We start from the raw sequence: 57,671 nt of genomic DNA, 5'->3' as shown, positions 1-57,671 counted from the left end.
ACCTCCAGTGCGCGGGGTCCGTGCACCCCCTCGACCCGGTCCAGCTCGATGTCGCTGGTCGCGGACGGTCCCGAGATCCAGGTGAGCGGCCGGGCCGGATCGAGCCGTTCGAGGGCCTGGGGGAGGGAGGAGACGACCTGGTCCGGGACACGGACGACGCAGATGTGATGGTCGGGCATCAGCGTGATGCGACGGCGCCCCTGGTCGGGGGAGCCGTCCAGGACCAGAGTGCCGGTCTCCGCGATGGCCACGGCGCATCCGGTGACGACGCTGTCGACCTTCTCCAGCTCGTAGGCGGTGCTCGTAGCCCGATCATGGACACGGGTGACCTCGCCCGCCCGGAGCCAGTCCGCCGGCAGCCCCGGTGGAATGAGGACGCTCGTCGCACCGCGCTCGGTGAGCAGCCGGGCGAGCAGGGCCGGCAGGCCGTCGGCATCGGTGCGGTGCACCACGGCCCGGTACTCGGTGAGGTTCTCGGCGAGGAGCGCGGTGGTCTCCTCCCGGGTGCGCGTCCCGTGTTCGCGCAGATAGTCGCGGGTGACGGCATCCGCGTACGCGGTGTCGCCGGTGGGCACATCGGCCAGCGCCCGCCGGACGCGGCCGAGAACGATCTCTCTTCTGCTCACTGCACCTCTCCCTTGCCACCGTTCGTACGCTGCCACCAGTCGCGGAAGGGCTCCGGGGGCATCTCGGGAAGGTCCCGGCTCGCCGTCCAGGCCCGACCCGGGCCCGGGAGCGTACGGGGGTGGAGGCGGCGGGTGCGGGCAGCGAACCGCTGACCGGTGCGCAGGGCTCCCGGGCTGCCCAGAACCCAACGGGCCGCGCGCATCGCCGCCCGCTCCGCCGCGTGCCCCCGGGCGGGCCTGAGGACCACCTTCTCGCCGCGGGTAACCGTCGGGCCCCCCTGCGCGACGCGCTCCCGCAGGTGAACCAGGACCTCGGGGATGTCGATGGCGACCGGGCACACGTCGTAGCAGGCGCCGCACAACGAGGAAGCGTACGGCAGGGAGGCGTCGATCTCGGAGGTGGTGCCGCGCAGTTGGGGGCTGAGGATCGCACCGATGGGCCCGGGATAGACGGAGCCGTAGGCGTGGCCGCCTGCCCTCTCGTACACCGGGCAGACGTTGAGGCAGGCGGAGCACCGGATGCAGCGCAGCGCCTGGCGGCCGACCTCGTCGGCGAGGGTGTCGGTGCGGCCGTTGTCGAGCAGCACCAGGTGGAAGGCGGTCGGCCCGTCGCTGTCGACCGTGCCGGTCCACGTGCTCGTGTACGGGTTCATGCGCTCGGCGGTCGAGGAGCGGGGCAGGGTCTGGAGGAAGACCTCCAGGTCCCGCCAGGTCGGCACGACCTTCTCGATGCCGACGACGGAGATGAGGGTCTCGGGAAGCGTCAGGCACATGCGGCCGTTGCCCTCCGACTCGACGACGACGAGGGTGCCGGACTCGGCGACCATGAAGTTCGCCCCCGAAATCGCGACCTTCGCGCGCAGGAACCTCTCCCGCAGGTGCAGGCGGGCCGCCTCCGCGAGCTCGGCCGGTTCGTCCGTGAGACCGTCCGGTGCCGGACGGCCCCATTTCCCCATCGTGTCGTGGAAGATGTCGCGGATCTCGCCGCGGTTGCGGTGGATGGCCGGGACCAGGATGTGAGAGGGCCGGTCGTCGGCGAGCTGAACGATGAGCTCGGCGAGGTCGGTCTCGTAGGCCCGGATGCCCTCGGCCTCCAAGGCCTCGTTGAGGCCGATCTCCTGGGTGGCCATGGACTTGACCTTCACGACTTCGGTCTCGCCGGTGGCCTTCACCAGGTCCGCGACGATCCGGTTGGCCTCGGCGGCGTCGCAGGCCCAGTGAACGGTGCCACCGGCGGCCGTGACGGCTTCCTCCAACTGGACGAGGTAGCGGTCCAAGTGGCGGAGCGTGTGGTCCTTGATCTGCTTCCCCGCCTCCCGCAGGGCTGCCCAGTCCTCCAGTTCGCCGACGGCGCGGGCCCGTTTGTCGCGGATGGTGTGGGTGGCGTGCCGGAGGTTGGCACGCAGCCGCTCGTCCCCCACGGCCTCACGGGCTGCTTTCGGGAACGCCGGCATCCCTACGAAGGTTCCGCTCACAGCACGGAACTCCCTTCCGTGCTCGCGAGGATCTCCGCGATGTGGACCGGCCGCATGTCCACCTTCAGCCGGGACATGGTCCCGCCGAGGTGCATCAGACACGAGTTGTCCGCCGCACAGAGAGCCTGCGCGCCCGTCGACTCGGCGTGGCGGATCTTGTCGGCACCCATCGCGGCCGAGACGTCGGCGTTCTTCACGGCGAAGGTGCCGCCGAAGCCGCAGCACTCGTCCGCACCCGGCAGTTCGACCAGCTCCAGGCCCTTGACGGCGCGCAGCAACCGGTACGGACGCTCTCCCAGGCCGAGGCTGCGCAGCCCGTGGCAGGTCGGGTGGTAGGTGACGGTGTGCGGGTAGTGCGCGCCGACGTCCGTCACCCCCAGTACGTCCACGAGGAACTCCGTCAGCTCGTACGTCGCGGGGACCACGGAGGCAAGGGCGGCGGACAGGGTCCCGCCGCGCCCCTCGGCCCGAGCCCGTTCGCCCATGCGCGGGTACAACTCGCGCACCATTGCGGCGCACGAGCCGGACGGTGTGACGATCGCGTCGTAGCCCGTGAACACGCGGGCGAAGTGCAGCGCGAGCGGTTCGGCCTCGTGCCGATAGCCGGTGTTGTAGTGCGCCTGCCCGCAACAAGTTTGAGCCATGGGGAAGTCGACGTCGACGCCCAGCCGGGTCAGGAGCTTCACCACCGCCTTGCCGGTGTCGGGGTACAACGTGTCGTTCAGACACGTCAGGAACAGGGCGACGCGCATGGTGCTCCTTCGTTGCGACGGTGGGACCGTGGGTGGGCGCGAGGGACACTTGGGCCCGCGCCCACCCCACAGCGGTCAGGGAGGGGTGATGCGCTCGTCGGCGGCGGCCCAGGCTGCCCGGTCGCCGGCCGGTTCGTAGCGGGTCAGGGGCTGGGAGTGCGTCACCAGCTCCCGCAGGGCCGCCCGATCGCCGACGAGTCCTTGGGCGCGTGCCTGTACGAGCACGTTTCCGAGGGCCGCTGCCTCCGCCGGACCGGCCACCACCGGTAGCCCGCACGCGTCCGCCGTCAACTGGCACAGCAGGGCGTTGCGTGCTCCTCCCCCCACGATGTGAACGACGTCGACCTCCCGGTCGGCGAGGCGCTGTGCGTCCTGCACGGCCGTACGGTGGGCGAGCGCCAGGGAGTCGAGGATGCACCGGGTCGTCTCGGCGGGTGTGCGCGGCACCGGCTGGCCCGACCTTCGGCACGCCTCGGCAATGCGCTGAGGCATCCGGCCGGGTGCCAGGAAGGCGGGGTCGGCGGCATCCACCACGGACACGAGCCCCGGAACCTCCGCGGCAGCCTTCAGCAGCGGAACCAGACCGACGCCTTCCCATTCCCGTTCCCGCATGCACTCTTGCAGGAGCCACAGCCCCATGACGTTGCGCAGGTAGCGCACGGTCCCGTCCATGCCCAGTTCGTTGGTGAAGTTCGCACGGCGGCTTGCTTCGGTCAGGACGGGCGAGTCGAGCTCCAGGCCGACCAACGACCAGGTGCCGGTGCAGATGTACGCGAAGCGTTCGTCTCGCGCTGCGGGGACGGCGACGACGGCCGAGGCGGTGTCGTGCGAGGCGACCGTGGTGACCGGCACCGGACCGGCCAATCCCGTGGCGTCGAGGACCTCGGGCAGCAGGAGTCCCGCGGGATCGCCGGGACGCCGCAGCGGCGGGAACAGGCTGAGGTCGATGCCCGCGGCATCCGCGACGGCGTACGACCAGCTCCCGGTGCGCGGGTCGAGCAGCTGGGTGGTGGAGGCATTGGTGAGCTCGGTCCCCTCCTGGCCCGTCAGCCAGTAGGAGATCAGGTCCGGGATCAGCAGGAGCCGCCGTGCGGCGGACAGCTGCGCCGTGCCGCGGGCGGCCGTCAGTTGGTACAGGGTGTTGAAGGGCGCGTACTGAACGCCCGTCTGTGCGTACAGCCGCTCGGCCGGCGCCGCCGACCACACCTTCTCGGGGACTCCCTCGGTGCGGGCGTCCCGGTAGTGCACGGGATTGCCGAGCAGGGCGCCGTCGTCGTCGAGCAGCCCGTAGTCCACGGCCCAGCTGTCGATCCCGACCGAGGCGAGGCGTCCGTCGGTGGTGGTTCCGGCCGCACGCAGTCCGTCGAGGACGCCCGCGTACAGCCCGAGGATGTCCCAGTGCAGCGTGGCACCGGCGCGCACCGGCCGGTTGCGGAAACGGTGGGTCTCGGCCAGTTCCAGGATGCCGGGGCCGACGCGGCCGACCATGACGCGTCCGCTGGACGCGCCGAGGTCGACCGCGGCGAACGGCTGCGGCTCCGTCCTCATCGCAGGAACGCGGCGGCGACGCCGGCGTCGACGGGGATGTGCAGGCCGGTGGTGTGGCTGAGGTCGCCACCGGTGAGCACGAGTACCGCGTTCGCCACGTGCTCGGGCAGGACCTCGCGCTTGAGGAGGGTGCGCTGGGCGTAGAACTCGCCGAGCTTCTCCTCTTCGATGCCGTACGTGGCGGCACGCTGGGCACCCCAGCCGCCGGCGAAGATCCCCGAGCCCCGGACGACACCGTCGGGGTTGACCCCGTTCACGCGGATCCCGTGTTCTCCGAGCTCGGCGGCGAGCAGACGGACCTGGTGTGCCTGGTCGGCCTTGGTGGCGGAGTAGGCGATGTTGTTCGGGCCGGCGAAGACGGCGTTCTTGGACGCGATGTAGACGATGTCGCCGCCCAGGCCCTGGTCCCGCATGATCCGCGCGGCCTCCCGGGAGACGAGGAAGGAGCCGCGGGCCATGATGTCGTGCTGGAGGTCCCAGTCCTCGGCGGTGGTCTCCAGGAGCGGCTTGGAGATCGAGATGCCCGCGTTGTTGACGACGAGATCGATGCCGCCGAAGGCCAGCACAGCTTCCTGGAACGCGCCGGTGATCTGCTGCTCCGAGGTGACGTCGACGCGGACCGCCGCGGCCCGATCGGGGCCGCCGAGCTCCTCGGCGACGGCCGCGGCGTTGTCCTCGTTCAGATCGGCGATCACCACGCAGGCTCCCTCCGCCGCCAACCGGTGGGCGATCGCCCTGCCGATGCCGCTGCCCGCGCCCGTGACCAGCGCGATGCGGGTGGCCAGCGGCTTGGGCGCGGGCATCCGCCGCAGTTTGGCCTCCTCCAGCTCCCAGTACTCGATGCGGAACTTCTCGGCCTCGTCGATCGGCAGGTAGCTGGACACGGCCTCCGCTCCGCGCATCACGTTGATCGCGTTGACGTAGAACTCGCCCGCCACGCGAGCGGTCTGCTTGTCCTTGCCGAACGAGAACATGCCGACACCGGGCACCAGCACGATCGCGGGATCCGCACCGCGCAGGGCGGGGGAGTCGTCGGTCGCGTGGCGCCGGTAGTAGGCGGTGTACTCCTCGCGGTAGGCGAGGTGCAATTCCCGCAGGCGGGCGACGGCCGCGTCGAGAGGTGCGGTGGGGGGCAGGTCGAGGACCAAGGGCCGCACCTTGGTGCGCAGGAAGTGGTCAGGGCAGGAGGTGCCCAGCGCGGCCAGCCGCGGGTGCTCGGCGCGGGAGACGAAGTCGAGGACGGCCTCGCCGTCGTTGAAGTGCCCGATCTGCGCCCGGTCCTGGGAGGCGATGGCCCGGATGTGAGGAGCCAGGGCGGCGGCCCGTGCCCGGCGATCCTCCTCCGGCAGCGGCTCGTATCCGCTGACGACCGGCCCGAACGGCTCCGGTCGGCCGCGCTCGCTGAGGAACCGCTCGGCGGTACGGATGATGTGCAGCGAGTTGCGCCGGCACTCCTCACTGGAGTCGCCCCAGGCGGATATGCCGTGACCGCCGAGGACACAGCCGATGGCCTGCGGGTTCGCTTCCTTGACGGCGGCGATGTCCAGGCCGAGCTGGAAACCGGGCCGCCGCCAGGGGACCCACACCACCGTGTCGCCGAAGCATTCGGCGGTCAGTTTCTCGCCGTCCGCCGCGCAGGCCAGTGCGATGCCCGAATCCGGGTGGAGGTGGTCGACGTGCGCGGCGTCCACCAGGCCGTGCATGGCCGTGTCGATGGAAGGCGCCGCCCCGCCCTTGCCGTGCAGGCAGTAGTCGAAGGCGGCCACCATCTCGTCCTCGTGCTCCACGCCGGGATAGACGTCCACGAGGGCGCGCAGCCGGTCGAGGCGCAGGACGGCGAGCCGGTCCTCCGTGAGGGTGCCGAGGTCGCCCCCGGAGCCCTTGACCCACATCAGCTCGATGTCGCCGCCGGTGACGGGGTCGGTGGTGATGCCCTTCGCGGAGGTGTTGCCACCCGCGTAGTTGGTGTTGCGCGCATCCGCGCCGAGCTGGTGAGAGCGCTCCAGCAGAGAGGCGGCTTCCGGGTGCAGTGTCATATCGCTACGTGTCCTCAGGTCCGTGATGGCGGTGGCGTCGGGTCGGGATACGGGCGGCGGGGCTCACGCACCCCAGCCCGCCTGCGCGCCGCCGACTCGCTCGGCGGCCGTCTTCTGCGCCCAGCCGGAGCGGTGGTACGCGCCGACCGGATCGGCGTCCAGGCCCCGCTCTTCCCGGACCTCGGCGAGCAGGGGCCGCACATCGGTGTTGTAGGCGTCCATGAGGACCGCGTTCGCGGCCAGGACATCGCCGGAGCGCTGGGCGGCGGCCAGCGCGTCCCGGTCGACGAGGAGGGCCTTCGCGGTCGCCTCCTGCACGTTCATCACCGAGCGGATGATCGCGGGGATCTTCGCCTCGATGTTGTGGCACTGGTCGAGCATGAACGCCACGTCCGGTGTGAAGCCGCCGCCGCGGATCACCTCGTACATGATCCGGAAGAGCTGGAAGGGGTCCGCGGCGCCCACCATCAGGTCGTCGTCGGCGTAGAACCGCGAGTTGAAGTCGAACGCGCCGAGCTTCCCCTCGCGCAGCAGCGTCGCGACGATGAACTCGATGTTGGTGCCCGGCGCGTGGTGCCCGGTGTCCACGACGACCTGCGCCCGCTCGCCCAGCTTCAGGCAGTGTGCGTAGGCGGTGCCCCAGTCCGGTACGTCCGTGGCGTAGAAGGCGGGCTCGAAGAACTTGTACTCCAGAAGCATCCGCTGGTTCTCGCCCAGCCGGCCGTAGACCTCGGCGAGGGCCTCGGCCAGACGGTCCTGGCGTGCGCGGATGTCGTCCTGGCCGGGGTAGTTGGTGCCGTCCGCGAACCACAGCTTCACGTCCCTGGACCCGGTGGCGTCCATGATGTCCACGCACTCCAGGAGGTGACCGACGGCCTTCTTCCGGATCTTCGGATCGGGGTGGCAGACGCTGCCCAGCTTGTAGTCGTCGTCCTGGAAGACGTTCGCGTTGATCGCGCCCAGACGCAGACCTCGCTGGGCCGCGTCCGCGGCGAGAGCCCCGTAGTCGTCCACACGGTCCCAGGGGATGTGCAGGGCGACGCTCGGCGCGGCTCCGGTCAGCTCGTGGACCTTGGCGGCGTCGTCGAGCTTCTCCCGCGGAGTGCGGGGCACCCCGGGCTGGGGGAAGACCTTGAAGCGGGTGCCCGAATTGCCGTACGCCCACGACGGCGTCTCGATGGCCTGGGTCTTCAGGGCAGCCTTCACGGCGGCATGGTCGGTCACTGGGCGCTCCCGCGGCATGGATGCGAATGAAACGATTCAATTGTTGTGTCCGGAAGCTAAGAGCTTGGCCAGTCACCTGTCAAGCCCGCGCTCCGCACAGCGGTGGCCCCGGTTGCCGGTGAGGTAGGTGGTGCAATTAAAACGATTCATCCAGTAACCTGGGCGTCCGCTGTCAGGTCGTACCCGGGGTTGCTCCTCCTCGACATGGCCAACCCCTTCTTCGTCGACATCGCCACAGGTGCGGAACGGGCTGCGCGCCGGGCGGGGCCGGGCGTCATGGTGGGCACTGGGAGGGCAGAAGGTGGTCAGCCAAGGGCGAGGGTGCGCTGCCCGGTGATGTCGCGGGACGCACGCGCCGCAGCAAACGTGTAGAGCCCGGGAACGAGCGTCCACTTGCCCGAGTTCCACACCATCAGGTCTTCGGGTGCGATGGTGAAGACGAGGCGCTGAGCGGCACCTCGATCCAGGGACACCTTGCCGAACGCGACCAGGCGACGCGGTTCGGCCGAGGCGGCACTGGGCAAGGTGGCGTAGATCTGCACGACCTCGGTGCCGTGGCGGTTGCCGGTGTTCGTGACGGTTACCGCGAAGGTCACGCTCCTTCTGGCGGGGTCGAAGGCCGCCTCAAGGGACCCGTGGGCGAACGTCGTGTACGACAAGCCGTGGCCGAAGGGGAAGAGGGGCTGCTGACCCCTGGCGTCGTAGTAGCGGTACCCGACGGCGGTCCCCTCGTCGTAGGAGACGGTCGCGTTCTGGCCAGGGTAGGACGCCGGGGTTGCCCCCGGGCCCTGGGTGGCGCCGGCCGGGAAGGTCACGGGAAGGCGTCCGGAGGGATCGCTGTCGCCGAAGAGGACTGCGGCCAGTGCCGTCCCCATGCCCCGCCCGCCGTACCACGCCTGCACGACGGACTCGACCTGATCCAGCCACGGCATCGAAACGGGACCGTCGGTGTTGAGGACGACGATGGTGCGGGGATTGGCTGCTGCTACGGCGGCGATCAGGTGGTTCTGGTCTCCGGGCAGGTCCAGCCGTCCGTGATCCATGGCCTCGCCCGCCACACGGTTGGCGAAGACGACGGCGGCGTCAGCGGCGCGCGCGGCCTGGACGGCCGTCGGAATGGCGGAGACCGGTTGCCAACCGAGAGTGAGGCCGCACGTGCCCGGGTCGGCCGTGGCATTGCTGTACACGAGCTCCACGGACACCGCTCGGCCGGCGGTCAGATCGACCGTTCCCTGGAGGGGGTAGTCGTACGGTCCGAGGAAGAAGCGCCGAGTGCCTCGGGTGCCCGTGACCACCGTGACACCGTCGATCTTCAGCGTGGCCGTGCCGGCGAGCAGGAGCGAGAAGCGGTGCAATCCGGTGTGAGTCGGAGTGAGGGTTCCCGACCAGCTCGCGGACCAGACGCCGGGCAGCGCGTCCACCGGGACGGCACTGAAGTCGACGGTCGTGTCCGTGCGGGTGGCAGCGGGGACGCCCGTCGGGTCGACACGCGCGTAATAGCGCGCGCTGAGCCCTGCGGCTCCGCCGTCGGTACGGAGCACGCCGGAAGGGACGACGGCCAAGGGGACATCGCCCGTCGACCCCTGTGTATGCGTGACCGTGACACTGGCGCCCGCCCGGAAGCGGATGGCATCCAACGGCGTGGTCCAGTCACCGGGGTCCACGTAGCTGGAACCCGCGACGCCCGTGAAGGCATCGGAACCGGCCGGGCCGATGACGGCCAGTGACCGAAGGGAGGACGGAAGGGGAAGGGCGGCGGCGCGGTTGGCGAGAAGAACGGTGGAGGAGACGGCGGCCTCGTGGGCGAGGTTCTTGTGCTCCCGTGTACTGACGTCCTGCGCCGGGGCGGGCACCGGGTTGTCGACCAGGCCGTTCGCGAACATGGTGACGAGGATTCGGCGGGCCGCATCGTTCAGCCGGGAGAGCGGGAAGGTGCCGTTGGCGAGCGCACCGGGTGCCAGTTTGACGCCCGCGCTGCCCAAGCCCGCGAGGTCCATGCCCGCTCGGGCAGCCGCGACCTGATCGTCACCGGCCCAGAAGTCGGGGACGGTGTACCCCTGAAGGCCCAGGCGGACCTTGACGTCGTCGAACAGGGCCGGGCTCTGGGTTGCGAAAGTGCCGTTGACCTTCGGGTACGCCATCATCACGGACGTCGTCGGAGCGGCGCTGATGACGTGGCGGAACGGTGCTTGGTACACCTCGTGAAGAGCCCGGTCGGAGACCAGACAGTTGACGAAGAAGCGGTCCACTTCCTGCGTGTAGCCGGCGAAGTGCTTGACCGTCGCGGTGACGTGGCGGCTCTGGATGGCGGCGGTGAGCGCTGCTCCGAGCCGACCTGCGAGGAGCGGGTCCTCGCCCAGACTCTCGGCTTGGCGTCCGAAGTGCCATGTTCGGACGAGGTCGACGGTCGGACCGAGGAGGTTGTTGTAGCCCTTGGCGCGCCCTTCGGCCCCGAGCGCGACGCCGATGCGGTGTGCCAGGTTCTCGTCGAAGGTCGCCGCTTGGGCGACGGGCACCGGGAAGGCGGTAACACCTTGCTCGCCCCGCAGACCCGCGGACGCATCGACCATGGACAGGGCGGGGATCCCGAGATGGCTCACGGTGGCGAAGTCGCAGCGGATCAGGGCCTCCTTCTCCGATGCCGTCATCCGCGCAAGGAGGGCGTCAGCCCGAGCAATTGCAGCGGGATCGGTCGCCGCGATCGCCGGGCCGACGGCAGCGGGAGCCATGCTCACGGCGAGGGCGGTCGCGATGGCGGAGGTGAGGAAATTGCGTCTGTTCATGACGGTTCTCCATGCGAATGGGTCAACAGATTGTCAGGTCAGCACAGTTGGGGTGGCAGTGTGATGCGGCGTGGACCAGTGGCGGCACGCGACGCCGCCGACGTGCTGCCGCTACCCCTGGGTGGTGGGCGTACCTGCGGTCATTGGGCGCCGGCGCGTCAGTGTCGCGAGGGCTGCTGAGACGAGGGCGGTGAGAAGAGCGAGGAGAGCCACTGCCATCGCCAGGCTTCCCGCAGCCTTTTGGCCTCCGAGGAGAACCAGCGGGCAGAGGAATTCGCCCAGGAAGAACGCCGCAGTCCACAGCCCCATGCCGCGTCCACGGTCCGAGAACCCGAGGCCGGACATGGCCCGGGTCACCAACGCCGGCAACAGCAGACCCGTGCCGACGCAGTTCACCACCGCCCCGGTGACCAGCAGGGGCAAGCTCTGGGCGCTACCCATGAGCAGAAAGCCCGTGGCACAGATGCTGAAGAAGGCCGGAAGCGACTGCCGACGCCGGGCGGGAAGACGGGTGAAGACGATGGAGCCGAGAACGGTGGCGGCGCTGGCCGCAGCCGTGACAGCTCCGATGGCGCCGGTGGAGTTCACGTCCAGGCCGTCCAGCAGGAAGGCCATTTCGACGGGCACCGTGTAGAAGACCACGGCACCGAAGACGGTCAGCACGCAGATGCCGGCCATACGTCGGACCGGGAAGGGACGCTTCACCGGTGATGCGTGCGCCACGTCACTTTGCGATCCGGGCGTCGCCGTGGGAAGAGCACGTGCCATGGCGGGGGCGATCAGCAGGCCCACGGCGTAGAGCCAGAAGGGCGCGCGCCAGTTCGCTGAGCCGAGGACGCCGCCCAGAACGAAGAAGAACGTTGCCGAGACCGAGGCGCACATGGTCTGCAGGGCAAGGTAGCGGTCCCGGATCTCCCCGCTGTAGTAGTCACCGATCAGGGTGGTGCAGGCGGTCATGATGGCGGCCTCGGCTATGCCGACGAGGAACCGGCTGGCGAGTATCCCGTCCAGGGATTCCAGCCAGAGGGGGGCCGTGCCGAAGACCGCGTACATGACCGTGGCGACGACCAGAAGACGCTTCCGGCCGAGCCTGTCGACGAGGACCCCGGCGAAGGGGGCGAGCAAGGCGATCGACAGGGCTGGGATCGTGAGGACGAGGGGCACCAGGGCGCCACTACCGGGAACGCTCTCGAAGTGGTCCCGGATGCGGGGCAGAACCGGTGCGAGGAGGACCGCTCCGAGGACGGGCAGGCAACTGCCGGCCATCAACAGGACAGCCGGGAGTCGCCCCACGGTTCGCTGGTGCGGGGACTGGGTGGCGGCTGCGGACATGGCGATGCTCCAGAGCGGGGTGGTGGGAGCGCCCAAGGGCGGCGATGCGCCGACAACCCGGGGCGAAGTTGCCTCGACTATGCGTTGCAGCGGCCCACCTTGCCCACCCTCCGTGTCATCGTCGTTCGCTATGACTCGCATCCAGCGGGTGAATGCACTGCTGAGATGCCGCACGACCGATTCGGGCGACATGCGGTGATGTCCGACCGGTGCCACGAAGTTTTGACGCTATGGAAGTCAGCTCATCCGAGCATGCGTAGCAGTAGAGAAGGATCGGGGCATCGGTTGCGGTTCATCCCTCGGGTCTGGTGAGCTTCTCGGCGTCGCGCGCCGTGGCCTGCACGTACGCCTTGGCCTTGGCCTTGGCAGCCGCCCGGCCGGTTTCCCGTTGGAGGGCAGCCGCTTCCCGCTCACCGAACGGGCCTCGCCAAGCCGCTCCCTCGCGGCAGCCACCTCTTGCTCCGCTGCGACCACTTCCGCGGCCGCGGAGTCCGCCAGCTCCCGGCCGGCGGCGGAGGCGGCTTCGAGGCGGTCGGCCTCGGCTCGCTGCGCTCCGACGGCCTGCGTGCGCTCCCGGCGTGCCCGCCCGACATCCTCGACCGGACCCGCCGCGCGAGCACGGGAGCGGGCCTCCTCCGAGGCGGCGCCGACGGGCGCGGCGATCGCCTTGCCGTTCGTCGGAAGGGCGCCCGGCTGCGGTGCCGGGCCGGTGAAACCGCGCACCGTATCCGGCGCCCTCACCAGAGGGCCCGCCGCTCCGCGACGTCGCCGAGGACTGCATGAAGGATCTGCTCGACCTCGTGCAGCACCGGCTCGCTCACCGCCTGCCCTCGGCCGCGAAAGCGCGAGCGGTACGCGCGAGCTCGCCGATCACTCCATGTGTGTTGGAGTTGATCGCACACACAGCACCTGCGGTGTGAATCGATTCATCGCGTCGGAGAAGGTATCCGTGGAGCGGTCAAGGGCGTGAGAGTGATTCGCTAGTGAAAGGATTCATCTAGCATAAGGTGGTGGCGGCCCTAGGATGGCGAGCACGCGGATTCGAGGCGAACGGACGGTCGGTAGTGGTGGGCATCAAGGATGTGGCGCGCCAGGCGGGCGTCTCCGTGGGGACGGTCTCCAACGTCCTGAACAGGCCCGAGCGCGTCTCCAGCGAGATCCGAGCCCGTGTCCATGCGGCGATCGACCTGCTGGGGTACGTCCGCAGCGAGTCGGCGCGGCAACTGCGCGCCGGCCGGAGCCGCATGCTCGGGCTGTTGGTCATGGACACCGTGAATCCCTTCTTCGCCGTCCTCGCCCAGGGCACCGAGCGGGTGGCCGTCGAAGCGGGCCTCGGTGTGATGGTGTGCAACAGTGCAGAGAGCGCTTCCGCCGAGCAGGCCTATCTGTCGCTCTTCGTCGAGCAGCGCCTGCGTGGTGTCCTGTTCGCACCGGTCGCGTCTGACGGTGAACCATGGGAGGCGCTGCGACGCGCGAACATCCCGTTCGTCATCGTCGACCGGGCGGTCGACGCGCAGACAGCCTGTTCGGTGGCCGCTGACGACGTCCTGGGAGGCATGCTCGCAGGCGGGCACCTGCTCGCCGCCGGCCATCGGCGTATCGCCTACGTGCGTGGCCCCGGTCATCTTCAGCAGGTCCGGGATCGGCGTGCGGGCCTTGTCCGCGCGGTGGAGGAATCGGGGCTCGACGCCGACGCGATTGTCGACATCCCGGCCGAGAGGCTGGACGTCAGCGCCGGCCGGGACGCCGGGGCCCGGCTCATCGGCCTCTCACCCCGACCGACGGCCGTCTTCTGCGCGAACGACCTCCTGGCCCTGGGCGTCATGCAGACGGCCTTCGATGCGGGCGTGCGCGTCCCGGACGACCTTGCCATCGTCGGCTACGACGACATCGAGTTCGCGGAGGCGAGCCTTATCCCGTTGACCTCGGTGCGCCATCCGGCCGCGGAGATAGGCCGTCTAGCAGCACAGCTCCTGCTGCAGGAGCTCGCGCCGCCGGACCCGGAGCATGGCCATCAGCACACCGGCATCGTGCTCCAGCCGGAGCTCGTCGTGCGCAGGTCCAGCATGCCGCGGTCCTGACCTGAATCCGCCCCCGTAGCCCCGCCGCGTAACGTCAGGGTGCCGCCGGCGCGGACGGCCTGCGTCGCTGGGTGCGCCGGGTGAGGACGCGCATCACGTCGTCCCGCTCCTCGCCGGGGGCAACGCCGCGCAGCTCGCTGATGATCCTCCGCATGTCGGCGAGGGCGGTATGCGGCCTTCTTACCGCGTCGTCAGCGCCAGCAAGGTACGCCGCCGGTCCGTAGCGTCCCGTGTGCGGCGGCTGAGGTGTTTCTGCTCGATCGGCCTGCACGACGTCGTGTGCCGTCGACCTGCGATGTCAGCCGAGCGATCATGCGCTGGCCGATCCCCTCTCTGCCCCGCACGGCGTTGGGTACGGCCAACTGATGCAAGGTGGCGGTCTGTTGCCCCTTCGCGACAGCTAACACAGGGTCTGCCCATGTTCGTCGAGGGGGACAAGGGCTTGGCGTTCGCCGCCGTGACGAACCGGCGAACGTCGAGCCGAGGAGAGACCGGCCTCACTCGCTCGGCCAACTGCGCCTGCACCAGCGATTTTGTGTGAATCCGGTCACAGTATTGACAGTGGATGGAGCGCGGACCTAAGTTCACGCCACCGCATTGAAACGTTCCAGAGCGTCTCTGAACACCACTCCCTGACTGCATAGTCGCGGGGTCAAGAAGGGTGCACACATGCTCAGATGGGGATTAAGCGAACGATCACGCAGCGGATTCCTGGGATCGCGGGGCTCGGCCGCGGTGCGCCTGACCGCAACCACCGCAGCCCTCGCGTTGAGCCTGACCGCCTGCGGTTCCGGCGAGGACGATTCGTCGTCCGGTGAGACCGTGGACATCACCCTGGAGGGCCCGAACCAGTGGAGCGAGAGCGGTTCGTCGTTCGGTAAGCCGTGGGAGGACCTCGTCGCGTCCTTCCAGAAGGCGGAGCCGGATATCAAGATCAAGACCGTCGTGCTGCCCCTGAACAGCTTCGCGCAGACGATCTCCACGCATCTCGCCGCCGGTACCGCACCAGAGCTGGTGTTCAGTCAGGTGCCCCACAAGCCGCACACGGTGCACGCCCTCGACGAGTACCTCGCGAGACCCAACCCCTACATCAGGTCCGGACCGGGCAGCGAGAAGTGGGCCGACGCGTTCCGCAAGCGCTACTACGGCCTCGAGAATCCGGCGCTACGCAACGCTGAGGGCAAGCTTGAGTTCGTGCCCTTCAACCTGGCCGGGACTGGGTTGTTCTACAACGAGGAGGCATTCGGCAAGGCCGGACTTACGGGTCCGTTCAAGACTTTCGAGGACCTCATCGATGGGTGCGCCAAGCTGAAGGGGGCCGGCTACACACCGCTCGCGATGGACCGGTCCGACCTGGGCCCCGATTGGACGATCACCGCGATCAGCGGGATGTTGCTCGACGCGCACGTCGATCGTCTCAACGTCTACGCAGCGGACGGCAAGCCCGGGAAGGCGACGTCGGCGACGGGCGAACCCATCGTGACCAGCAAGTCGCTCGCCAAAGCAGTGCTCTCCGGCGATCTGACGCCGAAGACGCCCGAAGCCGTCGAGTCGCTCCAGCTTCTCAAGAAGGTGTGGGACTCCTGCGTCGACAAGCAGTGGTCGGGCAACACCGAGGGGCTCAACGGGGCCGTGGTCGGACTGCGTGACTTCGCGGCCGGCAAGGCCGGCATGGCGTGGGGTGTCAACTTCGGTGTCACCTCCTTGCAAGGCGTGAAGTTCGACTTCTCCAGCATGCCGTTCCCACAGATCACCAAGGAGTCCACGCCGCTCGCCAGTGGCGCTCCGGCGAGGTTCGGGGCCGGTGTCGGCGGCACCAACTACATGATTCCGTCGACCGTCAAGGGCAAGAAGCTCGAAGCCGCCGTGAAGTTTCTGCAGTTCGTCAGTTCGCCGGCGAACGCACAGCCCTGGCTGAGGGCCACCGGTGGCATCCCCGCGGTCGAGGGCGCTTCCGGCGCCGACGAGACGAAGATGTTCGCCGAGGGCAGCTGGGGCGACCCGGTCCCCCTGGTCATGCCCATCGGGCCGCCGGGTGTGACCAGGCTCAGCCTTGTCGATGGATGGCTTCTGGAAACGAAGTCACTCCCGGAACAGCAGCGTTACCTCCAGGACCTCTGGATCAAGGGGCAACGCCAGGCCGTCAAGGACGGCGCGTGGGGGAACGAGCCTTGGGCGAAGTAGGGACCGGCGGGAACAGCAGACGGACCGCTCGGCCGGTACAGGACGAAACCCGACGCGCGGAAGGAGGAGTGATGGCGAGGGGCCGGAAGCGCTTTCCCTGGTTTGCCTATCTGGCCCTCATACCCCTCTTTGCGACGCTGACCGTGTTCGCCTACTACCCGGCGGCCAGCGGGATCTGGCACTCGTTTTACGAATGGCGGCCGGGCTTCGAGTCGCCCTTCGTCGGGCTGGACAACTACAGGGCCATGCTGGACGACGACCTGTGGTGGCGGTCGTTCCGCAATCTCGGTGTCATCTTCCTCTTCGGTATCACCGTGGCGTGGGCGATCCCGCTGCTCGCGGCCGAGCTCATCATCAGCCTGAAGAGCAGGCGCGCGCAATTCCTTTTCCGTACCGCCCTGATAGCGCCCATGGCGTTTCCCGGGGTCGTCACGGTCCTGCTCTGGGCAGCGATGTACGAACCCAACAATGGCGTCATCAATCGCGTACTGCGAGCCGTCGGACGCGACGCTCTGGCACAGAACTGGGTGGGAGATCCGCAGTTCGCGCTGCTGTCACTGCTGTTCATCGGTTTCCCGTTCGTCGCCGGACTTCCGTTCCTGGTGTTTCTCACCACTCTGCAGAACGTCCCGGCCGAGGTGTTCGAGGCGGCCGCCCTCGACGGCTGCGGCCGGCTGCGGCGGCTCTTCGCGATCGACCTTCCGCTGATGGCGAGCCAGCTCAAACTGCTGGTGTTCCTGGCGACGATCAACGTTCTGCAATACGGCTTCGCGGCGTACCTGCTCACCGGAGGCGGACCCGACAACGCGACCGAGGTGCCGGTGCTCCGCATGCTCGGAGTGGCGTTCCAGGGCAACGAATGGGGCTATGCCGCCGCACTGTCCACCACGCTGTTCGTCATGACGATCCTCCTGAGCGTCATCATCGTGTTCGTGAGGAGAAAGGACCCGACCGATGTCCGTCGACTCTGAGGTCCGGCTCCGCCTGCACAACGCGCCGGACCAGAGCGACCTGGGGCGAACCGGGGCGATCCCAGCCACGTCGCGCGGACGTCGGCGCCGCAACCAGCTCGCGATCAAGGGTGTGCTCAGTGCCATCGCGTTCGTCGGGCTGTTCCCGTTCCTTTTCATGCTCATGACGTCACTGAAGACCAACCAGCAGTACTACGAGTCGTGGTGGATGCCCAGCCTGCCGTTCCACTTCGACAACTACGCCAGGGCCTGGGAGCAGATCCAGCCGTACCTGGTCACCTCGGTGGTCGTGGCAATCGGCTCCAGTGTCGGAGCGCTCACGCTGTGCATGGTGGCGGCGTTCGTCTTCGCCCGTTACGAATTCTTCGGAAGGAACGTGCTCTTCGGCCTGGTCGCGGTGCTGCTCATGGTGCCCGGCATCTCCAGTCTGATCCCGATGTTCGTGCTCATGCGTGACATGGGGCTGCTCAACACCCGCATCGTGCTCGTCATCCCGCACCTCGTAGGCGGCGCGGTGCTCGGAACTCTGCTGATGAAGACGTTCGTCGAGCAGCTGCCGCAGGAGCTCTTCGATGCCGCCCGCGTGGACGGCGCCGGCGGGCTGCGGATGTTCGTCTCCATCATGGTTCCGTTGTCGCTCCCTGTCGTCGGAACCGTCGCGTTGGTGACCGTGATCGGCGTGTGGAACGACTTCTTCTGGCCCTTGCTCACCGTCACGGAGAACGATCTGCGCACCGTGTCGGCGGGTCTGCAGTTCTTCCAGACTCAGCACGCGACGGAATACGGTCCGCTGTTCGCGGGATATGCCATCGCGAGCATCCCGCTGCTGCTGCTGTTCGTGTTCCTGTCCAAACATTTCCTCGCCGGAATGCAGGGCGGGCTTGCCGGCGGCGGTACCGGAAAGTAGACCCCGGCCTCGGCTCATCAGACAGCCCAGTGGGGCTGCGGAACTGTCCGCGACGCCCGGATCGATGGGCCGCCCGTCCAACCGGCCGCAGCCGCGATCGGCGACCCGATCGAAGCCCGAGACTGATGAACAGCAGCGCACACCCGGCTAGGCAAGGGGACGTGCCCGCATCGAAGGTGTCACGGCGTCGCGCGCGCCGAAAGGCCGCCCCCGCTGGTCTCGCGGCCCGTACAGCTCCAGCCAGACTGAAACGAAGGGACCACCCATGGGGACCAATGGCATCGGACGAAGGCAATTCCTCCAGTTCGGCGCTATGGGCACGGTCGCCGTGCTCGGCAGCGGCTTCTTCCGGGTAACCCCGGCCGAGGCCGCGGAGCGCGCTGACACCGGGCCCTGGGAGTTCGATTCCGCTCGGGGCCTGTTCATCCAGCCGATCACCACCACCGGCACAGCCGTGGGGTGGGAATTCAACAGGGACGGCGACGCCGAAGGATGGACGGCGGCGAAAGGCCTGGCGCCGTTCGTCGTGCGCGGCGGCACACTCAGCACCAGCGTCACCGGCTTCGACCCCTACATGACCGCGCCGCCGTTGAACCTCAACGGCATCCGCGACCGCATATTCCGGTTCCGGATGCGGGCGACCGCCGGTGAGAGCATCTCGGTCTACTTCGCCACCGACAAGTCCCCGACGCTCGGCGTGGACAAGCTGATCGAGATACCGATCAAGGCCGACGGCGCGTTCCACGAATACACGGTGGATCTCGCGGCGAAGAACGCGCTGTGGCAGCAGGGAACGGTGCAGGTGTTCCGCCTGGACCGGGAGCCGCCGGGCGCCGACGGCGCCCAGATCGAGTTCGACTACATCCGTATCGAACAACTCGGGGCCAGAATCGCGGTCGCGCCACTGATCGTACGGCCGGGCTCGGTACGCCCGGGGGAAGAGGTCACCCTGGCCGTTCAGCTGTCCAACGTCGGCGGCGAGCCGTCCACGGCCTTCCCCGCGAAGATCACGCTGCCGAGCGGGGTGACCCTCGTCACCGGGGGCGCGTCCCAGCAGGCTCCCGTCATCGCACCCGACGGCAAGGCTCAACTGCTCTGGACGGCGCGCCCGACGGTCGACGTACCCGGCGTGGCCACGTTCGACATGGAGGTACCCGGCAGCCGCCAGCAATTGGGCGCGATCTTGCCCATCGTCCCGGTGCCGCCCCCGTCCGCGCACTGGTGGCCCAGCGGTGTGCATGTCTTCCAGGACCAAGCAGGGCATGTGCACCTGCAGAACAGGAACGTCCGCGCGATCGTCGTTCGCGGATCCGGAGGCTACACGCAGCTCCTCCTCGACGTCCGGACGGGCCAGGAGTGGAAGCGGATGGCGACGTCGCAGCCGCTCAGCTACCTCGTCGGTCCGGCAGCCGACGGCGTCCGACTGATGCCGATCGTCCCCGACACCGCCCAACTGGCCGCTGATCATGTCCTCTTGACGGGACAGGTGACGGACGCCGACGGCGTGCGATGGACCTCGCAACTGCGGCTCGCCGTCAGGCCCGTCTCCGACGACGCCGGCTCAGCCGCACGCGCCGTCCAGGCCACGTACTCGATCACGCCCGACCGGCAGGCGAGACTGCTCGCCTTCGGCGGCCCTTCGCTCACCGCCGGCGAGGGCAGCTTCGGCAAGCCCAAACACATGGGGCTCTTCCCCGGGCTGGAATGGCTCGTCGCGGAAGAGAGATCGTCGAGCACGCTCGATGTCTGGCCCCCGGACAACCTCCGTATCACACCGCATCCGTTGAGGATCACGGTCCCGGTGATGGCGATCTCCGGCGGCGGGTCGACCGTGTCGGTCGCCTGGGACACGAACCAGCAGTGGGACGGCCAGAACCGGTACCCCAGCGCACGCTTCGCCTCACCGAACTGGCTCGCCGGGCAGGCCAACCATCTGCTCTCGCTGTTCGTCCCGGCCGTTCCCAACCCGGTCCCCGAGAACGCTCCATGGGCGACGGCACCCTATTCCGCAGCGGCCGGCCGGCCGCTGTCCGTCACGGCCGACTTCATCGTCAACCCCTCCGACGACGTGCTCACCGCCGTCGAGGACTGGTACTCGCTGCATGGCGTCCCCGAGCCCGGCACGATGCCGTTCAGCTGGGAGGACGAGCTCGCGCTCGTCCGGCACGCCTACCTCAAGTCCTTCTGGGATCCGCAGGTCAAGGGATGGGTGGCGTGGTCCGGCCAGAAGGCTGTGCAATACGTGCCGTACGGGGTGAACCTGCACATCGCCGGACTGTTGACCACGGACGCCGACGAACGCACGGCCGCGTTCCAGCGGGTGCACGAATTCGTCGTGAGCGTCCTCACCAACCATGGTCGCAGCGCGCTCGGCAACACGGACGGCACGTACAGCGGCTGGTTCCACGCGCCGTTCTACCTTGGCAACCTCGAAGGCGCCATCACCGAGTTCGAGAAGAACAGGGATGCCAGAATCCGTTCCCAACTACCGTCAGGCGGCTGGGCGTTCAACCCCAAGGAGGCGGAAGACGAGATCCTGGGTGAACGCGGAACCGAGATCATGGGCGTCTCGACCGTCCACGCCCACGGCCTCCTGCGCTATGCCCGGCTCACCGGAGACACCGCCGCCCATCAGGCGGGAATGCGGGCTCTCCACTTCATCGAACAATTCCACGTGCCACGCGCCGTGGGCGTCTGGGAAATGCCCATCCACACGCCGACCCTGCTGGGCTCCGCGTACGGCATCGGCGCCTACACCGAGGCGTACCGGCTCACCGGCGAGACCCGCTACCTGAACCGGGCCGTCTACTGGGCGCGGACCGGACTGCCGTTCCTGTACGCCTGGTCGGCGCCCGACCGGCCGTACATGCCGTACGCGTCTATCTCCGACTACGGCGCGACGATGTTCACCATCCCGTGGTTCGGCCGACCGGTGCAGTGGGTGGGCCTGGTGTACGCCTACTTCCTGCTCAGTCTCCTCGACGCCTCCGCCGACCCGAACTGCACCAAGCCGTTCCACCTGCCGGCCGACATCGGCGGGTTCCCCTGGCGCCGGATAGCCGAGGCCATCGTGATCAGCGCGCTGCACCAGCAGCGGACCACCGAACCGTACAAGGGCGGCTACCCGGACAGTTGGCTCCTGGTCCCCAACACGCCGGTGAAGGACTTCGACCTCAACCCCGACGACATCCTCAAACCCATGGTCATGCTGCTCGGCCACCCCGTCGACGTGCAGACCGCGCTCATCCACCCCAACACCCGGATCTCCACCGCCGCCGACGTGCTCGGCACCGAGCGCACATCATCGAGACTGACCGCCAGGCTGGGGTTCTTCCCGGGGCAGGTGTCGCAGCTCCTCATCACCGGAATACCCACCCCGCGTTCGGTCCAGGTCGACGGTCGCAGTCTCGGCCCGGTCACCGACCTCGACGCCGCGCCGGAGGGGTTCAAGTACGTCGCGAACGGCACCACGTTCATCAAGATGCGCCACGCCCAGCAGTCGACGCTGACCATCGACTACTAGAACGGGCGAATGAGACCCGAGCGTGGCCGGAGGTGAAGCGTCCCGACGGCACGCTCGCTCTCCCCGGGCGGCACCCGCCGCTCCCTCCAGGCGGCCCCCTCTCTCGCCAGGGGCCGCCCTCGCTCTCCCCAGGCGATCGCCGCGTGGGACGCCCACCCCTCCGGTCCTGAGGACCGGACGCGAGGGACCGAACCCTCCGGGTCACCGTACGAGAAGGAGCACTGTGTCGAGCAGCAAGTTGGAGCTGGATCTGGTCCCCATCCCGCCGGGGACCGCGCATACCGGGACGCTGATCCCGCAGGTCGAGGACCTGGCGGAGCGTTTCGCAGTGCACCCGTCCTGGTTCGACGGCGAACTGCCCGGCGCCCGGGTGGCGCTGCCCGCGTACGACATCGGCCGCACGCCCGTCACCAACGAGCAGTGGGCGATCTTCGTCGCCGACGGCGGCGGCAGGGCACCCGACGGGTGGCAAGGCCGCACCCCGCCGCAGGACGTGGCCGACCACCCCGTCACGCACGTCAACCTGCACGACGCCCAGGCCTTCGCCACCTGGGCCGGTGTGCGCCTGCCGTCCGCGGCGGAATGGGAACGCGCCGCGCGGGCCGACGAACACCGTGTCTTCCCGTGGGGGGACGAGATGGAGCCGTCGCACGCCCACTACGACGCCGATGGGACCGCCCCGGTGGGATCGCTGCCGGCCGGAGTCAGCCCGTTCGGCGTCCTGGACCTGTCCGGCAACGTCGCCGAGTGGACCGCCGACCAACCCGACCCCGCGACCGCGATCGTCAAGGGCGGCAGCTGGGTGACGACGGTGCCGGCCAACCTGCGGGTGGCCGCGGTCGGGCAGTCGGGCTGGGCGCTGAACCGCATGGACTACATCGGCTTCCGCGTCGCGCGAAGCCGCTGAGGAGTGACACGATGAAGTTCGAGCCCATCGCAGGGACCATGAGCGCCTGGGTGAGCGAGGTGCCCGCCTTTCCCGGTGCCCGCTTCTCGCTCGCTTTTCCGGAGGCCATCGGCGATGCCGCATCCGCCGTCTGGTACACGACGCTGGTGCCGAAGTGGGAGCAGCAGGAGGCCCGCACATGGCGGGCCACCGGACGCCAACCCGGCGAGCTGGCCTACGAGATGACGGTCGACCTGTCCTTGGACGACGCCGTCGTGGTGTCGTACACCTTGGAAAACGAGAGCGACCGCCACTGGGAGAACGCACTGGCCTTCAACTGCCTGTCCTGCGGCGGCGCCCGGGACGTCAGGGACCATGACTGCGAACGGCACTTCACCGGCATCGCCGGCGAACCCGTGCCCCTGCTCTCCGTCCCGCGCCGGCACAGCACCAGACCCACCGTGCAGTTCTACTCGACCGCCGGCGCGCCTCCCGCGGCGGACCTGCCGTTCGTCTCCGCATTCCACGCCACGCCCGATGTCGTCCTCGACCCGTGGGTGGCGGTGTGCAGCCGTGACGGCAGCCGTACCGTCGCCACCGTCGGCCGTCCGGCGGCGTTCCTGTTCCACAACAGGGAGTACTCCTGCATCCACGCGGCCAGCGGTTTCGGGGCCATCGCGCCGGGAGGGTCCGCCACCGCAGGCAACGACATGTTCTTCCTCGACGCGCCGCTGGCCGACGCGCTGACCCGCATTCGCTCCTCGATGGAGGTGGTGGTATGAGACTCCCGGTGACGGGTCGCTGCGCCACCCGGGGGCGGCGGCGGTGACGCGCCCCGAGCTTGACGTCGACGGGTCGCTTCTGCTGCTCAGTACCGCAGGCGTGGTGCACGCGGTCGACATCGCCGGTACGGCGCGGCAGGTCGCGTTCGGCCCGAGCCACCGGCTCGGCGCCGAGGAACTCACACAGGTGCGCGGCGGCCGGCTCGGCGCCGAGGCCGAGCTGCAGTTGGCCGGGGACGACCGCCCGCTCCCTCAGCACGGCACCCGGTGGACGGGCTGCGGCAGCACAGACAGCACCACGGTCCAAAGCCACCGGGCCGAACGGCTGGGGGACGGTGGCCTGCACGTGGTGCTCAGCTCGTCGGGCGAGAAGGGTCTGGAGATGGACCTGCACTTCCTGGCGAGGCCGGGTTCTTCCTGCCTGACCCGCTGGACGAGCGTCCGCGCGACCGAGGTGCCGCTCGCCATCGACCACGTCAGCAGCGGCATGCTGCGCGGCCTGGCGGCACACGGCGATTTCGACGCCCTGTGGCTGCACACCTACGACGGTGGCTGGTGCTGGGAGGGGGCCCTGCGGTCGCGGCCGGTGACGGACATCGCGCTGTACCCGGAGTCCTGTATCAACGCCTGGTCGGTGGAGACGACCGGTTCGTGGTCGTCGAAGCACATACTGCCGTTCTACGTCCTCGAGGACCGCGCGACCGGCATCTCGTACGGCATGCAGGTCGACGCCGGCGCCAGCTGGCGCATGGAGGTCGGCGCCGACTCCGGCACCGTCTACACGCAGGCCGGCGGCCCCCACTACGCCGGTGGACACTGGCGCCATGTGCTGCGAAGAGGGCAGCAGTTGGAGACGGTGCCGGTCGTCATCGGTGCCGTGGAGGGTGACCGCGCAGAGGCGGTCGATGCCTTTCACCGGCACCGCTGGCTGCACCAGGCACCGCGGGAACCGCGTCGCGGAGTCGTCTACAACGAGTACCACGCGACCATGAACACGCTCGACGCCTCCACCGTCGCGGCCCAGACGGCCGCGCTGACCGGCACCGGCGTCGAGACCTTCGTCCTGGACGCCGGGTGGTACTCACCGCAGACGCCGGAGGGGGAGATCGCCACCTGGTGGACCCTGGCGGGGGACTGGACGCACGACGAGAGCCGCTTTCCCGCGGGCATGAAAGCCCTGGCGGGAGACCTGAGCGACGCCGGGCTCGTACCGGGCATCTGGCTCGAACCCGAGGTCGCCGGGGTCGCCTCGCGCCTCGTGGCCGAGCACCCGGACTGGCTGCTGCAGCGCGACGGCCGGCCGCTGCTCGACGCGGGCCGGGCCTTCCTCGATCTGCGGCAACCACAGGTCCGCGACCACCTGGCCGGCGTGCTGGACGGGCTCGTCGACCACGGCTACGCGTACTTCAAGTTCGACTACAACACCGAGGTCGTCCCGGGACCGGATGCGACGCCGCACGGACCGGGGCAAGGCGCGCTGGAGCTTGCCGCGGGCTGGCAGGGGGTGCTCGACGGGCTGCGCGCCCGGCATCCGCACGTCGTACTGGAGAACTGCGCGAGCGGCGGCGGGCGTACGAGCTACGGCCTGCTGTCACGCACGCATCTCGGCAGCGTCAGCGATCACGGCCACTGGAACGGCGGCTGGCGCAGCTTCCCCAACGTGCTGCGTGCGGTGGTGGACGTACTGCACCCGTCGCAGGCCGTCAGCTGGGCCGTGCTCGAGCCGGACCTGAGCCTCGCCGAGACGCGCTACCGACTGGTCACAGGGCTGCTCGGGCGTATGACCCTCAGTGGGCCCGTGGACCGCCTCGACGAGGACCAACGGGCGCTGATGGTCGAGGCGGTGGCCTTCGCGAACGCCTCGGCCGACCTGCTCGCGATGGCGTCGGTGCGCCGGCACGGCCCCGAGCAGCCGCTGCATCGCACCGAGGCGCTGACGGCTCTGGAGGTCTTCTCCCCGGCCGGCTGCCTGCTCGGGGTGTGGCGGCAGGACACCGAGGACGACCGGCTGCGGGTGCGCCCGCACGGGCTGCGCGAAGGCCAGCGCTACCACGTCCAGACCTTCCCGGCGGGAGCTGCACCGCAGGAACTGGTGGGCGGCAGTGAGCTCACGCTCCACCTTCCCGACCGGTTCGACGCCGTCGCCGTCGCCGTACGCCCTGTCGACACGAACTCCCGGGAGGCGACATGACGCACCTGTGGACCGATGGCGCGCCTGAGATCGACGCGCACGTGGGCATCCGCGCGGTGGTCGACCTGCCGGAGCAGCGCCGTCTCGTCGTGCGCTTCTCCGCCTCGTGGTGGGCGGTGCTGCACGTCGACGGCGAGCCCGTCGCCGAAGGACCGCCACGCGCCCCCGCCGACCACCCCGAGCACGTCGAGACGGCGCTCGACCTCGCTCCCGGTCCGCACGTGGTGGCGTTCCACGTCGTGCACCCGGGCGTGCCGACCGAACAGGCAGAGGTCGTGACGCCGCACCTGTGGGTCGAGGTCGAGGGACAACCCGACCCCGACTGGCGGGCAGCGCCGCTGCATGCGTTCCGGCCCAGGGTCCGCCGCGTCAACGACAACCTCGGTTTCGTCGAGTGGTGCGACATGCGCGAGCTGCCGGCGTGGACGGGCCCCTGCGCCGCCGCTGACACGTGGACGCCCGCCGTGTCGGTACCCGGCCTGCCGGTCCCCGCTCCCGACATGGGCCCACCGGTGTCCTCCGCGCCCCTCACCGCCGTACGGGTGGCGCAGGGGGAACTGGTCGAGCGCCTGCTGCTTCCCGAGGACGACCCCGCTGCCACGGTGTTCGCCCGGCAGTTGGCGCCGGACGGGCAGGTGCCCGCGCAGGGGGCGTGGGCGCGCTTCGACCTCGGCCGCGTCCGGCTCGGGCGCCCGAGTGTCGAGATCAGCGCGCCCCCGGGCGCCACCGTCGATCTGCTCTACAGCGAAGACCTCCTCGATGGCCGGGTCACGCCGTGGATCTCGATGAGCAACGGCCTGTCGGCGAACCTCGACCATTACGTCGCCGCCGGCGGGCAGCAGCGGCTCGGGCCGGTGACTCCCCGCGCCGGGCGCTGGGTCGAGGTGCACGTGCTGACCGAGGGCTCGCCGGTCCATATCGGGGAGTTGCGCTTCGACGAGCGCAGCAGCGCCCCCGCCGACCCGGTCGGCAGCCTGGCGACCGGCTCTCACAGGCTCGATCGCATCTGGCAGGTCGGCATCGACACGCTGCGGGCCTGCTCCGAGGACGCCCTCGTCGACTGCCCGGTGCGCGAGCGTGGCCAGTGGCTGGGCGATGCCGTGGTCGGCATGGAGATCGCCGCCGTCTCGCACGGGGATCTGCGAATCGTGGAGCGCTCGCTGCGGATGGCGTCCGGCTGCGCCGACGACGACGGGTTCGTGGCCGGTCAGGGGCCCGGTGCCGTCCGGCACCTCGCGTCGTACTCCGCGCTGTGGCCGGGGGCGGTCCTGCGGCATGCCGCGCTCTCCGGCAGCCGCAAGCTGCTCAGCGAGCTGGCACCGGCCGCGGCACGCAACGCGGCGGCGTTCTGCGCCCGCCTCGGTCCCCAGGGGGTCGAGGGTCCACTGCCGTGGCCGTTCGTGGACTGGGGCGCCGCAGACGACGGCCTCTCGATCTCGCTGCTGGCCCTCGACGGACTGGACGCCTCAGCCCGCTGGCTGCGCGAGGTGGGACACAGCGCCACCGCGGCCGTCGACGAGGCCGCCGCGGCGCTGCGCGAGACGCTGACTCTTCGCACGTCCGCCGAACCGCTCGGCTACCACGCCGCGTCCCTGGCGCTCCGCGCCGGAGTCCTGCCGTCGAGCGCCGAGCCCGCCGCCGTGCAGCAGGTGCTCGACCACCTCGACTCCTGCTTCCCCCTCGACGCCACCGGACCACGGCTGTCCAGCCACCTCGCCACAGGCGAGCGCTTCGTGACTCCGTACTTCCTGCACTTCTCGCTCATCGAGCTGGCCCGTCGTGGCCGGGCGCACGAGGTGCTCGAACGGATCGAGGAGCTCTACGGCTGGCTGCTCGACCAGGGAGCCACGACATGGTGGGAGAACTTCGACCCCCGGTGGAGCCGGTGCCACCAGTGGTCCGGAACCCCGACGTGGCTGCTGTCGCGGATGCTGCTCGGACTCTGGGTGCAGCCCGACGGCGGGCTGCGCCTTGAGGTACTCGCCGGCGAGCGGACGGGGGCGTCCGGTCAACTGCCGCTTCCCGGTGGGGGAGTGATAGAGGTGTTGTGGCGGCGGGACGGTAAGGCGATGCGCTGGTCGGCTCGCTCCACCGCGCAGGTGGAGCTGCGCCAGGGCGATCTCGTGCACAGGCTGGAGCCCGGCGCGCAGCTGAACCTCGTCCTTCCGAGGTGACCCTCCGTCTCACAAGTCCGCGGCGCCGTGCGCCTGGGCGATGACATCGGACGCACGGTTGCTGGACAATCTGCTCATGGTCAGTGGGGAGCCGTTCCCGGTCGTGAGCCAGGCGAACATGTACCAGTTCCCGCCCGGCCGGCGGCTGAGGCACGCACGGGTCGAGTCACGCATGGTCCTCCTGTGCCGGAGAGGAGGCGGCCAGGTCTGGGTCAACGGACAGCGACATGTGATGGGTGCTGGAGTGCTTCTCATCCTGCCGTGGGGGCGGTCGATCCGGTATGCCGCCGACGCGCTGGACCCGTTCCTGCTCGCCGGCACGCATCTCATACCCGAGCACGACCCCGGCCACCGGGTGGTGGCCGACGTTTCGCACGACCGCGATCACCCGCTCACGGCATGCGAGTGGCGGCGCGACGGCTCGATCCTTTCCGGCGGATCGGTCGTGGTCTCCTCCGCCGAGGAACGCCCGCGGTTGGTGGATGTCTCCTTGTACGCGGTCGAGGTGTTCCGGCGGGGTGTGCCGGACGAAGAGCTGATGCGGGCGCTCGGGACGTTGGTCCTCCATGAGCTGTCGGAGTCGCTCGGAGCGGCCGGGCCGTCGTACGGGGCGCTCGTCCCCGACGATCTGCGTCGCGTGCTGCAGTACGTCGACCAAGAGCTGCACCGTCGGCTCACGATCGGCGAGCTGGCCGGCGTGGCGGGCTGTGGCGTCGCGACGCTCGCGCGTCGGTTCCGCCGGCACCTCGATACCTCGCCGATGGGTTGGGTCGCGACACGGCGGATCGCCCGGGCCCAGGAGCTTCTGCGCACGACGGGCCTCACGGTCGGTCAGGTCGCCCGGCGGTGCGGTGTGGCCGACCCGTACTACTTCTCCCGCCTGTTCAGGCAGCACGTCGGTCGGTCACCACGGGAGTGGCGGAGCGCCCAGCACGTCCTGTGACCAGGAAGGCGCGGATACGTCAGCGGGCAACGCGCGGAAAGGGGGGCGCCGCAACAGGGCGGCGCCCCACGGTCATTCGGATCGGGACCCCGCGGCGGCCGACGTCAGCGGAGGGAACAGGCCGCCGTCGAGACGGTCGCCGGGCAGGAGGCCGACGCCGTCCGTGACCGGGTGCGGACGACCGTCGTATACCGTGTCCGCGTCCATATAGATCACGACGTGCGCGAGCCGTGCCGCGTCCGTGCGGTTGGGCAGGGCCATGTGCCCGGTGTAGCTGTTGTGGAAGGTGATGTCCCCGGCACGCAACGGGACGGTGACCCGCTGGCTCCACCGCAGTGCGGGGTCTATCTCGAACAAGTCCCCTTCCTTGTGGAGGTCCTGGGGCCGCAGCCCCGTGTGGGTATGGGAGCCGGGCAGGAAGGTCATGCAGCCGCGCTCGGCCGGTACGTCGACCAGCGCGACCCAGGCGGACAGCGCGTGCCGGCAGGCCCGGTGCGGCCAGTACGGGTGATCTTGGTGGAACTCGGTCGCGGTCTCGTGGTGCGGCGGCTTGACGAGCACCTGGTCGTGCCACAGACGCAGGGGCACGCCGGCCAGCTGGTGTGCCAGGGCCGAGAGCTTCGGGTGCAGGGTGAGCGCGCGCAACGCCGCGTTCGTGCGCCAGACGTTGACGTACTGCCTGAAGGCCCGCATCTCCGGGCCGGTCGACGATGCACCGGGCAGTTCGGCGGCGACGCGGGCGTAGTCCGCGGCCTCGGTCGCCGAGAGGACTCCGGGCACGCGCACGAAGCCGTGCCGCCGGTAGTGCTCCACGCTCTCTTCGGAAAGCTCCATCGTGCTCCTCAACCTCCTCGGCCCCCGCAGGGGGTCTCAGCGATACCCCTGATGCTGGTCGTCCCGGTGGCAGCGGGGCTAGCCATCGACTCGCAGGAGGTAGCACGATAGTGATGTGCCGTACCAAGACACCCAGTTCGACGGCCTGTTGCACGGCAACTGCCTGTTCCCAGCCCGGGTCCCGGTGCACACTGGCCGCCACCGGCTGACCGGCAACGTGCCCGGACACAGCCACGACTTCCTGGAGATCGCCCTCGTCGTCTCCGGGCGGGGGCGGCACCTGACCGCGGCCGGGGGCCGGCCGCTCGCCGCGGGGGACGTCATCGTGCTCCGGCCGGGGCCCTGGCACGGCTACGTGGACTGCACCGGTCTCACGGTGGTCAACTGCTGCTTCGCGGCCGAGCTCCTCCGCGCTGACCTCGCCTGGATCCGCACCGAACCGGCCGTCAACCACTTGCTGTGGGGCGGGCCGAGCGCGCCGGGAAACGCCGGCGTCTTCGGGTTCCGGCTCGATGCGGAACACCACACGCGGTGTCTGTCGCTCCTCGGTGAACTGGCCGCGGCGGCCGGGCACGACGGCCCGGTCCACAGAATCGGTGTGCTCGGCCGGCTCGCGGTCTTCCTCGACGCTCTCGCCGCGGCGGCGCCGCAGGCACCCGTCCCGACCGCCCGGGCGGACGGACCCTCGGCCCACCCGCTCGTACTCGGCGCCGTACGGCTGCTGGAGTCCGATCTGGCACAGGCCTGGACCCCGGCCCGGCTCGCCGCCGCACTCGCGGTCAGTACGGGCCATCTCACCCGGATGTTCACCAGCCACATCGGGCTCCCGCCGATGGCCTACCTCGCCCGCGCGCGGGCGGAGAGCGCGGCGGCGCTGCTGCGGGGCACCACACGGCCTGTGGCGCGCGTCGGTGCCGCGGTCGGCTGGCCCGACCCGAACTACTTCTCCCGCCGGTTCCGGACGCACTACGGCCTCAGCCCGACCGCCTACCGCGCGGCGGGAGACGACGTGGGATGACGGGACGAGACGCGCGCTCCACCGCTACGGTGCCGGGGCCGTCGCGACGCTCACCGAGCGAGTGGTCCGGTAGTGAACAGGTGACAGCCCGAACCGGCGGCGAAGACCGCGCAGCCGTCGTCCATCCGCAGGAACTCCGTGTCGCCGGAACCGACATCCGCCGCGGCTCGGGCGGGGACCCACACCTCGGCGGCGGTGCCCACCGGCAGGCCGAGACGGAGAGCGAAGCCGCCGCCGCCCGCCTCCCAGCGGGTGGTGACCGGGCCGTAGAGCGAGTCGAAGCGGGCGCGCGCAGCCGTCACCACACCGCAGGGGCGCGGGCGGATGACCAGGCGCCGGAAGCCGGGCGCGGCGGGCGCGATGCCGCCGATGGTGGCGTACATCCACGCGCCGACCGCGCCGTAGGCGTAGTGGTTGAAGGAGTTCATCCCCGCGTCCTGGAAGCCGCCGTCCTGCCTCACGGAGTCCCAGTGCTCCCACATGGTGGTGGCACCGCGGGCGATCTGGTAACCCCAGCCGGGGAACGACTCCTGGAGCAGCAGCCGGTACGCCACGTCCGTGCGCCCCGCGGCCGTGAGCGCCCCGAGCAGCTGCGGCGTGCCGAGGAAGCCCGTCGACAGGTGCCCGTCCCGCGCCTCGATCAGCTCCACCAGGCGGTCCGCGGCCCGGCCACGCTCCGGCTCCGGCAACAGATCCATGGACAGGGCGAGTACGTACGCGGTCTGGGTGTCACCCTCGATACGGGCGCCGTCCTGCGCGACATAGGCCGCGCAAAAGGCTCCGCGGACGGCGGCGGAGAGCTTCTCATAGGGGGCTGGGTCGTCACCGAGAACCCGTGCCATGCGGGCAACCAGGTGGGCGCTGTGGGCGAAGAAGGCGGTGGCGAGGACGTCCTTGGGCGTCTCGTCGCGCATGTTGAGCCAGTCACCGTAGCCGGTGACGGGACGCAGGTAGCCGTCGCTGTGCTGGTGCAGGTAGTCCAGCCAGCGTTTGGCCGGCTCCCATGCCTCCTTGAGCACCCGGGTGTCCCCGTACGCCTGGTACAGCGCCCACGGCACGGAAACGCCGGCATCGCCCCAGCCCGCGGTGCCGGCACCCAGCATGCCGATCTGCGGCGCCACATCGGGGAACGCGCCGTCCACCCGCTGGGCGTCGTACAGGTCCCGCAGCCACTTGGTGAGGAAGCGCGCCGACCCCATGACGTAGGCCGCGGTGGGGGCGAAGACGCCGATGTCCCCGGACCAGCCGAGCCGCTCGTCGCGGGCCGGGGTGTCGGTGGGGACGGACAGAAAATTCCCGCGCTGGCCCCAGGTGATGTTGGAGTGCAGCTGGTTGAGCATCGGTACGTCGGTCTCGAAGTCCATGGTGAACGGGGCCGAGGTGTGCATGACCCGGCCGGTCACCGCGTCCAGGGGCGGCACCCCGGGGTAGCCGGTCACCTCTGCGTAGCGGAAGCCGTGGAACGTGAAGCGCGGCTCGTAGACCTCCACCGAGCCGCCTTTGAGGGTGTAGGTGTCGGTGGCCCGGGCCGACCGCAGGTTGGCGGTGTGGAGCGTGCCGTCCGGGTTGAGTGCCTCCGCGTGGCGCAGCCGCACCACCGTGCCCGCCGCGCCGGAGACCTTCAGGCGCACCGAACCGACCATGTTCTGGCCCAGATCGAAGACGAAGACCCCTGGGGCGACTTCGGTGACCTGCCGGGCGGGGAGCTCGCCCGTCACTCGGACCGGGGCATCGGCCTGGGCCACGATCGCGGGTGGTGTGGTGACCTCCGCAGATTCCGCCGGCTGCCATCCGGCGTCGTCGAAGCCGGGCTGTGTCCAGCCGTCCGTCTCGCGCCTGGCGTCGTAGTCCTCGCCCCCGATCAGGTCCGCGGAGACCAGCGGGCCCGCCGCCGCCCGCCACGTCTGGTCCGACACGATCCGCTCGGACGAACCGTCGTAATACGTCACTTCCAACTGCGCCAGCAAGGACGGGCGGTCGCCGTAGTGGTGCCGGCCGAAGGAGGCGATGGTGCCCGCGTACCAGCCGTCCGCCAGGTGGAAGCCGAGCGTGTTGGCCGCGCCGCCGCGCAGCAAGTCGGTGACGTCGTAGGTCTGGTACTGCACCCGCTTGCGGTAGTCGGTCCAGCCCGGGGCCAGCTCGTCGGCGCCGACGCGGCGGCCGTTGAGGTGCGCCTCGTACAGGCCGAGGGCGGTGGCATACAGACGGGCGCGGGCGATCTGTTTCGCGGGGAGGTGGAACTCGCGCCGCAGCTGGAAGGCGGGGGATGCGGCAGGGGCCACCGTCCCTCGCGAGGCGATACCCTCGGGGACCCACTCGTCGGCAGCCGCCCAAGCCCTGTCGTCGAAATCGGGTCCTGACCAGTCACCCGCGGGTTCGCTACCGGTGGTCTTCCACGTACGGCACGTCCGTACGTGGCGCACTGCGTCCGCGGTGGTGAACTCCAGCACTCCGAGGAGGGCGGCCTCTCCGGATCCGGTGCTGCTCGTGTCGACGCGGACCGCTACGGCGGTGCGTCCCGGCCGCAGCTGGGCGGTGACCTCGGCCACGGCTGGACGGCGCCAGTTCTCCGCGGTGGGATCGGCGACCGTGTGCAGGACCTGGGTGCCGCCGACGTAGGCGGTCAGGCCGCCGTCGGCGGCCAGCACCAGACAGGCCCGGCGGACACCCTCCGGTACGTCGATGGGGATGCGGAACCAGCGGATCGCGGCTGAGGCTCCGGTCTCCGCCGGCCTCCGCGCGCTGCTGTCCGCCAGACGTATCCACTGGGCCCCTCCCAGAGGCGGCACCCCAGGCAGCGGGGTCGCTGCCGCCGGGCCCGCGAGGGCTGCCGGGACGCCGATCCAGCGGCCGGTCCAGTCCGAGCCGTCCATGAGTCCGGTCTCCCACCAGGAGGGCCCGCTCCATGCGCTTGCCACACCGTCCGCGTCCCAGACGCGCACCGACCAGTGGTATCGGGTGCGGGGGACAAGCGCGGGACCGGCGTAGGGAACCAGCACCGACTGGTCGGACTTCACCCGTGAACTGTCCCAGATGACACAGTCGTTGATTACGTCGGCGCTGGTCGCGACACGTATCTGGTAGGCGCTCTGCGCGTGATCCGGTCGGTCGGAGAGCAGCTGCCAGCTCAGCCGGGGCCGTTCCGTATCGAGCCCGAGGGGGCATGTGGCGTACTCGACGGTGGGCTTGACGACGCGCAGAACCCCCACGGGAGTGCTCCTCTCGGGCGACATGGCCGACAGCACGGATGGTGAATCGTTTCAGGCACGCTAGGAGGGCGCGCTGCGACGCGTCAACCCCGGCGAGCCTCGGAGTGCTGGAGCGGCTGCGCGTCCGGAAGGCCGTCACAGACAACGGAGTTGACGCGACCGAAGCCTCCTCGGCCGGACCCGGCAGGTGTTGCGGCAGAGCGAGGCTGAGGATGCCTGCGGCCTCCCGAGCCGCGGCCTGCCGACCGGTGCGTCAGGATCCGGGCGGTTGGTGAGCTGTGGCGCGACCCAGAGCCGACGGCGCTGATCAGATCGTCCATGAACGGAGCGTTTTCCCCATGGTGCGGCGAGGAGGCCAGTTCCTAGCCTGTGGGCCATGAGCGAAACCATGTCTTCGGTTCCGGTGAAGGTCCAAGCCGCTGATCTGACGCCATTCGAGGAATCCACCGAACTCCTCAGCCACCCGGCTGAGTTGCGGGCCCGATCCGAGCGCGATGGATATCTGTTCTTCCGCGGCCTGCTCGATCCGGAGCCGATCGTGCAGCTACGCTCCAAAGTCCTCGACATACTGTCCGAGCATGGTCTACGGGGACCGGATGCCGATCCGCTCGACGGAAAACTGGACCTCGCCCGCCTCAACCAGCTGCCCGCCGACCAGATGCGGGTCGACATCGGCGTCACCGCGGAGCTCTATGCCGCCATGCAGAGGCTGCCGGAGCTGCATCGGCTGCCGCACCAGCCGGCGCTCCTGGACCTCTATCGCAGGCTTTTCGGCACCGACGACGTGTTTGTCCATCCGCGTCACATCATGCGCGCCATGACGGCGCACCCGTCGACCGGCGCGACCCCACCCCATCAGGACTTCCCGCTCGTTCAGGGGAGTACCGACACGTGGACCTGCTGGTTTCCCGTCGGGGACTGCGGTCTTGCGAGCGGTCCGCTCGTCATCCTGCGTGGTTCCCACCGGCAGGGCCGCCTGCCGGTGGGAACCGGGGACAGTGACGGCTACTGGACCAACTGGGGTGCGCAGCTGTGCGCGCAAGAGACCAACTGGGTCGGCGGCGACTTCGCCGTGGGCGACGTGGTGACATTTCCCAGCCTCACGGTCCATCAGTCGTTGCCCGCAGTGGTCCGCGACGAAGTCCGCATCTCCATGGACGTCCGCTACCAGCGTGGCGACGACGTGATCGAAGCCCGCTCACTGACGAACCACGCGGATCGCTCCTGGGACGACATCTACCAGGGATGGTCAAGCGAGAACGCGGACTTGATGCACTACTGGAACCCGGATCGGCTCTCGTACGTCCCGTGGGACGAATCGCTTCTCGAGCCGGGAGCCCGCAGAATTTGCTGACCACATGCCCTGGTTGGAGTTGGCCGCCCCGTCCGGCTGTGCTCGGGGTCGCTCCCCGTGCCGTCGTGGTTGCCCGCGTCGGCGCTGGAGGTGCAGGGGCCGAAGCGCTGGGACCCGGGAAGCCCTCGGCCTCGTACGCGGGCTGTCATCCGCCGAGGCAGAGGCTCCCCAACAGGCCAGTCCTCGCGAGGACGTCATCGAGCTGCCGTCGTGATCTCACAGGTCACGTCCGGCAAGAGAGGGACCGCCATGTGCTGCGACGACGAGCTGCCCCCCGCGGTCGGCGAGGCGCTGGCGCGCTACCGCGCGCTGCTCGCCGAATCCCCACTGGACTGGGGGGCCGAAGCGCCCGACGTCATGTTGGACGTGCTTGATCTGGCCCGCCGCTGGGGTGTGCCGGCGCTCGGCCCGGTTCTCGCCGCCGTGGGGGAGGACCGGCGCGTCGACCGCGCCGCCGCACTCCGGCTGCTGGTGACCGCGGACGCGCCGCTGCCTCCCGGTGTCGTCGTCGTCGACGTCCTGACCGGGACCGTGCGGTACGGCGAACCGCTGCACGTGCTTGACGGCTCCCGGGGCCCCGCGACCTGGTGTCCCGGAGGTGTGCTGGTGGTCGTCGTGAACGACGCGCCCCATGCGGTCGATGTCAGGGGTGCAGCCGGTGCGTGGACGGTGGCGGCCGGTGCGGTCGGCCGGATGGAGCTGGAGCCTGAGCTCGGGCTCGCGTCGCTGCGCGCCGGTACGGTGACGGTCGACCTGTCGGCCGCCGTACGCCGCGTGCCTTCAGCCGTGCTGGAACTCTCGGCCACCACACCCGTCCGATGGAGCGTCGTCGACGCGGCGGGACAGCCGTGGGCCCCCGCGGGAGGCCGGCTGAAGTACGACGCCCGCGACCGGCCGTTCTTCCACGCGCAGGAAGCGACGCTCGAGGTGCCAGCCGGTGAGGTGCGCGTGACGGCGGCGCGGGGTGCGGAGTACACCTCCGTCTCGGAGCGAGCCGAGCTGCACGCCGGCGGCACGACACGGCTGCACCTCGAGCCGGAGCGCTGGTGGGATGGCGACGGCGGCGGCTGGACCGGCGCGGACCTGCACGTGCACGCGAACTACTCGGGTGACCAGGTGGTCTCGCTGCACGACGCGGTCCTCATGCAGCAGGGCGAGGGGCTGGACCTGATGGGACTGGTCGCCGGCAACTGGCACGGCGACGAGATCTACGACCAGGTGCTCGTGGAGAGCCGGCTGGGGCGTCCGCTGCGGCACGAGCACGGCACGACAGCCTTCGGGGTCGAGTTCCGCAACGACCTGTTGGGCCACTTCCACGCCACGGGCGGGCACACCTCACCCGCTCGCTGGGCGACGGGGCACGAGGGCAGCTCGCACCCTTGGGACTGGCCCGCGAACGCGGAGACGGCGGCCGAGCTGCGGGCGGGAGGCGCGGCCATCGGCTACTGCCACCCCGTAGTCCGCCCCTTCCCCCGGGATGCCGAGTCGGCGCCGGATCACCTCTTCGACTGGGTGATCCGCTCGGTGGAGGCGAGGGAGCTGGTGGTGGACGCCGCGCTTGGCCTGGTCGACAGCATCGACCTGCTCTACTCGGTCGACCCCTCCGGCCCGGCCGAGCTCTGGTACCGCCTGCTGGGCTGCGGGCTGCGGCTCGCGCCGACGGCCGGGACCGATGCCTTCCTGTCCTTCAGCCGGGCCGCTGCCTTCTCTGGCCCGCCGGGCGCCGGGCGGGTCTACGCGTGGACGGGTGGCGACCACGATCCGGAGGCGTTCAGCCGCGCCCTGCGCAGCGGCCCCGTCGTCGTCACGAACGGTCCGTGGGTCCGGCTGCGGGTGGACGGACAGGTCGAGGGCAGCCGGATCGACGGCCCGGCCGGGCGGAGCGTTCGCCTGTCGGCAACGGCGCATGGGCCCGAGGCACGCCGGCTTGAAGTGGTCACGGAAGGCGGGCGTGTGCTCGGCTCCGCCGAAGGCGACGGGCCGCTCGCGGTGTCGCTCGACCTGGAGGTGCGGGAGCCGACCTGGGTGGCGGCGCGCTGTACGGGCGGGGCGCACCCCGACGGGCTGGCCGAGCGGGCGTGGTCGCACACCGGTGCCACGTGGCTGGACGTGGACGGAGCCGGCGTACGGCGCGAGCCCGACCTCGCCTTCTGCCGTCGGTGGCTGGACCTGCTGGCGGGCTTCGTGCAGAAGCACGGCCGGTTCCGCGACGACCGGCAGCGGATCGACTTGCTCGCCGCTGTCGACGCCGCCCGCCCCTTCTACGCCGCCGGTCCCGAGGTTGCGAGCGAGGTGACCGCTACGCCGGTCGACCTGCGCGACCGGCCTTGATCGTCAGTGTTCGGCGAAAGAGGGAGGCCATGCCTCCGGACATGGTCAGAGAGGCCCCGAAGGGCACCTGTGCACTGCTCTTCACCGTCGGGACGAAGGAATGCGAACCTGCGACCCCTTGACCCCCAGCCCCAGTCAAGGGCGCTACCCAGCTGTGCCACGTCCCGGCGCGCGGGACTTCCCGCGCTTACGTCCCGACGGCGGCTTCGTCCACGCTCACGGCGTCATCGCCGTGACGAGGTCCTCCACGGCCTTGAGCTCGGCCAGCAGGCCGGGAAGCCGGTCCAGAGCGACGCCGTCGCTGCCGTCGGCCAGGGCGTGGGCCGGGTCCTCGTGGACCTTCATGCCCCCCGCCGCACCGACCGCCACCGCGGCCCTCGCCAGGTGCGGGATAAACGCCGGCTGCCCGCCGGTCGCCCCACCCGTCCCGCCGGGGAGCTGCACGCTCTTGTGGTGCGCATCGAAGCCGTGCGAGCGAAGGCTGACTCGGCCGAGGCGGTTCCCATGTGCACGAGGCGTTGACTTCAGTTTGTTCGTGTTTGCTCTTGTTGCCATTCATTCAACCCGACCGCCCCCGATGTCAAGAGACGGGCGTTCCGTGAAGAAGACCACCATGAACCTCGCGGACGGCCGCGAACTGATCTACTACGACCTCGACGACGGCACCGACCGCAGGGCGCTCGACCAGCGTCCGCTGGAACCCGTCCAGAGCAGGCCTGAGCTACGGCTGGACCGTGCCACGGGTGATTGGGTAGCCGTCGCCCCACACCGGCAGGGACGCATCCACCACCCGCCGTCCGACGCGTGCCCGCTGTGTCCTTCCCGAGGCGGGCACCACAGTGAAATCCCCGCAGCGGACTACGAGGTGGCCGTGTTCGAGAACCGCTTTCCCTCCCTGGCGCGACCCACAGGACGCTGCGAGGTGATGTGCTATACGCCAGATCACCATGCCGGCTTCACCGACCTGGCCGATAACCGCGCCCGCCTCGTTCTCGACGCCTGGACGGACCGGACCGATTGGCTCTCGTCCCTACCCGGCATCGAGCAGGTCTACTGCTTCGAGAATCGCGGCGCTGAGATCGGCGTTACGCTCGCGCATCCGCACGGCCAGATCTATGCCTTCCCTTTCATGCCGCCACGGACCGCCAAGATGGTCGCCGTCGCTGACGCTCACCGGGCGGCCACGGGAGGGAACCTCTTCGAGGACCTGCTGGCCGAGGCGCGCGCCGCCGACTCCCGGGTGGTCATGGCCGGGAGGTACTGGACGGCGTTCGTTCCCTTCGCGGCCCGCTGGCCCTACGAGGTGCACGTGTACCCCCACCGCCGCGTCCTGGACCTCACCCGCCTCTCGGAGGCCGAGCGCGCTGAGTTTCCCGGCATGTACGTGGAGCTGCTGCGCCGGTTCGACCGCCTGTTCCACAGCCAGGGGGCTTCTGTGCCGGTGCCCACCCCGTACATATCTGCCTGGCACCAGGCGCCGAAGACGGGGGGCCAGGAACTGGCTCTGCATCTGGAGCTGTTTACCCCCCGACGGTCGGCGGGCAAGCTCAAGTTTCTCGCTGGGGCCGAATCCGGTATGGAATCCTTCGTCAACGACCTCGTCCCCGAAGCTGCGGCCCAGCGACTGCGCGAGGTCGCGTCGTGAGTCGACACCCCGTTACCGGCAGCGGCGGGGAGGCCGTCGTGTCGTCCAGGGGCTGCCGCTGTTTCCCTGCACTACTACAACGTCGCCGTCGCCCACGGCAGGCACGCGTCCGCGCGCGCCGGGGCTGGTACCACGCCGAACTGACCTGGACGCCATCGTCGCCGACGCCTGGGCGTTCGCGCGTGAGGAGACCTTGTGAAAGAGGCGGTTTGGGGCATCTTCGGCACCCCACCACACGGACTGTGGGCAGCGCCAGGCCGGGTCAACCTGACAGGCGAACCCACCGGCTACAACGACGGCCTCGCCATGCCCATCGCAATTCCGCAGACCACACTGATTTCGGCGCGCCGCCGGGAGGGCGGGCGGCTGCGGCTGCACAGCGCCCAAGGTGGCGGCCCTGTCCACGATCGTGCCCTCGCCAATGTGGTGCCTGGAGCCAGCACCACCTGGGCGGCCCATCCCGCAGGAGTCGTGTGGGCGCTACGCGAAGCCGGCCATCGGGTCGGGGGTGCCGATCTTCATATCGACAGTACGGTGCCAGTGGGGGCGGGTCTGTCGTCCTCGGCCGCGCTCGAGTGCGCAGTCGCCTTCGCTTCCAACGACCTGTACGGGCTCGGCCTCAGCGCGCCGACGCTCGCCTTGCTGGCGCAGCCGGCAGAAAGTGCGGGTCACCTTGTCCGATATCTGGCGAAGTGATCATGCTCAGATCGTGTAGGAGGCTTACCGAGGGTTGGTGAGCGCCGGGGCATCCAGCGGCTAATCTCGCGGTGCTCTCGTTGTCGCCGAGGAATGCAACGGTGGCCAGGAACAGCGCTGGACGATCACCGGGGACGGCAGCATTCATCAAGGAACTCTCTGCCTGGACGCCTTGAACGCTCGGACCGGACCCGGAACCCCGATACAGCTGTGGGACTGCGGCGGCGGCCACCAGGACTGGCGTGCGTCTGCTCCCCGTCGCTGACAGGCTCGCGGAGGTGCAGCTCACCCGGGCGCAGCATCTCGGGATTCCACCCAGGTCTCGCCCTCTTGACCTGTCCTGCCATCGCAATAGCTCTGCGAGGTCTGGGCAGGCGCTCCCGTCGCACCGAGCTGCGACCCGTCCGTAGGGACGGGCCGCAGTAGTCGGGAGGTGCTTCGGGGTCAGGCGGCGATGCTGAACGCGTAACCGGCGGCGATGAGTGAGCTGCTGCTCAGTCCGCTGGCCGGGGTGACAACGGTCGTGCGGGTCGTGGTGGTGCCGTCGCCGAGCTGGCCGGAGGCGTTGCCGCCGACGCTTTTGACCTGTCCTTCGCGGGTGAGGGTGAGGCTGTGGCTGCCCCCGGCGGCGATGGAGCGAACGTTGGACACACCGTCCATGACGACGGGGGTGGGGCGGTCGGTGGTGGTGCCGTCGCCGAGCTGGCCGGAGGTGTTGGCGCCCCAGCCCTTGACGGTGCCGTCGGACATGAGGGCGAGGCTGTGGTTGGCGTTGGTGGCGCCGGTGATGGCGCGGACACCGGTCAGGCCGGAGACGCTGACGGGGGTGTTGCGCTGGGTCACGGTGTTGTCGCCGAGTTGGCCGCTGACGTTGTAACCCCAGGCCTTGACGGTGCCGTCGGTCATGAGGGCGAGGCTGTGGTTGCCGCCCGCGGTGATGGCGCGGACGCCGCTCAGGCCGGACACGGTGACCGGGGTGCTGCGGTTGGTGGTGGTGCCGTCGCCGAGTTGGCCGTAGGTGTTGGTGCCCCACGCCTTGACGGTGCCGTCGGACATGAGGGCGAGGCTGAAGTACCCGCCCGCTGCGATGGCCTCGACGTTGGTCAGACCGGAGACCGTGACGGGGGTGGTCCGCTGGATGACGGTGTTGTCGCCGAGCTGGCCGGTGTTGTTGTAGCCCCAGGACCGGACGGTGCCGTCGGACAGCAGCGCCAGGTTGTGGAGGGTGCCGGCGGACACGGCCCGCACGCCGGTCAGGTTGTTCACGGTGGCCGCTACGGCCTGGTGGGCCACGGTGCCGATGCCGAGCTGACCTTCGGAGTTGCGGCCCCAGCTCTCCACGGTGCCGTTGGAGAGCAGCGCCAGGCTGTGTTCGTGGCCGGAGGTCAGGGCGGAGATGTCGCTGGGGGTGATGCCGGGTACCGCGGCCGGAGTCTGCCGGGACGTGGTGGCCGCATCGTCGCCGAGTGCCAGGTTGCTGTTGCTGCCCCAGGCCTTGACCCGTCCCTCCTGGGCGGTTGCGGTGGGTGCGGTAGCCAGGACCGAGGCCGTAAGTAACGCGAGCAGGACCGTGAGCCCGGACCGTACCGAAGCCCTCGCGGGACGTACGCTGCTGATCAGTTTCATGAGCACGCCTGTCTGTGATGGGCGTACGGCGCAAGGGACGCACCGGGAACACCCAAGGTGTTTGCGACATCACAAAGCGTAGTAATCGTGATCCTTTGAATGATCGTTTCGCTCCGGCCTGCGCTCCGAGGGGTGGGGGCGCGAAGGATCGAAAGGGCGCGACGGGTGGCGCGAGACGCCACCGACCGCTAGAGGCTGGCGCCTTGGGGCCGGGCCGAGACAGCGCCTGGCGTTCGGAGAGCAGCAACGAGCGTGGCCTCGGCGGCCTGCGCGGCGTGGGGTGGTCGGCGCCGCACGGCTGCGGCTGGGTGCGTCGAACGTGCCCTTCGAGAGAGCCTGGGGCAGGCAGACGCTGCTGCTGGCGCCTGCCGCCGCTGCACGCGGCAGGCCGTACCGCGGCCCCGGACGGCGTCGGTCGATCACCGGTGATGGCCGGGAGGGCGGTTCCTGCCGCGCGCTCCGTGAACGGTTCGGCTGCCGGCGCTGGCTAGGGCGGGGCGCGGGGCGCGGGGTGCCGGGTCTGTAGCGGGCGCGGGCGCGGTCAGTGACCGCTTCGATCGCCAGGGCGCGGTCGTCCCCGGGTCGAGGGTGAGCTGGTGGGTGGCCACGGTCGCAGGGCGGAGATCTAGCGCGCGCAGGCTGATGGCACGGACGCGTGCTCGTTGCAGGCCGAGGAGGGCATAGAGCTCGTACGCCGTGGTGGCGAACCTAGGTATCCGGCAGACGCAGATCATCGGGCTGCTCGCCGGTCTCATCGCGAAGGCTTTGATGCCGGGCAAGGACCCGGGCGGCATCATCATCACCATGCTGATCGGTGTCGCGGGCGGTCTGCTCGGCGGCTGGCTCGGCAAGGTCATCTTCGGCGTCGACTCCATCGACGGCTTCTTCGACCTCTCCACCTGGATCGCCGCCATCATCGGCTCCGTCATCCTCCTCGCCGTCTACCGTCTGGTGACCGGCAACAAGCGCAACCACCGCCACGCCTGAGCGACCCAGCCCCACCCGTCGGCGCAAACGGCCCCCCTCCTCCGAGGCGGGGCCGTTCCGCTGCCGTCTGACGGGGCCGGGCCGCTGTCCGCTCGACAGCCGACCAAGCGGACAGCCGGACGGCCTGCCTTACGGGGCATCCCGGAGGAGCCCGGAATCGGTCAGTAGCCGGCCGATCTCGGTGGTGTCCAGTTTGGCCAGGAGGTGTTTGCGTACGGATTCCGGGCCGGGCAGGCCGAGGGGCTTGCCGTCGCGGAGGTGGTAGGCGGCGTCGAGGAGGGTGCGTACGTCGTAGGTGGAGCCGAAAACCTCCGGGACGCCGCGTTCGATGCCGAGGAGCTGATAGGCCGCTTCCATGCCGGTGCGGACCGAGTACTCGGTGGTGAAGATCGTGTCCCGGGTCGTCTCGGCGAACTGTCCGATGAACGCGAAGTTCACGGCTTTCTCGGGGACCACGTGGGGGCGGTCGCCGGCCCGGCGGGGCAGGAAGAACGAGGTGACGTACGGCATCATCACCGGAACGCAGCGGGCGCCGCTCGCCGCGAGTTCATCGATCTCGTCGATGGGCACGCCGAGGTGGTAGAGCCACTCCTGGGTGATCTCCTCTCCGGTGCAGTCCTGCATGGGCTTCTTCACGTAGTCGCCGGGGCGGTCGGTGAACAGCCCGTACAGCCAGACGACGATCTGGTCCGCGGGCTGCTGCTTGAAGTGCGGCTGCCGGTTGACCGTCCAGCTCAGGAGCCAGCTGGAGTCCCTCACCGTCACGATGCCGCCGGTGACGACCTTCCCGCTGAAGGGGTCGCGCCGGGTGATCTTCTCGATCAGGCGGGGGATGCGCGGGTCGAGGGTGGTGACGGTGGCCGACTCCCACTTGCTCTCGGGGATGTTTCCGCAGAACACCTCGGGGCGGCCGAAGGCCGGATCGCGGCGCGCGATGCGCCGCCACAGGTCCCAGGCCGGCGCCGGACCGTCCAGCAGCCGGGCCGCGGTGTGGTGGTCGCCGTTGTCCGAGTTCTCGGTCAGCGACCCGATCGTGGTGAGGACGAGGTCGTCCTCGCTCAGCTCAACACCGCCCGGCTCACCCCCGGCGACCCAGTGAATGCGCGTCGCCTGCTTGCGCTCGGGCGTGATGTCGAAGTCGACGTCGGTGACCTCCGTGTCGAACTGGAAGGTCACGCCTTGGTCCACCAGCCACCGGGTCAGCGGCAGCACCAGGGACTCGTACTGGTTGTACTTGGTGAACTTCAGCGCGGACAGGTCAGGGAGCCCGCCCACGTGATGGACGAAGCGGTGCAGGCAGAGCTTCATCTCCAGCGCGCTGTGCCACTCCTCGAACGCGAACATCGTCCGCCAGTACAGCCAGAAGGTGCTCTCCAGGAACTCCCGCCCGAACACCTCGTTGATGCGCTTGGCCTCCATGTCCTCCCGGGAGGCGAGGAAGACCTTCAGGATGTCCTTCTGCGCGCCCTCACTCAGAGAGAACCGGCCCTCGGTGTGCGCGTCCCGGCCTTGGCGCTCGGTGACCCGTTGGAGGGAGACGTTGGGGTCGTCCTTGTTCAGCCAGTAGAACTCATCCAGCACCGACGCGCCCTCGACCTCGATCGAGGGGACCGACCGGAACAGGTCCCACAGGCACTCCATGTGGTCCTCCAGCTCACGGCCGCCGCGGATCACGAAACCCTTCTCCGGCTCCTTGATCCCGTCCAGCGCGCCACCGGCGAGCTTCAGCCGCTCCAGGATGGTGATCCGGTGGCCCTGCATCTGTCCATCGCGGATCAGGAACGCTGCGCCCGCGAGTGCGGCGAGTCCGGACCCGACGAACCAGGCCGTCTTCCCCTCCACCCCGTCGGGCTTGCGGGGGCGGGCGAACGCCTCGTAGTTCCCGCTGCTGTAGTACACGCTGACCTCTTCCCAGACGGATGCCACGGCCGGAGACCTCACGGCCGACTACAGGAACATATTCTCCAATAACCATCAATATTGGTGCAGACGCGGGCGAGTGGAGTAGCGCGAGGGACGGAACGACCGAGGCTGTCCGTCGCGGACGGGCTCGGGACGGGGGTGCGGAGTCCCGATGGCCTCTCCTCCTACCGCCGCCGCGTGTGGGGGCTCACGCCTGCCGGGTGGCGATCACGATGCAGCGTGCCGCGCCGGGCAGGTCCGTCTCCGGCCGGCCTGCGGCCCGCGAGCTGCCACGTTTCTGCGGTGAATTCCTGCATCCGAGCGGGTGAGCGCTGCCCTGGATGTAGGCCCCCCTCCCGGCGGGAGGTTAAAAGCCGCGCATGACCCGTAATGTGTCGCGGAGCGTTTCCACGTTCCTCCTCGCGCTCATGCCCCTCCTCCCAGCCCCCGCGTCCGCTGCCGACAGCCGGCACCAGGCCGGCGGCCCCGACCCGGTTGTCTTCGTCCACGGCTGAACTCCGACGGCTCCACCTGGCAGGCCATGACCGACCGCTTCGAGGCCGACGGATGGCCGGCCGGACATCTCGACGAGTGGACCTACAACGCCAACCAGTCCAACGCCACCACCGCAGAACAACTCGCCGACGAGATCGAGCGCGTTCTGGACGCCACCGGCGCCACCAAGGTCGACATCGTCACCCACTCGATGGGCGCCCTCTCCTCCCGCTACTACCTCAAGAACTTCGGCGGCACCTCCAAGGTCGACGCCTGGGTCTCCCTTGCCGGACCCAACCACGGCACCGAGACCGCACGCTGGTGCGCCGGCGCCCCCTGCATCGAGATGCGACCGGAATCCAACTTCCTGAACAACCTCAACTCCGGTGACGAGACCCCCGGCACCACCCGCTACGCCACCTGGGGCTCACCCTGCGACGGCATCATCAACCCCGCGAGCAGCGTCGCCCTTACCGGAGCCGTCAACACCACCACGACCTGCCTCGACCACATGGGACTGCGCACCGACCGAACGGTCTACGGCGAGGTCAAAGCACACGTGCGGTAGCAGCGTTGACGGCTGACCGCCGGATGCCCCCGGCGCCACCTGATCGGTACTCCGTTCGCGACCGCGGTGGTGTGCCGGCCGTGGCCGCCCGCCCTGGGGTGTGGCTGTCACGACGGCGGGGCCAGCAATCCGCGTGCTCGCTGCCCGGCCCGTACGCAGCATCTCCTCCAGTCGAACGCGGCGCTGCTGCACGAAACTCCAGCGCCGGAGCCGGGTCCGCCGCCGGCGCCTCCTCCGGGGCGGGGGAGACCGACTGAAGAAGGTTGAGACCAACATGGCGCTGGAAGCGGCGCGGCCGCGCTGCGGCGGTGGTGTCGGCGATTAGCAGCAGGCAGGTAGCTGGCAACGTCGCGGGCACCGGCGAACCAGTCGTCCTCGAACCCAGGCTCGGACTCGTGTGGGGCGCTGCTCTCGGAGATCCAGGTGTGGGCGCCGGCTACCGTCCCGGCCTCCAGTTTCGACACGATGTCGTCAGCCTGCTCGTCCGAGAGCCCGACGGCGGCCAAGGCTGGAACACGGCGAACCGCGCCGCCGTGGCCTCGCTCTGGTGGTGGCTGATGCGGGCCAGCGCGGCCGTACGCGTCGGCTTCGTGCTCGTCCGTGCTCTCGTAGTGCCTTCCTTGTCTGCCTGGGCGCGGTGGGCGGCCCAGTCCGGATCGCGTACGGGCGCCGACGCCCGCGTGTCTACGGCCGGGGCGCCCGCCAGCACGCCCGGACCGGGCAGCGCCTCCGCGGCCTGCGCGAGCATCGGCTCAACCGGCGGTTGCAGCGTCCCGGGCACCGCCCGCAGTGACCAATGGGCTCCTTACGCGTTCATCTCATGCAAGTTGATCTCTTCACGCGAAGGAGCTTTCCCTGCGTCGTGTCCTTACGGCGGCTGTCGCGGCGGCGGCCACGCTCATGCTCGGAGCGGCGGCGGCACAGGCCGACAGCCCGGTTGACGCTCTGGGAGGTCTTGGGGGCCTGACTCATCTCGACCCCAGCAGCCCTGGCCCCAAGACAGACACCACAACCGGCGCCGGTGGCCCCCAGACGACGGATCTGACTGCTCTCGGTCAGCCGCCCCTGTCGGGTGATGGGTTGCCGGGCCTCGGACGTGGGGGGCTGCCACTGCTGGGCTGAACGGACACTGCCCGCCAATCGTCGCCCTTCCGACTCAGTGGGTGTTCCAGCCCTGAACACAACCACAGCAGCCCGGCACGGAAGAGCAGGTCAGGACGGTCACGAGAAGCAGCAGCACTCCACCGGATCGTGCGGGCCACCCGGTGATGCATCAGAAGATGCCCTGCCATATCCTCTATGGCCTTGGCCTTGGCCTGGGCCTCGGCGGCCAACTCCTCGGCAGCACCAGGGGACACAACCACGCCTAGGGCCGTTTCCTCTCCCCGCCAGCCACTCCGTCAGTTCTGGCACAAAGGAGAGTGGTCGTGGAGGGTGACGGCATCCTTCGATTGACAGGGATAGTCACGCCCTGGGCCCGTCACCGCGCACCTCGACCACCTCCGGCGCGGGTGCTGTCCGACCCGGCACTTACGCTGTCGCGACGGCACCGAAATCCTGGAGGTGGAGGCGGAATGTCTTTGACGTGGCTGGAGACGGAGGGCGGCCCGTTCATCGTGGTTCCACGCACCGCGCTGCTGCACTGGTCGGGAACGGACGGCGACTACGACCGGGCTTGCGAGGTGATGGATATCGTTGGAGTTCTCGCGCTGTCTGACGGAGCTGAGGCGCTGGTCCTCGGGGATGAACCTCTCTCGACCGCATACCTTCCGGAGCACCGAGTCCTCGTCCGTTGGTGCTACGCGGAGAGCGAGGATGCTGTCGCCGACATCATCCGGGCTGGCCTTCCCACCACCGATTGGGAGGAAGGGCCTGTACTGAGTACCACTGGCGAGCTCCTGCTGTTCGATGCCGCCTACTTCGGCTCCGAAGCCGGGACACTCACGGCCAGCACCGTTCTCGAACTCGCTGCTGGTCGCTACCGGGTGGACTCGGCAAGCATCGAACCCAATGACCTGACGTCCTTTCGCGTCCACCGATTCGTCGAGCTGGCCGGACGCGACGTTGCTGAGACCCCGGGGAGTCGTTGATGAGGGTCACTGAAGCACATCACGGCGTCGAGGTCTCGGAGCAGGTGGAGTGCGAAGCCTGTGAGGCCGGGTAGCCGGATGGGGTCGACTGCATCGATCCAGGTGGGGAGTGTGCAGGCGAGGCGGTAGGCGAGTATGTCGCCGAAGTAGCGGACGTGTCCGGCGGCCTTAAGTAGGGCTTGTAGGGGTCCAGTCTGCTGGGCCGGGGCGGCGAGCCTGAGGCGGACCGATGACGGTCGGCGAGGCGCCTCACCCGCTTGTCCGCCTGGCTGGTGCGTGCTCCGGCCCCGACGCACGGCGCACATTCGGGCCTCTACGGTTTCCGAGCCCGCCCGCCGCCGCCGGTTCAGCCTGCGCCGACAAGCAGCGAACTCACCCGGGACTCCAGCCACGCCGGCAGGTCCAGCAGGCGGACGCCTTCCTGTTCGTCGGGGTCGGTCCGCGCCACCAGGCACACCATGTCCTGCGCGCCGTTGTTCACGGGCATGTGTGGGGTGTCGGCGGGGATGTGGATGTAGTCGCCCGCCCGCAGCAGCGTATGCTCCGCCAGTCCCTCTCCGTGCCAGACCTCGACCTGGCCGGACTGGATGAAGATGGCCGACTCGTGTCCCTCGTGCAGGTGAGGGCGGCCCCGGCTGCCGGCGGGCATCACCAGCCGGTGGAGGCACAGTCGCTCCGCTCCCGCCGACTGAGCACTGATTCCCGCGCCGAACGTGCCGCCCTGGACACCCTGGTACTGGCCCGTACGCACCACTGTGCACTGCTTGTGATCTGCCATAAGCGCAGTACAACAGACCGTCAACAGTGTTCGATCAGTTCACGCCAGGCACCTGGCGACACAACCGGCAGCTCCGCGAGACGGCCCACACCACCCGGGACAGGAACGTCATCGCTCTTCCGACCCACGGAAGCGGCCTCCCGATCCGTGACGCCCCCGTGGTCTGCAGCGCCGCATCAGCGTGGAGGGGGCCCCGGGCTGATGCGGAAGGCTGACTGGAGGCACCCGGCCGCTGGCTGGAGAGGTGGCTGCAGGGGCTGCCCTGCCCTGAGGCCTTCGCGCTCTACGCCACATCAGCAGTGGTGTGGGCGTACGGGGCCTGGGCCGAGCTTTGGAGTCCTCAGCCGGCGATCCTGCCGAAGAGGTGGTTGGCGGGAGCGTCCGGGTCGTTGCCGTAAAAGAATTCTGAAAGTGCCTGGTGGAATTCGGCCCGGTCCAGCGCGCCGGAGCCGTCCCGGTCCAGGGCGGCGAAGACCTCGGCACAGTCCTCGCCGGGAACGGCGGCGACCGAGTCGAACATCTTCTGGAACTCCGCCTGGTCGATCTTGCCGTCTGCGTTCAGATCGACGAGGTCGAAGAAGCAATTGGTGACCGGCTCGATCTGTTCCGGGTAGAGGGCGGGATCAGTCAGGACACGCTTGAATCCTTCGGTCATCTCCCGCAGATCGACCTTCCCGTCACCGTCCTGGTCCATGGGGGCGATCACGTTCGTCCAGAACCCGTCCATCCCATCGGTGAGAAAGGCGGTCGTGGAGTCCGGCGTGGCGCCGCGGGCGGCGATGTAGCGCTCGCTCATCATGCGGACGTCCCGCTGGGTGATGAGCCCGTCGCCGTCGGCGTCGGCGCCCCTGAACCACTGGCCGTACTTGAGGTCTTGAAGTGCAGTCACAACTGCGCACAGTATTCATGCGGTTACGTAAGCGCAAATGTGCAGCGAGGAGCCCCTTGGCGGGCAGGTGCAGCCTGTGCAGCCTGCCGTGCACGTGACGATGGAGAGTGGGAGAACCGGCCCGGGGACGCCGGAACTTTCGTGTCAACGTTCGAGCTTGGGTGGTGTGAAAGCGAGTACCTCAGGAGGGGGATCGTCGTACAGCTCGACCTCGACCAGCGCAGTGAGAGCGCTCGGCCCTTGGGAGAGGCGCGAGCATGGCCGATCGGCCGTGAGGACGTTCGGATTGCCGTGGCGGTCCAAGGTTCCGCTCAGGCCCGGCTGGACCGGATCCCACCACGCTCCGGTGGACAGTTGTACGACGCCTGGCATGACGTCGTCCGACAGGACTGCGCCCGCAAGGCAGCTGCCTCGGTCGTTGTAGACGCGTACGATCATGCCGTTCTCGACGCCGCGCGACGCGGCGTCCGACGGATTGAGCGTCACGGGCTCCCGGCCACGGATCTTTGAACTGAGGCTGTGGCCGCCGTTGTCGTACTGGCTGTGCAGGCGCGAGGCGGGCTGATTTGAGATCAAATGGAGCGGGAATCGGTCCGCCAGATCAGCGTGGAGCCACTCCACTGGTTCGAACCACGTCGGATGCCCGGCGCAGTCGTCGTAGCCGAACGAGTCGATCTCCTCGGAGAAGATCTCGATCCGGCCCGACGGCGTCGGCAAGGGGAAGCGCTGCGGATCTGAGCGGAGCGCCTCGAAGCTCCCGGGAAACGGTCCGGCCAGCGCCGGCAGTTGTGCGGTGGAGGTGCGCCAGAAGTCGTCGAAACTCGGCAACGCGGCATCGTCGCCGAGTGTGGCCCTCGTCTGCTCGTAGAGGTGTCGGACCCATTCGCTCTCGGAACGCGACTGTGTGAACTCCTTCTCGTATCCGAGCCGGGAGGCCAAGGCGGCGAAGATCTGGTGGTCGGTGCGCGACTCGCCCTCCGGCTCGCGGACCTTCGGCATCGCGACGAGGTGGGGGTCGGAGAATCCGGCGGTGAAGTCGTCGCGTTCCAGGCCGGTGGCGACGGGGAGGACGATGTCCGCGAACTTCGCCGTGGTGTTCCACCAGGCTTCGTGAACCACCACCGTGTCGGGGGTCTGCCAGGCGCGGGTCAACCGATGCAGGTCCTGGTGGTGGTGGAACGGGTTCCCTCCGCACCAGTACACGAGTCGCAGCTCGGGCAAGGTGAGGCGCCGGCCGTCGTAGTCGATGGTCTTTCCCGGATGCAGCAGGGTATCGGCGATCCTTGCGACCGGGATGAAATCCGGGACGGGATTGGTCACCTCGGGGAGCGTCGCCACCGAGGGGCGTCCTGGGGCGACGCCGGTCGCGTCCATCGTCGCGTAACCTGCGCCCCAGCCGCCGCCAGGCCGGCCCATCGAGCCGGCCATGGCGGCCAGCACGACGGACATCCAGATCGGTTGTTCGCCGTGGTCTGCGCGTTGCACCGCGTAGTTGACCATGATGAGGGAACGCTGGGTGGTGAGGCGGCGGGCGAGGTCGATGAGCGTGTCGCGGCTGATGCCCGTGATCTCCGCCGCCCAGGCGGCGTCCTTGGGGACGCCATCGAGTTCGCCGACCAGGTAGGAGGCGAAGCGGTCGAACCCGACGCAGCAGCGGCGGAGGAAGTCCTCGTCGTGCCACCCGTTGACCAGCATCGTGTGGGCGATGCCGAGCATCGCGGCGGTGTCGGTGTTGGGGACGACGGGCAGCCACTCGGCGTCGAGGAAGCCGGCGACGTCGCTGCGGATGGGACTGACGTTCACGAACCGCACCCCGGCCTCACGGCACTGGCGCTGCAGGTGCTGCGTCTGGTGCCTCGCCAGCCCGCCAGGGTTGATCTGGCTGTTCTTGAGGGCCAGGCCGCCGAACGCGACCACGAACTCACCGTTCTCGGCGATCTCGTTCCACATCGGCATCCGGGACTGGTAGCTCCACGGATGCCCGCCGATCACATGGGGGAGGATCACCTCCAAAGCCGCGGTGCTGTACGTGTTGCGCGAGTCGGTATACCCCCCGCCTAACGCCAGGAACCGTTGGAGTTGCCGCTGCGCGTTGTGGAACGCGCCCGCACTCGCCCAGCCGTAGGATCCGCCGAACACCGCGCTGTCTCCGTGCTGTGAACGCACCCGACGGAGTTCATCACTGACCAGCGTGAGCGCGTCGTCCCAGCTCACTTCGACGAAGGCGTCCGCGCCTCTGGCCGAGTCATGGGCTCGCGGCAGGCCGTTCAGCCAGCCCTTGCGCACCGCGGGTCGCAACACGCGGGCGCTGTCGTCGGCGGCTGTCACCATTCCGGGGCCGATGAGCGACGGTGCGGGATCGTCCTCCTTCGGCTCGATGCGCACCAACCGGCCGGAATCGACCACCGCAACAAAGCTGCCCCAGTGCGTCGCAACCGACATGCGTCGTTCCACCGTGCATCAACTCCCTCGCCGAGGTTTGCCTTGTCCGCGGACAGAGATGCTCACATCAGAGAGGCTCCACTTCAGTCGACGAGCCGCGGGACAGAGACTTCCCCCACGGTCTGCTGCCCAATCCCCGAGGTGCTCCTCGGCGGTGCCTTCCCCGCCAGCAGACATCCGGCCTCCGCGTGTGTCCGTACGGTGACGGCGCTCCGCGCGGCCTCCGGCTCCCGGTCCCGCGCCGCGTGCCGGACCAGGGCGGCCGGGTCCACCGGCTCGGCGTGGAAGTCGGTGTCGTCACCCACTCCCGGCAGGTGGTCTCGGCGTCCGAGGAGGTCCTGCGGCTCGAGCGGGGCAAGCGCTCCCTCTCAAGGGCGGCATTGCGCGGAACAGTCGCGCGCGGTCGCGGCCGACGTGTCGAAATAGGAGGAACGGCTCCGACGTCCCCTGCGAGAGGCCCCCACCCGCGTCGGGGCCCGCGAACAGAAGGAAGTGGCACCCCATGAAGTACATGCTGATGCTCCTCGGGAAGCAGTCCGACTACGAGGCCATGGCAGGCCGGCCGAGCGAGGGCAACCCCGCCTGGTCCGAAGCCGACCTGAAAGCGATGTTCGACCACATGGGCGCCCTGAACGACGACCTCGCCGAAGCGGGCGAGTGGGTCGACGGCCAGGGACTCGCCGAACCCCGGCAGGCCCGCCTGGTCACCGCCGGCGCCGACGGCGCCCCGGTGGTGACCGACGGACCGTACGGGGAGACCAAGGAGGTCCTGGCCGGATACTGGATCATCGACGTCCCGGACTTCGCCCGCGCCGCCGAGATCGCCGCCCGCGCCCACGCCTGCCCCGTGCCCGAGGGCGCACCGAATCCCCCCGTCGTCGTCCACCCCGTCGGCGGCGCCTCGGGGACCGAGATGTGACCGAAGCCCCCGGCCCCGGACGCGGTTTCCCCGTGTCCGGGGCGGCCGACCCGGACGAGGACCTGCTGCGCCGGCTGGCCCCGCAGGTCCTCGGCGCGCTCGTGCGCCGCTACGGGCACTTCGACGCCGCCGAGGACGCCGTACAGGAGGCCCTGCTCGCCGCCGCACGGCAGTGGCCCGCCGAAGGCCGCCCCCGCAACCCGCGCGGCTGGCTGATCCGGGTCGCCTCCCGCCGCCTCGTCGACCAGCTGCGTGCCGACGACGCACGCCGGCGCCGCGAGGAGACCGCAGCGGCACTGACCCCGCGCGACGCGTTCACCGCCCCGCCGCCGGGCGAGGGCCGGGCCCCCGCCGAGGAGGACACGCTCGCGCTGCTCTTCCTGTGCTGCGGCGCCGAACTCTCCGCCGAGGCCCGGACCGCGCTCACCCTGCGCGCCGTGGGAGGCCTCACCACCGCCGAGATCGCCCGGGCCCACCTCGTCCCGGAGGCGACGATGGCCCAGCGCATCAGCCGTGCCAAGCGGCGGATCAAGGCCGCGGGGGCGCCGTTCGGGCTCCCGGACGCCCGGGAACGCGCCGGCCGGCTCGCGGACGTCCTGCACGTCCTCTACCTGATCTTCAACGAGGGCTACACCGCCACCTCCGGCCGCGACCTCCGGCGCGCCGACCTCGCCGCCGAGGCGATCCGCCTCACCCGCTCCGTCCACCACCTGCTGCCCGCCGACGCCGAGGTCGCCGGCCTGCTCGCCCTCATGCTGCTCACCGACGCCCGCCGCGCCGCCCGCACCACCCCGGACGGCGGCCTCGTCCCGCTCGCCGAACAGGACCGCACCCGCTGGGACCGCGCGGCCGTCACCGAGGGGCTCGCCCTGCTCACCGACGCGCTCGCCCGCTCCCGGCCCGGCCCCTACCAGCTGCGCGCCGCGATCGCCGCCGTCCACGACGAGGCCGCCCGCGACGAGGACACCGACTGGCCGCAGATCCTCGCCCTGTACGAGGTCCTGATCCGGATGGTGCCCGGCCCCGCGGAACAGCTCGGGCACGCGGTCGCCGTGGCCATGGTGCACGGGCCGCGCCGGGCCCTCGCCCTGCTGTCCGACCTGGACGGCTACGGCCGGCTGGCCGGCCACCACCGCCTGGAGGCCGTACGGGCCCACCTGCTGGAGCGGGCCGGCGACCTGTCGCAGGCCCGCGCCGCCTACGCGAAGGCGGCCGGGCTCACCCTGAGCATCCCGGAACGCCGCTACCTTCAAGGCCGGGCGGCTCGTATCGGTGAGTAACCGGCGGCGTCCGCATGACGGACGCGGCCCACGACTGTCAGACCCGCCGCCTACTCTTGATCACGTGAGCCCGACCCCTGACACCAGCGCCCCCGAGCGTCCCCTCGCCGAGATCAACGCCGACATCCGCTGCCTCTTCGCCCGCGCCGAGGGCCGCCTCTCCGACGCCGAGCGCGTGCGTCACGCGACGCTGCTCCAGGAGTGGGCCGCGGCGATAAGGGCCTCGGTCGTACCCGCGGCCTGACGACTCCCGGGAACCCGCGCCCGCCCCCACGGACCCGCGCGCGCGGGGACCCCGTACCTGCCACCCTTGCTTCTGCCGCCCTCGCGCCGGACCGATGAATTCACGGTCCGGCGACAGTCTTCTCCTGCGAGTCCTACGCGTCCCACGAGCACCCGTACGCGAGAGAAGCGAGATGGTGGACATGAGCGACCTGCACGGCCTCCTCCAGGCACACGTCGAGGACGGATCCCTCCCCGGCGCGGTGGCACTGGTGGCCCATGGCGACGACGTCGAAGTGGCGGCCGCAGGGTCCGCCGACACCGTCGGATCGTCCCCCATGGCCCGCGACTCCCTCTTCAGGATCGCCTCGATCACCAAGCCCGTGACCGCCGCGGCCACGATGATGCTGATCGAGGACGGCCTGCTCGCCCTCGACGCGCCCGTCAGGCGCTGGCTCCCGGAACTCGCCGAGCCCACGGTGGTCCGTACGCCGTCCTCGCCCGTCGACGACGTGGTCCCCGCCGAGCGCCCGATCACCGTCGAGGACCTGCTCACCTTCCGCGCCGGATACGGATTCCCCTCGGACTTCTCGCTGCCCGCCGTCCAGCTGCTCTTCAGCGAACTGAAGCAGGGCCCGCCGGAGCCCCAGCAGGTCGCCGATCCCGACGCGTGGACGGCGGCGCTCGCCCGCATCCCGCTCCTCCACCAGCCCGGCCGGGCCTGGCTGTACAACACCTGCTCCGACATCCTCGGAGTCCTCCTGGCCCGCGCCGGCGGACAGCCGCTCCCGGACCTCCTGGCGGAGCGCGTCTTCGAGCCCCTCGGCATGACCGACACCGGCTTCGCCGTACCGCCGGACCGGCTCCACCGGCTCACCTCGTACTACCGGTCCGCGCCCGGCGGCGGCGCCCCCGAACTCGTCGACGCCCCCGACGGCCAGTGGTCCCGCCCGCCCGCCTTCCCCTCCGGGGCGGGCGGTCTCGTGTCCACCGCCGACGACTGGCTCGCCTTCGGCCGGATGCTGCTCGCGGAGGGCGCGTACGCGGGCGGCCGGCTGCTCTCACCGGAGTCCGTGCGCCGGATGACCACCGACCACCTCACGGCCGGGCAGCGCGCTGCGGGCGCCCTCTTCCTGGAGGGCCAGGGCTGGGGCTACGGCGGCTCGGTCGACGTGGACCGCACCGACCCGTGGAACGTCCCGGGGCGCTACGGCTGGATCGGCGGGACCGGCACCGCCGCCCACGTCGTCCCCGCCACCGGAACGGTCGCCGTCCTCCTCACCCAGCGGGAACTGAGCGGCCCGGCCTCACCCGACCTGATGCGGGACTTCTGGAGGTACGCCGCGGCAGGCCGCTGAGGGGGGTAGCGCCGCGCGGACGGGGCATCCGGAGGACATGGAGACTTCCACTCAACTCCGCGAAGAACCGGGGAAGTCGGCGAGATCCGGCTCCCGGTGGCTGGTGCGGACGGCCGCCGTGCTCGTGGCCCTCGCCGCGCTGCTCGTCATCGCGGGCCGCTTCAGCCTGGTCCCCGGCTTCGGCGCGCTCTTCGGCGACGAGACCCGTGACCGGACCGGCCCCGCCGTCCTCAAGTCGATCCAGGACATGAGCCGTTACGAGGGAGCGGCCGGGAACTACCAGGTCGTCGTGGACCTGGAGAAGGACGCCAAGCTGCTCCCCGACGCCATCCGCGGCACCCGCACCCTGTACGTGGGCGCCGGCACGGTCAGCGCGTACGTCGACCTCGGCCGGCTCGGCGAGCAGAGCGTCACCGTCAACGAGGACCGCACCGAGGCCGTCCTGAAGCTGCCGCACGCCGCGCTCGGCGATCCCGCCCTCGATCCCGCCCGGTCCTACGCGGTGTCGAAGGAACGCGGGCTCCTGGACCGGCTCGGCGACTTCTTCTCCGGCAACCCGTCCGGCGAGCAGGCCGTCCAGAAGCTCGCGGTCCGGCACATCGCCGACGCCGCCCGCGACAGCGGCCTCACCCAGCGGGCGGAGAAGAACACCGCCGCGATGCTGGAGGGGCTGCTGCGCTCGCTCGGCTTCAGCCGGGTCACCGTCACCTACGTCTGACCGGGTCACCGTCACCTGCGCCTGGCCGGGTCACCGTCACCCAGGCCCGGGGCCCCACGGCCGGGCCCGGGTGTCCCCGCTACGGCAGCGCTCCGCCGGCCAGGCGCTCCCGGAGCAGCCGCTTGTCCGGCTTGCCGCGGGCCGTCAGCGGGATGTCCCGCTCCCAGAACACCGCCGTGGGCCGGTGCGCCGGAGCCAGCGCCTTCTCCACCAGGTCACAGGCCTCCTCGGCCGTCTCCGCGCTCCCGGCCCAGCCCGCGGACGGCACGAGGAACGCGCACACCTCCTCACCCGTCAGGTCGCTGTGCCGGCCCACCACCACCGCCCGGGCCACCCCCGGATGCCGGGTCAGCGCGGCCTCGACCGGCACGCAGTACACGTTGTCCCCGTCGACCATCACCACGTCCTTGACCCGGTCGTCGAGGTACAGGTACCCGTCCGGCCCGAGGTGCCCGAGGTCGCCCGTCCGCAACCACCCCCCGCTCAGCACCCCTTCCGTGAGATCCGGCCGGCCCCAGTACCCGGCCATCACCGCCGCCGAGCGCATCCACACCTCACCCGTACGCCCGTCGGGCACCTCCGCGCCCCGCTCGTCGCGGACCCGGACCTCGACGCCGGCGACGGGCCGCCCGACCGAGCCCAGAAGTTCCGGTCGCCCGGCCACCGCGGCCTCGTGGTCGGCGGGGGAGAGCCGGCAGATCACCGCCGCCTCGTTCATGCCGTAACCCTGCTGCCACCGCCCGCCCCAGCGGGACACCGCCTCCTTCAGCCGCTCGGGGTGGACGGGCGAGTCGCCGTAGGAGACGGCCTCCAGCCCGGGCACGCCGGCGGCGGTTTCCGGGTCGTCCAGCAGGCGGTAGACCATCGAGGTGGTCAGGTACGTCGAGACCCGGCCCAGGCGCCGGCAGGCCGCGGCGAACTCCCGTGGCCCGAACGGGTCGAGGACCTCCACCCGGCCCCCGGCCCGCAGCTGTTCCATGCACCGCCCGCCGGACCGCTGCGCCAGGGAGGTGACCGACAGGTACACCGGATCCGCCCACCCCGGGGCGCGCACTGAGTTCCGCGCGGCCATCGCGCCGAAGGTGGAGGCCACCCCCTTGGGCAGCCCGGTGGTACCGCCGGTGTAGGTCACCCGCGCCACGTCGTCCTCGCGGGCCCGTACGGGGACCACCGTGCCCTCCCGCCCGGCGGCCCGCCCGAGCAACTCGTCCAGGCCGAGCCGGGGCGCCCCGGTGGCCGGTACCGGCACGTCGTGCACCACCAGGTCGGGCCGGCAGTCCCGCAGGACGAAGTCCAGGCCGTACAGGGCCGGTCCGGCGAGCACCTGGGTGAGCCGCGCGCCCAGTACGTGCGCGGCGAGGCGCACCTCCAGCACCTCGGGGCGGTTGCGGCCCGTCACACAGGCGAGCCCCGAGCCACGCCCGACCCCCGCCTCCGCGAGCGCCCCCGCCAGCCGGTACGCCGAGTCCAGCACCTCCCCGTACGACGCGACCCGGCGGCCGACGCCGATCGCCGGCCGCTGCGCGTACCGCTCGAACGAGCCCACCAGTTCCGTGACATACCGTGCGGCCACCACGTGCCACCTGCCTTTCCGTGCGTTCCGGCCGACCGTACAGGCCGACCGCGAACAGTGCCGCCCCGCCGGCCGGGGGCGTTGCCGCACGGCTGATCGGGTGAAGCAGCGGAACTTGTCGGAGGTCCGGGCGTTGATCAAGATGCTCACCACCGTGCACCGTGCACTCGTGCAACAGAAAGACCTTGAACCATGATGATCAAGAAGATGATGGCCACCGCCGCCGCCACCGCGTCGATCCTGGGCGCCGGCGCCGCCGTTGCCGCCCCGGCCATGGCCATCGGCAACGACAACGGGGTCAACACCGTCAACGGCAACG

Annotated in this window: 41 protein-coding genes and 3 pseudogenes (1 of these 44 running past the window's edge); 26 read left to right on the top strand and 18 right to left on the bottom strand. The window is 70.1% G+C overall.

Annotated features, from left to right (window positions below; genetic code table 11):
* The 6 genes from ACFWW8_RS30640 to rhaI form a co-directional block, all read right to left on the bottom strand.
* A protein-coding gene (locus ACFWW8_RS30640) for a lactate utilization protein C (protein ID WP_386533894.1) crosses the window boundary here: on the bottom strand, positions 1 to 626 show its 5' portion. The gene continues 22 nt to the left of window position 1, outside the view; only the first 626 of its 648 coding nucleotides appear in the window; it begins with the start codon at positions 624 to 626; its stop codon lies off the left edge, out of view.
* Positions 623 to 2,101: a lactate utilization protein B gene (locus tag ACFWW8_RS30635; protein ID WP_386533893.1), complete on the bottom strand. Its 1,479-nt coding sequence runs from the start codon at positions 2,099 to 2,101 to the stop codon at positions 623 to 625. The genes ACFWW8_RS30640 and ACFWW8_RS30635 overlap by 4 nt, the downstream gene beginning before the upstream one ends.
* Positions 2,098 to 2,853, bottom strand: coding sequence for a (Fe-S)-binding protein (locus tag ACFWW8_RS30630; protein WP_386533890.1), 756 nt, complete (start codon positions 2,851 to 2,853; stop codon positions 2,098 to 2,100). Before ACFWW8_RS30630 ends, ACFWW8_RS30635 begins: the two co-directional genes overlap by 4 nt.
* 75 nt (positions 2,854 to 2,928) lie before the next feature.
* Complete coding sequence (locus tag ACFWW8_RS30625; protein ID WP_386533888.1) at positions 2,929 to 4,401, bottom strand: rhamnulokinase family protein; 1,473 nt, start codon at positions 4,399 to 4,401, stop codon at positions 2,929 to 2,931.
* Entirely contained in the window at positions 4,398 to 6,437 is a 2,040-nt protein-coding gene (locus ACFWW8_RS30620) for a bifunctional aldolase/short-chain dehydrogenase (protein WP_386533886.1), read from the bottom strand. The genes ACFWW8_RS30625 and ACFWW8_RS30620 overlap by 4 nt, the downstream gene beginning before the upstream one ends.
* 63 nt (positions 6,438 to 6,500) lie before the next feature.
* A complete protein-coding gene (gene rhaI, locus ACFWW8_RS30615) occupies positions 6,501 to 7,661 on the bottom strand; it encodes an L-rhamnose isomerase (protein WP_386533883.1) in 1,161 nt (386 codons plus the stop codon).
* 186 nt (positions 7,662 to 7,847) lie between these two features.
* Between rhaI and ACFWW8_RS30610 the strand changes: the two are divergent.
* Positions 7,848 to 7,970 (top strand): annotated as a pseudogene (locus ACFWW8_RS30610) (LacI family transcriptional regulator); the annotation flags it as partial.
* On the opposite strand, the gene ACFWW8_RS30605 reads toward ACFWW8_RS30610, so the two are convergent.
* Positions 7,967 to 10,444, bottom strand: a complete 2,478-nt coding sequence (locus ACFWW8_RS30605; protein ID WP_386533881.1) for a glycoside hydrolase family 3 protein — start codon at positions 10,442 to 10,444, stop codon at positions 7,967 to 7,969. The pseudogene ACFWW8_RS30610 and the gene ACFWW8_RS30605 overlap by 4 nt on opposite strands.
* Positions 10,445 to 10,555: 111 nt before the next feature.
* Positions 10,556 to 11,776 carry an MFS transporter gene (locus tag ACFWW8_RS30600; protein WP_386533879.1) on the bottom strand — a complete coding sequence of 407 codons (1,221 nt, stop codon included), beginning with the start codon at positions 11,774 to 11,776 and terminating at the stop codon, positions 10,556 to 10,558.
* Between the two features lie 1,067 nt (positions 11,777 to 12,843).
* On the opposite strand from ACFWW8_RS30600, the gene ACFWW8_RS30595 reads away from it, so the two are divergent.
* The 10 genes from ACFWW8_RS30595 (at position 12,844) to ACFWW8_RS30550 (ending at position 28,418) form a co-directional block, all read left to right on the top strand.
* A complete protein-coding gene (locus ACFWW8_RS30595) occupies positions 12,844 to 13,857 on the top strand; it encodes a LacI family DNA-binding transcriptional regulator (RefSeq protein WP_386533876.1) in 1,014 nt (337 codons plus the stop codon).
* A gap of 669 nt (positions 13,858 to 14,526) precedes the next feature.
* Complete coding sequence (locus tag ACFWW8_RS30590; RefSeq protein WP_386533873.1) at positions 14,527 to 16,041, top strand: ABC transporter substrate-binding protein; 1,515 nt, start codon at positions 14,527 to 14,529, stop codon at positions 16,039 to 16,041.
* Positions 16,042 to 16,112: 71 nt separating this feature from the next.
* Entirely contained in the window at positions 16,113 to 17,012 is a 900-nt protein-coding gene (locus ACFWW8_RS30585) for a carbohydrate ABC transporter permease (RefSeq protein WP_386533870.1), read from the top strand.
* Complete coding sequence (locus ACFWW8_RS30580) at positions 16,996 to 17,919, top strand: carbohydrate ABC transporter permease (protein WP_386533867.1); 924 nt, start codon at positions 16,996 to 16,998, stop codon at positions 17,917 to 17,919. The genes ACFWW8_RS30585 and ACFWW8_RS30580 overlap by 17 nt, the downstream gene beginning before the upstream one ends.
* A gap of 313 nt (positions 17,920 to 18,232) precedes the next feature.
* A complete protein-coding gene (locus ACFWW8_RS30575) occupies positions 18,233 to 21,442 on the top strand; it encodes a hypothetical protein (protein WP_386533864.1) in 3,210 nt (1,069 codons plus the stop codon).
* 223 nt (positions 21,443 to 21,665) lie between these two features.
* On the top strand, positions 21,666 to 22,349 hold the full coding sequence (locus ACFWW8_RS30570) for a formylglycine-generating enzyme family protein (protein ID WP_386533863.1): 684 nt from the start codon (positions 21,666 to 21,668) through the stop codon (positions 22,347 to 22,349).
* Between the two features lie 11 nt (positions 22,350 to 22,360).
* Positions 22,361 to 23,110 carry a hypothetical protein gene (locus ACFWW8_RS30565; RefSeq protein WP_386533860.1) on the top strand — a complete coding sequence of 250 codons (750 nt, stop codon included), beginning with the start codon at positions 22,361 to 22,363 and terminating at the stop codon, positions 23,108 to 23,110.
* A 43-nt stretch (positions 23,111 to 23,153) separates the two neighbouring features.
* Entirely contained in the window at positions 23,154 to 25,301 is a 2,148-nt protein-coding gene (locus ACFWW8_RS30560) for a glycoside hydrolase family 36 protein (RefSeq protein ID WP_386533857.1), read from the top strand.
* Positions 25,298 to 27,475, top strand: a complete 2,178-nt coding sequence (locus ACFWW8_RS30555) for a family 78 glycoside hydrolase catalytic domain (RefSeq protein ID WP_386533855.1) — start codon at positions 25,298 to 25,300, stop codon at positions 27,473 to 27,475. Before ACFWW8_RS30560 ends, ACFWW8_RS30555 begins: the two co-directional genes overlap by 4 nt.
* Before the next feature lie 40 nt (positions 27,476 to 27,515).
* Positions 27,516 to 28,418, top strand: a complete 903-nt coding sequence (locus ACFWW8_RS30550) for a helix-turn-helix domain-containing protein (protein WP_386533852.1) — start codon at positions 27,516 to 27,518, stop codon at positions 28,416 to 28,418.
* A gap of 72 nt (positions 28,419 to 28,490) precedes the next feature.
* Here ACFWW8_RS30550 and ACFWW8_RS30545 read toward each other — a convergent pair whose 3' ends face one another.
* Complete coding sequence (locus ACFWW8_RS30545) at positions 28,491 to 29,252, bottom strand: phytanoyl-CoA dioxygenase family protein (protein WP_386533850.1); 762 nt, start codon at positions 29,250 to 29,252, stop codon at positions 28,491 to 28,493.
* A gap of 115 nt (positions 29,253 to 29,367) precedes the next feature.
* Between ACFWW8_RS30545 and ACFWW8_RS30540 the strand changes: the two genes are divergently transcribed.
* Positions 29,368 to 30,270 carry an AraC family transcriptional regulator gene (locus tag ACFWW8_RS30540; protein WP_386533847.1) on the top strand — a complete coding sequence of 301 codons (903 nt, stop codon included), beginning with the start codon at positions 29,368 to 29,370 and terminating at the stop codon, positions 30,268 to 30,270.
* Positions 30,271 to 30,320: 50 nt separating this feature from the next.
* Here ACFWW8_RS30540 and ACFWW8_RS30535 read toward each other — a convergent pair whose 3' ends face one another.
* Positions 30,321 to 33,515 carry a family 78 glycoside hydrolase catalytic domain gene (locus ACFWW8_RS30535; RefSeq protein WP_386533845.1) on the bottom strand — a complete coding sequence of 1,065 codons (3,195 nt, stop codon included), beginning with the start codon at positions 33,513 to 33,515 and terminating at the stop codon, positions 30,321 to 30,323.
* Positions 33,516 to 33,855: 340 nt separating this feature from the next.
* Between ACFWW8_RS30535 and ACFWW8_RS30530 the strand changes: the two genes are divergently transcribed.
* The gene (locus tag ACFWW8_RS30530; RefSeq protein ID WP_386533843.1) at positions 33,856 to 34,833 is read left to right on the top strand and encodes a phytanoyl-CoA dioxygenase family protein; all 978 of its coding nucleotides are present in this window, start codon (positions 33,856 to 33,858) and stop codon (positions 34,831 to 34,833) included.
* A gap of 249 nt (positions 34,834 to 35,082) precedes the next feature.
* Positions 35,083 to 37,164: a CehA/McbA family metallohydrolase gene (locus ACFWW8_RS30525; RefSeq protein WP_386533840.1), complete on the top strand. Its 2,082-nt coding sequence runs from the start codon at positions 35,083 to 35,085 to the stop codon at positions 37,162 to 37,164.
* A gap of 216 nt (positions 37,165 to 37,380) precedes the next feature.
* On the opposite strand, the gene ACFWW8_RS30520 is transcribed toward ACFWW8_RS30525, so the two are convergent.
* Entirely contained in the window at positions 37,381 to 37,509 is a 129-nt protein-coding gene (locus ACFWW8_RS30520) for a hypothetical protein (RefSeq protein WP_386533837.1), read from the bottom strand.
* A 253-nt stretch (positions 37,510 to 37,762) separates the two neighbouring features.
* Here ACFWW8_RS30520 and galT point away from each other — a divergent pair, with 253 nt between their 5' ends.
* From galT to ACFWW8_RS30505, 3 genes and pseudogenes are all read left to right on the top strand, one after another.
* Complete coding sequence (galT, locus tag ACFWW8_RS30515; RefSeq protein ID WP_386533835.1) at positions 37,763 to 38,809, top strand: galactose-1-phosphate uridylyltransferase; 1,047 nt, start codon at positions 37,763 to 37,765, stop codon at positions 38,807 to 38,809.
* A gap of 195 nt (positions 38,810 to 39,004) precedes the next feature.
* Positions 39,005 to 39,505, top strand: a complete 501-nt coding sequence (locus tag ACFWW8_RS30510) for a galactokinase family protein (RefSeq protein ID WP_386533832.1) — start codon at positions 39,005 to 39,007, stop codon at positions 39,503 to 39,505.
* A gap of 82 nt (positions 39,506 to 39,587) precedes the next feature.
* Positions 39,588 to 39,770, top strand: a pseudogene (locus tag ACFWW8_RS30505) (ricin-type beta-trefoil lectin domain protein); the annotation flags it as partial.
* A gap of 179 nt (positions 39,771 to 39,949) precedes the next feature.
* Here the strand turns inward: ACFWW8_RS30505 and ACFWW8_RS30500 are convergent.
* Positions 39,950 to 41,131: an RCC1 domain-containing protein gene (locus tag ACFWW8_RS30500; RefSeq protein WP_386533829.1), complete on the bottom strand. Its 1,182-nt coding sequence runs from the start codon at positions 41,129 to 41,131 to the stop codon at positions 39,950 to 39,952.
* A gap of 768 nt (positions 41,132 to 41,899) precedes the next feature.
* Here ACFWW8_RS30500 and ACFWW8_RS30495 point away from each other — a divergent pair.
* Positions 41,900 to 42,118 (top strand): GlsB/YeaQ/YmgE family stress response membrane protein, encoded by a 219-nt coding sequence (locus ACFWW8_RS30495; protein ID WP_386533897.1) that lies wholly within the window; start codon positions 41,900 to 41,902, stop codon positions 42,116 to 42,118.
* Positions 42,119 to 42,247: 129 nt separating this feature from the next.
* On the opposite strand, the gene ACFWW8_RS30490 is transcribed toward ACFWW8_RS30495, so the two are convergent.
* Positions 42,248 to 44,044: an oleate hydratase gene (locus ACFWW8_RS30490; RefSeq protein ID WP_386533827.1), complete on the bottom strand. Its 1,797-nt coding sequence runs from the start codon at positions 44,042 to 44,044 to the stop codon at positions 42,248 to 42,250.
* A 517-nt stretch (positions 44,045 to 44,561) separates the two neighbouring features.
* Here ACFWW8_RS30490 and ACFWW8_RS30485 point away from each other — a divergent pair.
* Positions 44,562 to 45,083 carry an alpha/beta fold hydrolase gene (locus ACFWW8_RS30485; RefSeq protein ID WP_386533824.1) on the top strand — a complete coding sequence of 174 codons (522 nt, stop codon included), beginning with the start codon at positions 44,562 to 44,564 and terminating at the stop codon, positions 45,081 to 45,083.
* A gap of 1,574 nt (positions 45,084 to 46,657) precedes the next feature.
* Complete coding sequence (locus tag ACFWW8_RS30480; RefSeq protein ID WP_386533821.1) at positions 46,658 to 47,173, top strand: Imm21 family immunity protein; 516 nt, start codon at positions 46,658 to 46,660, stop codon at positions 47,171 to 47,173.
* Positions 47,174 to 47,519: 346 nt separating this feature from the next.
* Here the strand turns inward: ACFWW8_RS30480 and ACFWW8_RS30475 are convergent, their stop codons facing one another.
* The 4 genes from ACFWW8_RS30475 to ACFWW8_RS30460 form a co-directional block, all read right to left on the bottom strand.
* Entirely contained in the window at positions 47,520 to 47,951 is a 432-nt protein-coding gene (locus ACFWW8_RS30475; RefSeq protein ID WP_386533820.1) for a cupin domain-containing protein, read from the bottom strand.
* A 340-nt stretch (positions 47,952 to 48,291) separates the two neighbouring features.
* The gene (locus ACFWW8_RS30470) at positions 48,292 to 48,840 is read right to left on the bottom strand and encodes an EF-hand domain-containing protein (protein ID WP_386533814.1); all 549 of its coding nucleotides are present in this window, start codon (positions 48,838 to 48,840) and stop codon (positions 48,292 to 48,294) included.
* A gap of 144 nt (positions 48,841 to 48,984) precedes the next feature.
* Positions 48,985 to 51,294 carry a molybdopterin-dependent oxidoreductase gene (locus tag ACFWW8_RS30465; protein ID WP_386533811.1) on the bottom strand — a complete coding sequence of 770 codons (2,310 nt, stop codon included), beginning with the start codon at positions 51,292 to 51,294 and terminating at the stop codon, positions 48,985 to 48,987.
* A gap of 71 nt (positions 51,295 to 51,365) precedes the next feature.
* A complete protein-coding gene (locus ACFWW8_RS30460; protein WP_386533809.1) occupies positions 51,366 to 51,587 on the bottom strand; it encodes a hypothetical protein in 222 nt (73 codons plus the stop codon).
* 197 nt (positions 51,588 to 51,784) lie between these two features.
* Here ACFWW8_RS30460 and ACFWW8_RS30455 point away from each other — a divergent pair, with 197 nt between their 5' ends.
* The 5 genes from ACFWW8_RS30455 to ACFWW8_RS30435 all read left to right on the top strand — a co-directional run bounded on the left by ACFWW8_RS30455 (position 51,785) and on the right by ACFWW8_RS30435 (position 55,779).
* Positions 51,785 to 52,201: a YciI family protein gene (locus ACFWW8_RS30455; protein ID WP_386533806.1), complete on the top strand. Its 417-nt coding sequence runs from the start codon at positions 51,785 to 51,787 to the stop codon at positions 52,199 to 52,201.
* Positions 52,198 to 53,481 (top strand): RNA polymerase sigma factor, encoded by a 1,284-nt coding sequence (locus ACFWW8_RS30450; RefSeq protein WP_386533804.1) that lies wholly within the window; start codon positions 52,198 to 52,200, stop codon positions 53,479 to 53,481. The genes ACFWW8_RS30455 and ACFWW8_RS30450 overlap by 4 nt, the downstream gene beginning before the upstream one ends.
* A gap of 64 nt (positions 53,482 to 53,545) precedes the next feature.
* A complete protein-coding gene (locus ACFWW8_RS30445) occupies positions 53,546 to 53,725 on the top strand; it encodes a hypothetical protein (RefSeq protein WP_386533801.1) in 180 nt (59 codons plus the stop codon).
* Positions 53,726 to 53,906: 181 nt separating this feature from the next.
* Positions 53,907 to 55,061 (top strand): serine hydrolase domain-containing protein, encoded by a 1,155-nt coding sequence (locus tag ACFWW8_RS30440; RefSeq protein ID WP_386533798.1) that lies wholly within the window; start codon positions 53,907 to 53,909, stop codon positions 55,059 to 55,061.
* Positions 55,062 to 55,098: 37 nt separating this feature from the next.
* Complete coding sequence (locus ACFWW8_RS30435) at positions 55,099 to 55,779, top strand: DUF4230 domain-containing protein (protein WP_386533796.1); 681 nt, start codon at positions 55,099 to 55,101, stop codon at positions 55,777 to 55,779.
* A 79-nt stretch (positions 55,780 to 55,858) separates the two neighbouring features.
* Here ACFWW8_RS30435 and ACFWW8_RS30430 read toward each other — a convergent pair whose 3' ends face one another.
* The gene (locus ACFWW8_RS30430) at positions 55,859 to 57,352 is read right to left on the bottom strand and encodes a class I adenylate-forming enzyme family protein (protein ID WP_386533794.1); all 1,494 of its coding nucleotides are present in this window, start codon (positions 57,350 to 57,352) and stop codon (positions 55,859 to 55,861) included.
* Positions 57,353 to 57,547: 195 nt separating this feature from the next.
* On the opposite strand from ACFWW8_RS30430, the pseudogene ACFWW8_RS30425 reads away from it, so the two are divergent.
* A pseudogene (locus tag ACFWW8_RS30425) lies at positions 57,548 to 57,671 on the top strand (RdlA protein); the annotation flags it as partial.

Origin of the sequence: Streptomyces sp. NPDC058701, assembly GCF_042715295.1 — a bacterium.
Taxonomy (GTDB): Bacteria; Actinomycetota; Actinomycetes; order Streptomycetales; family Streptomycetaceae; genus Streptomyces.
The sequence above is the reverse complement of the archived record's forward strand: the minus strand, read 5'-3'. Positions and strand labels throughout refer to the sequence as shown.

Coding starts and splice junctions, on each gene's coding strand:
- ACFWW8_RS30525 (WP_386533840.1), top strand. CDS start 35,083: ATGTGCTGCGACGACGAGCTGCCCCCCGCGGTCGGCGAGGCGCTGGCG.
- ACFWW8_RS30575 (WP_386533864.1), top strand. CDS start 18,233: ATGGGCACGGTCGCCGTGCTCGGCAGCGGCTTCTTCCGGGTAACCCCG.
- ACFWW8_RS30555 (WP_386533855.1), top strand. CDS start 25,298: ATGACGCACCTGTGGACCGATGGCGCGCCTGAGATCGACGCGCACGTG.
- ACFWW8_RS30485 (WP_386533824.1), top strand. CDS start 44,562: ATGACCGACCGCTTCGAGGCCGACGGATGGCCGGCCGGACATCTCGAC.
- ACFWW8_RS30600 (WP_386533879.1), bottom strand. CDS start 11,776: ATGTCCGCAGCCGCCACCCAGTCCCCGCACCAGCGAACCGTGGGGCGA.
- ACFWW8_RS30440 (WP_386533798.1), top strand. CDS start 53,907: ATGAGCGACCTGCACGGCCTCCTCCAGGCACACGTCGAGGACGGATCC.
- ACFWW8_RS30545 (WP_386533850.1), bottom strand. CDS start 29,252: ATGGAGCTTTCCGAAGAGAGCGTGGAGCACTACCGGCGGCACGGCTTC.
- ACFWW8_RS30435 (WP_386533796.1), top strand. CDS start 55,099: ATGGAGACTTCCACTCAACTCCGCGAAGAACCGGGGAAGTCGGCGAGA.
- ACFWW8_RS30480 (WP_386533821.1), top strand. CDS start 46,658: ATGTCTTTGACGTGGCTGGAGACGGAGGGCGGCCCGTTCATCGTGGTT.
- ACFWW8_RS30455 (WP_386533806.1), top strand. CDS start 51,785: ATGAAGTACATGCTGATGCTCCTCGGGAAGCAGTCCGACTACGAGGCC.
- ACFWW8_RS30620 (WP_386533886.1), bottom strand. CDS start 6,437: ATGACACTGCACCCGGAAGCCGCCTCTCTGCTGGAGCGCTCTCACCAG.
- ACFWW8_RS30550 (WP_386533852.1), top strand. CDS start 27,516: ATGACATCGGACGCACGGTTGCTGGACAATCTGCTCATGGTCAGTGGG.
- ACFWW8_RS30520 (WP_386533837.1), bottom strand. CDS start 37,509: ATGAAGGTCCACGAGGACCCGGCCCACGCCCTGGCCGACGGCAGCGAC.
- ACFWW8_RS30500 (WP_386533829.1), bottom strand. CDS start 41,131: ATGAAACTGATCAGCAGCGTACGTCCCGCGAGGGCTTCGGTACGGTCC.
- ACFWW8_RS30475 (WP_386533820.1), bottom strand. CDS start 47,951: ATGGCAGATCACAAGCAGTGCACAGTGGTGCGTACGGGCCAGTACCAG.
- ACFWW8_RS30585 (WP_386533870.1), top strand. CDS start 16,113: ATGGCGAGGGGCCGGAAGCGCTTTCCCTGGTTTGCCTATCTGGCCCTC.
- ACFWW8_RS30495 (WP_386533897.1), top strand. CDS start 41,900: ATGCCGGGCAAGGACCCGGGCGGCATCATCATCACCATGCTGATCGGT.
- ACFWW8_RS30625 (WP_386533888.1), bottom strand. CDS start 4,401: ATGAGGACGGAGCCGCAGCCGTTCGCCGCGGTCGACCTCGGCGCGTCC.
- ACFWW8_RS30530 (WP_386533843.1), top strand. CDS start 33,856: ATGAGCGAAACCATGTCTTCGGTTCCGGTGAAGGTCCAAGCCGCTGAT.
- ACFWW8_RS30630 (WP_386533890.1), bottom strand. CDS start 2,853: ATGCGCGTCGCCCTGTTCCTGACGTGTCTGAACGACACGTTGTACCCC.
- ACFWW8_RS30565 (WP_386533860.1), top strand. CDS start 22,361: ATGAAGTTCGAGCCCATCGCAGGGACCATGAGCGCCTGGGTGAGCGAG.
- ACFWW8_RS30580 (WP_386533867.1), top strand. CDS start 16,996: ATGTCCGTCGACTCTGAGGTCCGGCTCCGCCTGCACAACGCGCCGGAC.
- ACFWW8_RS30590 (WP_386533873.1), top strand. CDS start 14,527: ATGCTCAGATGGGGATTAAGCGAACGATCACGCAGCGGATTCCTGGGA.
- ACFWW8_RS30605 (WP_386533881.1), bottom strand. CDS start 10,444: ATGAACAGACGCAATTTCCTCACCTCCGCCATCGCGACCGCCCTCGCC.